This is a genomic window from Ructibacterium gallinarum, from assembly GCF_014982785.1.
GTDB lineage: Bacteria > Bacillota > Clostridia > Monoglobales > Monoglobaceae > Ructibacterium > Ructibacterium gallinarum.
In genome coordinates this window covers 57,672-115,342 of the sequence record NZ_JADCKB010000004.1, presented here as the reverse complement: position 1 = coordinate 115,342, position 57,671 = coordinate 57,672, and the positions used below count along the sequence as shown (strand labels likewise).

Sequence of the window (57,671 nt, the reverse complement as noted above, 5' to 3'; positions counted from 1 at the left end):
CCTGTATATTTTATTGCGTTGTCCAAAAGAATCATTGTCAGTTGCTTAATTTGATCTGGATTTCCCATAATGTGCAAGTGCTCCTGAATTTCTTCAGTTAAAGTACATTGTTTTTCAAAAATGACAGCCTCCATGGTTAGCAGGATACTTTGCACTGCTTCGCTAAGTGAAAATGAAATTCTGGGAAGTTTATGTTCATCATTATCCAGCCTGGCCAGGTACAAAAGGTCATTGGTAAGGCGTGTCATTCTTTCGGCTTCCGTTTTGATATAGCCTAACCATTTATGCTCTTCTTGAATTGTTGAATCAGGGCGTGAAAGCAAAACGTCAATATTAGTATTAATGGTAGTCAGCGGTGTTTTTAATTCATGTGAGGCATCGGCAATAAATTGGTTTTGCTTTTCCCATGCTGCGGAGATGGGGCGAATAGCGCGGTTGGCAAAAAAACGGCTAATAAGAAAAATAACGATCAGAGCCAGAAGACCTACACCAGTAAAAGTGAAAATCAGGTTTTGCAGCATTTTTTTCTCCTGGGAAATATCAAGTACCCCGATGCGAAAACGTCCGGAGTTTAGACTTTGACGGCGGTAAGCCCAGTAAACGTCTTCCACTTTCAAATCGCCGTTGTCTTTTTTTGCCTCAAATACTGCGGCGGCAATATCTGCATAAACCTGCTGGTCAATATCAAAAATGGAGTCTATTTTTTCAATATTTCCTTCAGAATCTGTTTCAATGGTAAAATCTAATGCCAGTGGACCGGGCCTGTTTTCCGGAATGTTTTCGGTATCCTGCGGTGGCGCTCCGGAAGGTGTGTCAGGTGGAGCGTTATCCTCCATTGCATCGGTTCTGTCAGAGATTCGGTCAGCGTCCCGATGAAAATCCTTGTCCGGTTCCAATGTTCGCGAAAGCCGTATATCAATATTGCGCTGAATTTGATTCAATGTAAAGAGGTATACCATGGAAAATGCACCCAGCAGCAAAACGGAAATAATAATCATATTCAGCAGTAAAAAATTATTGCGAAGACGTTGAAACATGAATATACCCCCTTAGGCTTTTAATACATAGCCTACGCCGCGGACCGCATGGATTGTGACATTTGACTTAACAAAATTTAGTTTCTTCCGCAAAAAAGAAACATAAACTTCTACATGATTGGCTTCTGCATCAGAGTCAAAGCCCCAGAGCTTCTCAATAATCTGTTCTTTGGGGGAAATCATGTTTCCGCGCCGAATCAAATGTTCCAGAACTTGAAATTCCTTTTGTGTCAGATTGACCGATAGGTTGCCCCTGGATAAAGTCATAGTAGAGGGAATTAAGGTAATGTCACCGAATGTAAGATTATTATCCGCGGCAATTTCCCCTTTTCTGCGGGTGAGAGCGCGGATACGGGCAAGAAGTTCATCGGTACTAAAAGGCTTTGCAAGATAATCATCTGCACCGCTGTCTAGCCCTTGTACTTTGTCTTGTATCTCGCTTTTGGCACTGAGCAGAAGAACTGGAGTATCAAGATGGGAGCGGCGCAGTGTTTGAAGTACTTGAATACCGTCCATAACTGGCAGCATAATGTCTAAGATAATAAGATCATAAATACCTGTTTGGGCATAATCCAGACCGCTTTGACCGTCATAAACGGTATCTACCGTGTAATGGTTTTTTTTCAGAATATAGGCGACGGCTTCTGAAAGGTGTTGTTCGTCTTCTACTAATAAGATACGCATAGTATATTCCTCCTGTTATTTAAACAGAGCATATCATATTTTTCTTAAATATTTCTTAATTTCTATTGTAGCATAGAAAAAAAGAAAGTCAACCAGAGAAAGGCGTCTCTCGGGAATTATTTTCGTTGATATGTGCACGGCAGGCGGCGATAGATGCCAAGGTGTCTGCAAGCTGTGTCAATAGAGCGGCGCAAAGCACTAGGTCATCGTCGCGCAGGTGTTGGGCAATGGATACAGCCAGAGCATGGATTGCAGTTGATGCAGCATTTGGATTATTCATAAGTATCACCGTTTACAATATATGATACAGCGCAGAAAAAGGTGAGAGAAGGAAGCGGACGCTGGGTGTTTATAAAAGTTTCATTATCTTTGAAAACGATAATAGTACACCTGTTTTTTTCAGAATATCTACATAAGGGCTTTCAGCCTGTATGCAGTGCCAAAGTCTCAGAAACGAAAACACAGTTGCATTTTATTTTCTTCCTTAAAAGAACACATTATTTTAGGAAAATCTTATATCTTTTCTCAAAGCTATACGCCGGAGAAGAATGGATGTTGGCTGGCTGCTGTTCCACAGCAGTTCTCCCATTAATGCTGCCGGCAAGGGAATATAGGCTTCCAGCAGGCCGTCTTCCAGTAAGGCGGTAATCATGGTATGCCCCTTAGTGTTTTGAAAAATTCTTTGTATGGTTTCTTTGGCAAGGCAGAGGTTTTCAAGCCAGAACGCAGTGGTAAAACGCCATATTTGTTCTTTTTCGATTGCACGTTGTCGGATGAAGGCTTCCGCGCTGTGACCCATGATATATGGGCCGCTTTGGTGGCGGAAATGATCCCAATCCAGACAGGTTAATCCTTTTAAAACAGCACCAAACTTTTCGCTTTTTCCTCGAAGGATGGTAATTTGGTCAGTAAAGGCCAGCGTTTTTTCATAGTCTGCGGTTTGGCTGGGGAGATAGGCATAGGGAAAGGCTCCGCAGTCTTCCCAGACAATGCAGATTTCGGGATCTATTTGTTTTATAATTTCCAGCTTGTCAAAGACACTGGTGGCATGTAAACCAAAATAGAGAGGCATGTTTTCGCAATACGCAGATAAGCGTCGGCTGACTGCATTAACAAAGGGTACAACGGTCTCAGCAATAGATACGCCGTTGCGTGTTTCCTGGCTGGTTTCAGTAAAGGATTGGAAATAAATGCCGTCAAGATTAAGACTCTGGTAATTTTTTTTAAATTCCTGGCAGATATGCTCTTGGAGTTGCATTAAAAATTTCGGGTTTGAAATATCCATATGATCCGAAACGGCAGTTTCCCAACCCCAGGCGTATCCTGCAATCATGCGGATGCCACAGCTATGGGCATAATCAATAATTTCTCGTATATTTACTGGCACAAAATCATTCCAGATGATCATGGTATTCATTTTCAGACGCATCATGTGTTCCAGATATTTTTTGTAATCATAGATCATATGCCCCCAGCTCCAGAGCCCTCGGAATTTGATTTCTGGAACGGAAATTGATGCATAATCGGGAAGCGGTTTTTCTGTAAAGATAGGGTCAAAATAGGTGGTGTGTAGGTGGTTGTTTTCTGCTTCTGGAAGATAATAGGCCTGAAAGTCCAAGGCACCATAAAGTGTTCCGTGATCGTCAAACCCCATAATGATTATGGCCTGGTTTTTGGGACAAAATGGATTCGGTAAAACCCGAATGGAATAACCTTCCGGCCCCGGGGCGGGTTGGAGAAATTCTCTGCGGAGAAGAGTGGCAATATAGGGATTGGATGCAGCTGTCCCCACGAAAATAGGCTGAATGTCTGCCAGATGTTGTTCGGTAACTGTATCGGCCGGGCTTGCGGTGAGGGAATACGGTAGATAGGGGGCAACAGCTTCTGCAATGATTTCTGCAGCCTTTTTTTCCAAACCTTCATATTTTCCATATATAATTTGAAATTCAGGTGTATTCTGGTTCATCGTTTTCATCCTTTCAAAGTTTTTCTTATACTCAAAGCGTAAAAGAAAAAAGCATAAAAAGCAATAAAAAAAAGAACTATTTACTATAACAATTTTGACTTTTTATTGACTTTTGTCTGCATCTTGGATATGATACAGAAGGAAGAATAAAAGGGGGCAAGAAGATATGTTTAATGACAGTTATATCGCACAGCCCCGCGGGATTGCGGCAGTGGGGTTTTATGCAGAAAAAGAACCAAAACAGCTGGAAAAAGATGGTGGTATTTTTACCCATGCACATTATCATGGTGATGTTGAAATGCTCTATATTAAGCATGGGAAGGGTGAATTTTGGATTAGCGGACAAAGATACAGCTTTGATTCCGGAGCGGTTTTTCTGATCAATCCCTATGAATTGCATTATGGTATGGTGCAAAGCGGACAGCGGCTTTGTTATTACTGTATTGACTTTGATATGGGAGCGTTGCTGCGGAGAGAAAAGGATTTTCTGCTGGAGGAGTATACGGCAGGACGGCGACGGTTTTGTTCTTACTGTCAAGAGGTGCCTTCTGTTGCTGGGCATATAGTAGCTTTTTGCACGGCTTTTGAAAAAAATGAGCCGGCATGGGTTTTAAAAGCTGTTGGGGAGCTGTATCTGCTCCTGGCGGAGATAGAGCAAATGGGTCTTGCGCTTGCATTAGGAGAACACGTAGACGGCGGATTTGCAGCTGAGGTTTATCAGTTTATTCGGCAGAACTATCAGTTCGATATTACTTCCAAAGAGGCAGCGGAGTACTTTCAATATAATAGCAGCTATTTCTGCCGTTTATTTAAGAAAAATTTTGGAGTGAAATTTCAGGTATATTTGAATACCTTTCGAATTCGAAGGGCAGGCATACTGATAGAGAACGGAAAGAGACATGTTTCGGAAATTGCCGCAGAAAGCGGATTTAATCATGCGAGCTATTTTGCACAGGTTTTTAAAAAGCTCATGGGAATGACACCGACGGAGTATATGGAATTATGTGAGGAACGCAGAAAAAATCCTGGCTTCGATGATTAGTAAAACCCGGCTGCTTTTTCAAAAGCACCGAGTTTTTTAAAACAGACATAGCAGAAACCAAAGAAGAAGATTGCAAATCAGAAAAAGGAGATTGACAGCGGTAAAAAACAAAAGGTATTTCCCAGCTGGAACCTTTTGGCGCATTAGAAATTTAAAAGAAATCAGGCTGGCCATGGAGGCTATTAAGGTCCCCAGCCCGCCTAGATTAACACCGATCAGCAGTTGAGGTGCATTTTGGGTAAAACCAGAGAGCAAAATGGCAGCGGGAACGTTGGAAAGAAATTGGCTGGAAAGGATGCCAATTGGAACCTCCCGACCGGTTACCATTTGCCCGAGCAGGGAGCTGACGGCGGGAATTCTGCCCAGATTTCCGATAAAAATAAATAAAAATGCAAAGGTAAAGAGTAGACTGTAATCTATAGAGCGCAGGATGTGCCGGTCTGCCGCTAAAAGGAACGGGATCAGCAGAACAAGAACGATCCAGCAGGGTAGAATGCGAAAGACAGTCAGCAGGGATAGAAGCAGAAAAATAATGTAGCTGATACAGAGCATTTTCGCTTTTTTCCCGGTAAAGGAGAGTTTGAACGGTTCGGTTTGTGTTTCTGCTGGTTCTTGTCCTAGAAATAGGACCGAAAGTAGAATCATCAGAAAAGACAGGGCAGCATAGGGAAAAATACTTCGAAAAAATACAGCGGGTTCCATGGAAAATGCGGAAAACAGGTATAGATTCTGGGGATTGCCGATAGGTGTCAGCATGCTCCCCAGATTAGCTGCAACGGTTTCCATGGTAATTAAAGGAATTAGCCGCCGCGAATTTCCAGAAAGTTGTAGTGTAGTGATGGTAAAGGGAACAAAGGTCAAAAGTGCTACATCGTTGGTGATTACCATAGAGCTAAAGAAACACAAGCTGCACATATACAAACTCAGATCCCGCATGGTTTTTGCATGAGCAAGAAGTAATTCTGCAAGCCGGCGGAAAATTCCCAGCTGTTTTATGCCTTCAATGACTGCCATAAGGCAGAAAAGAATACAAAGGGTACGGTAGTCAATATAGGCGGCGTATTCGGTATCTGGCGAAACAAAAAACATGGAAACAACCGCTAGAAGCAGAGCAATTACCAAAACCGGATCTTGCCGAAGCAAAGATTTGATTTTCATAAAAATTCCTCATTTGTATTAAGATTCAGCGGTATCATACCACAAAACAGAAAAGCCGTCAAGATTGCTAAACGTTGCTTTTGCAGGCGAAATGTGCTATGATGAAAATAGCTTAAAATAGAGGTGAGTGTGATGATGAAACATCCATTTCCGCCGTTGTACCGCGGCGATTCTAAAATATTGATCTTGGGCAGTTTTCCATCGGTCAAATCCCGCCAGCAGAACTTTTTTTACGGCCATCCGCAAAACCGGTTTTGGCGGGTTCTGGCGGGTGTGCTTGACGCAGAAGTTCCCAATACCATTGAGGATAAGAAAGATTTTTTGTATCAACATGGTATAGCATTATGGGATGTGCTTGCTGCCTGCGAAATAGAGGGCAGTGCGGACAGTAGCATCAAAAACGTGGTGCCTAATGATTTGAGCCCGATTTTAACCGGAGCCCAAATTCGTGCTGTATTTGTCAACGGCCGCACGGCGGAAAAGTATTACCGCAAGTATATCCAGCCGCTTACCGGACGGCAAGCCATTTGTTTGCCATCTACCAGCCCGGCTAATGCGGCTTGGACGGAAGATAGACTGAAGGAAACCTGGCGTATCATTGCGGATTTTCTGTAAATCGTCGTTTTGCGGTGGTAAAAAAGCAGACTGCTGTCAGAGGAAAGATGGAACAGAATAGCAGGCCGGCTTTCATGGAAAACTGTAAAGCGGAAAGCTTCCAGCTTTCAGCGAAGGTAGAAACAGCGGGATTTTGCAGAAGAAAATCCACAATCGCTCCTAAAAGCTGGGGACCTGCGGCTGCACCCAAATCACCACCAGCCGCCATTAAAGCAAATACAGCAACCCCAGAGGCCGGGAAACGGCCGGAAGCAGTTAAAAGACTGCCGGGCCACAGCATGGCAGTAAATAGACCTGTAAGCGCACAAGCGGCAAGAGCGAGCAGTGGGTGGTTGGTCAAGGCGGCGGATAGATAACATAGCAGTGCTCCTGTGGCACTAAACATAAGCGTTTTGCTGAGATTTTTTCCGTATTTTGCATAAGCACTGCGCCCAATGCCAAGCATGACAGCAAACAGGGCAACGCCTAAAAGGTCGCCCCAAACCTTTGGCAGAAGGAATGCCTGCTCCAAATAACTGGAAGCCCATTGAGACATGATGCATTCGCTGGCACCTCCGGAAAATATGCAAAAAAAACAAAGTAAAAAATCCCTGCTGAACAGAAGCCGAAAAACCTGGGAAGTTTTTTGTGGTGTTTGCATATCCGGAATGGGAGCGCGGGAAAAAAGAACGGCCGCGATTACCGGAAGCAGTGTCCAGAATCCAGTCAGCCATGGCCAGGAAGCTTTCCCAAATTTCTGGAGAAAACAGGTGCTAATGATGACAACGCCCACTACACCCCAGGCATAAACTGCGTGAAGACGACTCATTTCACGTTCTGGATTATCCGAAGGAATAGCTGCGATAATAGGGCTGATTAATACCTCTGCAAGCCCGCCGGAGGCAGAAAAGAATATAGTTCCGATCACCAAACCGCCATAGGCAGTGTTGGGAAACACTGTGGGGAGCACGGCGTAAAGAAGCAGCCCCGCGGCGGTGAGCACAGGAATCAGCTTTATTGTTTTTGTTAAATTGTATTTATGGCCATAAAAAGACAACAATAAATCAATGAGCAATTGTGTACAGAAATTGATCAGTACCAATGCGCCCAACTGAAAATAGGAAATCTGATATAATTGATAAAATGCTGTAAATAATAAAGGTGGCAGCATTGCAACAACGGACATGGAAAGGTTAACCGTCCAGCAGGCAAGCCGAGTGCGGTGAAAAGAAGGCTGGTTCATGAAAGCACCCTTTCTGTATAAGTTTATTGATAATCATTTTGATTTCGCTTTTCTTTCGTTTCATAAAAATAATTATACAACAAAAGACAGCAAATGTCTATTGCTATCTTCGTCAAACTATTACAAATCTTTACAAAAACTTTATGTTTTATTAAGAAATCTGTGTTATTCTGTTTCATATTATAAAAGGAGATAAAGAGATGCGGTACATAGAAACAGAGCAGGAATCTTTGAATTCACAATGGTATGAGCCGACTTTTCGGAACAGAAAACAGAGGCACCGGTGGCGCAGACGGCGGAAACGCAAACTGTTTTTAGGAGCGGTGTTGCTGTTTCTTGCTGTTTTTTTATTTACCCGTTATTTGGCTGCGCCGATAGGATATAAGGGCCTTCAAATTCCTTATAACCGCACTCGCTGTCTCCGTACGCCATATACCATATCTTATTTGGTGATTCATGATACAGCAAACCGTGGTGTTGGGGCTGATGCCCAAAGCCATTACATTTATTTTAGTGGTGGTGACCGGGGCTCCAGTGCGGATTTTTTTGTAGATGACATACAGGCGCTTCAAATTAATGATTATTATCATTATTACACATGGCACTGCGGCGATGGTGGTGCAAAAGCAAAAATTAATAATCGGAACAGTGTGGGAATTGAAATCTGTGTGAATCGAGACGGGAATTATGCTGCGGCAGTGGAAAATGCCAGACAGCTGACAAAAAAGTTAATGAAAGAACTGCATATTGATATAGATCATGTGGTGCGGCATCGGGATGCTAGTGGAAAGGATTGTCCCGGAACGATGTCGGAGGTAGATTGGCAGGCGTTTTTGGCGTCGTTAAATGATGATTGAAAATTGTAGTGTAAAATGGTATAATATAAATAGAAAGGCGGTGATACCCATGGTAACAGAGGAAAAGCTGATAAGCGCGGCAAGACAGGCATCGGAGCATAGCTATGCCCCTTACTCTGGCTTTCGGGTGGGAGCAGCATTGCTGACAGCGACCGGTAGGATTTATATTGGCGCGAATATCGAAAACGCATCTTACGGTGCATCAGTTTGTGCGGAGCGGACTGCTTTTTTTCAGGCGATACTAGCGGGGGAAACGGTCTTTGAGGCTATTGCAATAGCGGGCGGTGATGATTTTTGTCCACCATGTGGAATTTGCCGTCAAGTGATGAGCGAATTTTGTGCGCCGGATTTTCGTGTTCTGCTTTGCCGTGGTCAAGACATACGGAGCTTTTCTTTAAAAGAACTGCTGCCCATGGCATTTAAACTGGAACAGAAAGGAATGTGAAGCAGCCATGCGGATGGTGGATTTGATTGAAAAGAAGAAGAGAGGCGGCGCTTTAAGCCAGGAGGAACTGGAGTATTTTGTACAGGGATATATTAAAGATCAGATTCCCGATTATCAGGCGGCAGCTTTTTCTATGGCAATATGGTTTCAAGGAATGACGTCAGAGGAAACAGCACAGTTTACCCAGGCTATGGCTGATAGCGGAGATCAAATAGACCTTTCCTCTTTCGGAGAAACAACGGTAGATAAACATTCTTCTGGCGGTGTGGGAGACAAAACTACCTTAATTGCGGCGCCTATTGCTGCCGCAGCTGGGTGTGTTGTTGCGAAAATGAGCGGCCGGGGTCTAGGTTTTACTGGAGGGACAGTTGATAAGTTGGAATCTATTCCAGGATTTTCTTCAGCCTTGCGTACGGATGCATTTTATGGGCAGGCAAAAACCATTGGTTTGGTGCTAGCGGGACAAACAGGGGAGATGGTACCTTGTGATAAGAAGCTTTATGCGCTAAGAGATGTGACTGGTACGGTGGACAGTTTGCCGCTCATTGCGGCTTCAATTATGAGTAAAAAGCTGGCGGCTGGAGCAAAAAACTTGGTGCTGGATGTCAAATGCGGAAGCGGCGCGTTTATGGAGACGCCACAAGAAGCGGAAGAACTGGCAAAGCAGATGGTGTCAATTGCGACGGCTTGCCGGCGGCGTGTCACCGCGTTGATTACGGATATGAGTACGCCGCTTGGAACCATGGTAGGTAACCGCCTGGAAGTCATAGAAGCTATGGAGGTGCTTTGCGGCAGAGGAGAAGAAAGATTAACCAGCCTTTCCCTTGCGCTGGCGTCGGAAATGATACATCTGGGGCTTGGACTACCGCAGGATGAGGCAAGGAACACGGCGGAAAAAATGCTGACCTCAGGCGCGGCTATGGAAAAGCTTTTGCAAGCGGTTGCAGCGCAAGGCGGCGAGACAAAATATTTGGAAAATACATCCTTATTTTCCCCGGCGGCATGCCAGACGGAAATCTTGGCAAAAGAGGATGGATATATGGTCGGCCCCGATGCACTGATGGTGGGCAGAGCATCGGTCTTGCTCGGCGCTGGACGGAATATGAAGATGGATAAGATAGACCCGGCGGCGGGAATTTATTTGACAGCTCGGCGAGGGGATTATGTACGCCGTGGAGATGTGGTAATGCGATTGTATGCGGAGGATCAGGAGCGGATTGCTGCAGCAAAGACTTTACTTAGCCGTAGTGTACAGATAGATGAGAAAATGCCAAGTGTGCCGCCGTTGATTTTCAAAAGGATTTGCGGCAATCCTGTCCGATAAAGGGACATTCGATCATTTCTTATGAGTGAAGCGAGCAAAGGAGGATGGACATGAATTTATATTTTGTTGGTGCAGCGCACGAGGTAACGGGTTCCTGTACCTTTCTAGAAGCCTGCGGAAAGAGAATTTTGATTGACTGCGGTATGGAACAAGGGGAAAATGTTTATGAAAATGTGGAGATTCCAGTTGCGCCGGGCGAAATTGATGCTTTACTGTTGACCCACGCACATATAGATCATTCCGGTCGGATTCCATATATGACAGCAAACGGATTTGCCGCACCAGTTTATACCACCGAGGCTACTCATGAATTATGCAGTATTATGCTGCTTGACTCAGCCCATATTCAGGAATCTGAGGCACAGTGGCGCAATCGGAAAAATTTGCGTAGTGCCAAGGAATTTGTGGAGCCGCTTTATACCATAGAGGATGCACAGAAGGCGTTGGAGCTGTTTCAGCCTTGCCGGTATGGAGAGGTATATGATATTTTTGAGGGTATTTCTATTCGATTTATCGATGCAGGGCACTTGTTGGGAAGCGCCAGTATAGAGATTTGTATTACAGAGGATGGAGCGGATAGAACCTTGCTGTTTTCGGGGGATTTGGGAAATGTGAACCGCCCTCTTATTCGGGATCCTCAGATGCCGCCGGCGGTGGACTATGTTGTGATTGAATCTACTTACGGTACCCGTATTCATGGGCCTCGGCCAGATTACGCGGCACAGCTGACTGAGGTGATACAGAGTACCTTTGACCGGGGTGGCAATGTGGTCATTCCATCCTTTGCGGTGGGAAGAACCCAAGAACTTTTGTATCTGCTCCGGGTCATTAAGGAAGAAAACCGAATTCGGGGACATGCACATTTCCCGGTTTGGGTGGACAGTCCTCTTGCGGTAGAAGCAACCGCCATATACAGTAACCAGAGACTGATGGAATATTTTGATGATGAAACGCTGGAGCTGATCGAAAAGGGGGTTGATCCTATTCGTTTTCCAGATTTAAAACTGGCAGTTACTACGGATGAATCTTGTGCCATTAATATGGATAAAACACCCAAAATAATTTTGTCAGCCAGTGGAATGTGTGAAGCAGGGCGGATTCGGCATCATTTGAAACATAATTTATGGAGACCGGAATGCACAGTGTTATTTGTGGGATATCAGGCAGAAGGGACCCTTGGTAGAAAGATTGTGGATGGGGCTAAGGATATTCGTTTGTTTGGTGAGGAAATTCATATTAGCGCCCGGATTGAAACCATGGAGGGAATCAGTGGGCATGCTGATCGGGATATGTTGCTTCATTGGCTGGAAGCTATGCCCCAGAAGCCAAAGTGCGTGTTTGTCAATCATGGACATGATGCGGTTTGTGATCAGTTTGCTGAAGTGATAGAAGAAAATTTGCATACACCGGCCATTGCGCCCTATTCCGGTGATGGTTATGAACTGGGTGAGGAAGTTTATCAAAACCGGTTTGGAACCCGCAGACTATGTGACAAAAAGAAATACAAGACAGAGCGGGCGAATACTGTATATGAGCGGTTGAAGACAGCGGGCAGAAATCTGCAGGCTGTGATTGAGCAGAACCGGGGCGGGGCCAACAAGGATCTTGCTCGGTTTGCAGACCAGATTAATGCTCTTTGTGAAAAATATAAAATACGTTGATGGGTTGATATTATGATGATGAGAACAAGTATGATTAACAATAGGATTCAGGAGGATCCAGCGGCATTTGTGATCGAAAGCGAAGCCGAATTTAATGCGAAAATCGACTGCGCAGCAGAGGAAATCACGGGTAATGGCGGTGAAGAACGTCCACTTATTCTGATCTCTGGCCCGTCAGGCAGTGGCAAAACCACAACGGCTATAAAGCTGTTTACTGCCATAAAAAAACGGGGAATTCCGGTTTGCTATCTCTCTATGGATAAGTTTTTTAAAACTTTTACTGAGGAACAGCGGCTTTTAAAGCAGCAGAACAAAATTGACTTGGAATCCCCCGAACGGGTGGACGCTGCACTTTTGAACCGTGAATTAAAGACTTTGATTGAAGGCGGAGAAATCGAGGTACCGACCTATGATTTCCTGACAAATACCCGAAAAGGTTCTGGAAAAAGACTTTCCCGCAATGGAGGTTTTGTCATTGTGGAAGGAATCCACGCTTTAAATCCGGAGGTGCTGGGAAACACAGATGCCTATTCTCACCGGCTTTATGTCAGCGTTCGGACCCGGGTAACAGCTTCGGATGGGGAACGGCTGCATCCATGCAAACTTAGGCTAATGCGGCGGATGCTGCGGGACAATTTGTTCCGGCATCGGTCTGCAGAAAATACGATTGTAATGTTCCCCAGCGTACAGCGTGGAGAGAACCGGTATATTCTGCCATTTAAAAACCGGGCCGAGATCCATATTGATACCTTTATCCCCTACGAACCGGCATTTTATCGACAGTGTTTTTACGAACAGCTTTCTCAGCTTGCACCCAAGTATGCCGATGTACGGGATATTGTGAAAGCAATGAAAGAACTTATGCCTATTTCGGATCATTTCATCCCAGAAGATGCACTTCTAAGAGAATTTATCGGCGGAAGCAGTTTGTCGTATTAGCAGGTGATAGATATGTGGATTAGGGAATATCGGACGGAGGATTGTCCGGAGTTGGGATCGCTTTTTTATGAAACAGTGCATCGGGTGTGCGACAGGGACTATTCTTCGCAGCAATTGGATGCTTGGGCAGATGGAACGGTGGATTTAGAGAAGTGGAACCGGGAATTTCTTGAAAGATGTACATTGATTGCAGAAATAAATGGAGAAATCGCTGGTTTTGCGGATATGGATGAAACCGGTTATTTGGATCGACTGTATGTGAGTTGGCGGCATCAGAGAAAAGGTGTTGCTCGTGCATTGACGCAGGAGTTGGAATGGAGAACCGCCGCAGCAAGATTTATCACTTATGCGTCTGTCACTGCCCGGCCGTTTTTTGAGAAAATGGGTTACAGGGTGATTAAGGAAAATACAGTAATCAGAAAAGGTGTGGCACTTAAGAATTACCGGATGGAAAAAGAACCGTTTTCGGTATGGAAATTACCGTTGGGAATTACCGCGGAAAATTCGCCAGTGCTGCGGACTCCCCGTCTCCTCCTGCGTAGGTTTACTGCTGGAGATACCGAGGCATTTTGGAATATTATGAAAGATTCAGAGATGAATCAGTTTTTGCCCTGGTTTCCGGCAGAAACGCTGGAGGCGGCACAAAAACAAATTCAGAACCAGTATTTTGATTATGATGCTATGCCCTCGGCATATCGGTATGCGGTGTGTTTGCGGGGAAATAATATGCCTATCGGTTATGTGGGACTAAGCGGTGATGCCCGGCACGATCTGGGTTATGGGCTGAAAAAGGAATACTGGAATCAGGGAATTATGACGGAGGCGGCAGGTGCGGTGCTGGAGCGGGCTCGACATGCGGGCTATCCTTTTGTTACTGCTACCCATGATGAGAAAAATCTCCGCAGTGGTGCAGTACTGCGAAAGCTTTCCATGCGGTATTACTATTCTTATGGGGAGCAGTGGAAGACAAAAAATATTCCTGTGATTTTTTGCCTTTACCGGTTGGATTTTTAATGGATAGCTCTGGAAGTATGTATGTACTTCCGGAGCTTTTTGTCATAAAAAACATGGAAAAAAGCGGAGAGAATCAATTGATTTTAAACGACAGCTATGATATAATGAAAAAAATACTTTGGAAAAGGAGCCTGAAAGTGATGAACATAATGATTATCGGCGGCGTGGCAGCTGGAACCAAAGCCGCAGCTAAACTGAAACGGCAGGATAGAAATCTGAATGTGACCGTTTATACCAAAAGTAGTGATATTTCCTATGCAGGCTGTGGCCTTCCTTATTATGTGGGTGGCGAAATCGCGTCAAGAGAAGAATTGATTGTGAATTCTCCTGAAAAATTTACTGCTCTGACAGGAGCTGTGGTGCGGACAGGAATGGAAGCGGTCAAGGTGGAGCCTAATACAAAAACGGTGACTTTTCATAATTTGAAAAATGGTGCAGAAGAAACCGAAAAGTATGATCAGTTAATTCTTGCTGTGGGGGCAGATGCTGTTGTGCCTAAAATAACGGGAGCTGGGCTTGAGGGTGTATTTACCATGCGGACTCCTTCAGATGCTGTGGGGTTGCGGGAATATATCAAAGAGAATAGCTGCCGTAGTGCAGTGGTAGCAGGTGCAGGATTTATCGGATTGGAGATTGCGGAAAACCTGATGGCGCAGGGACTGCAGGTCACAGTGGTAGATATGGCCGATCAGGTGATGCCCAATTTGTTTGATGTGGAAATGGCTGATTATATCCGACGTCAACTGCAGGAAAGAGGTCTACGGATCGTGACTGGTGCGGCACTGGAAGAAATTGTAGGGGAGCAAAGGGCATCAGGGATTCGTACCAGTGTGAGCAGTATTAATTGTGATGTAGTAATATTGGCTCTTGGAGTTCGTCCTGCAACTGAATTTTTGGAAGACACAGGAATTGCTATGGATAGAGGTACCATTCTGGTAGACAAATATCAAAAGACCAATGTGGAGGATATCTATGCGGTGGGTGATTGCGCACAGGTATATAACCGAATCACAGGCAAGGGACAGTGGTCAGCCATGGGATCCACTGCAAATATCACCGGCCGTTGTTTGGCAAAGAATTTGACCGGAGAAAAGGCGGAATACGGCGGATGTATGGGAACTGGTGTGGTGCGAATGGCAAAGGACCTGAATGCCGGAAGAACTGGGTTGACGGAAGAACAGGCCAAGACGGCGGGCTTTGATGCCGTATCGGTCACCTGTGTTTCAGATGATAAAGCCCATTATTATCCGGACGCATCCTCCTTTGTGACCAAGCTGGTGGCCGATCGTCAAAGTCGGAAGATTTTGGGCATCCAGGTAGTTGGTGCTGGAGAAGTGGATAAAATGGTAGATATTGCAGTGACCGGCATTGCCTTAAATGCAAAAGTTGATGATTTTGATACGCTGGATTTTGCGTATGCGCCGCCATTTTCTACGGCAATCCATCCTTTTGTTCAAGCATGCTATATTTTGGAAAACAAGATGTCAGGTGCATTTGAAACCTTTACTCCGGCAGAATATGCTGCAGGAGCCGCAAAAGGATATCAGGTAATTGATGTTTTGCCTCAGCCGGGAATTCCCGGTGCTAAATGGGTGGATTTAGGAAAGGTGAATGGACCGGTAGAGGGACTGAACCTTGAAGATAAGCTGATGCTGGTTTGTGCGAGAGGAAAACGGGGATACTTCCTCCAGAACCGGCTGAAGGCTTTTGGCTATACCAATACCCGAGTGTTGGAAGGTGGAATTACCGTTAACCGTGTAAAAGTGCCCTCGGCGGGTGGAAAGTTGACGCCTGAGGAAATCAAAAGGGTGAAAGGCCTTGGCTGTTTGCAGGACAAACGGTATCCAGATGTATTTAATGTTCGTGTCATTACCCGCAACGGAAAAATAACGGCACAGGAGCAAAGGGATATTGCTGAGGCGGCAGAAAGGTTTGGAAGCGGGGCAGTTACCATGACTACCCGGCTGACATTAGAAATTCAAGGGGTGCATTATGATGATATTCCGGAGCTTTTGTCATATTTAAAAGAGCGGGGCTTGGATACTGGCGGAACAGGGTCTTTGGTTCGCCCTGTAGTGTCCTGTAAGGGTACTACCTGTCAGTATGGGCTTCTCGACTCGTTTGATTTGAGCGAAAAACTGCACGAACGGTTTTATCTGGGGTATCATGGGGTTACTTTGCCTCATAAGTTTAAAATTGCTGTTGGAGGCTGTCCTAATAACTGTGTTAAGCCGGATCTCAATGATTTGGGAATCGTGGGACAGCGGATTCCTATGGTTAATTACAGTAAATGCCGCGGCTGTGCCAAATGCCAGGTAGAGCAGAATTGTCCGATCCATGCGGCCAAAATGCAGGACGGTAAGATCTTTATTGATCCGCAGATATGTAATCACTGCGGCCGCTGTAAGGAGCGTTGTCCTTTTGGCGCCTTGGAGGAATTTAAAGATGGATATAAAGTATATATTGGTGGACGCTGGGGTAAGAAAATAGCAAATGGCAGACCACTGAGTAAAATTTTTACCACAGAAGAAGAGGTGTTTGATGTGGTAGAGAAAGCAATTCTGTTATTCCGTGACGAGGGTCTTTCGGGAGAGCGGTTTGCAGATACGATTGCCCGTTTGGGATTTAACTATGTAGAGGACAAGCTTTTACATTCTGAGGTAAACAAAGAGGCAGTACTGAAAAAGACGGTGAAGGGCGGCGCTTCTTGTTAAGCAATTTCTACCGCAATGGTGCGAGATGGAGAAGGTATGATGAAGAACAAGTTTATATATGCTTTACTGATGATGGTGATGATTCTGCCCGGATGCAGTGGCGGACAGCAGGAACCGGAACTCGCCTCGCAGACTGCAGTGACCTTTACGGATGATTTGGGCAGGAGTGTTACTGTAGATACGCCGGAGCGTACAGCGGCATTGTTGGGAAGCTTTGCTCAGGTTTGGATGTTGGCAGGAGGAACGGTCGCGGCTTCTGCGGATGATGCATGGAATGATTTTCATCTGTCTATGCCGGAGGATGCGGTCAACCTGGGAAACACCAAGAATCTCAGTTTAGAAAAACTTCTTGCATTAAATCCAGATTTTATTATTGCCAGTACCAATACCCGGCAGCATATTGAGTGGCGGGATACTTTGGAGAGTACTGGAATTCCTACTGCTTACTTTGATGTAGCGGATTTTGACGGATATTTGCGTTTGCTTTCGGTTTGTACGGATATTACCGGAAGACCGGACTTGTATCAGAAATATGGAACTGATGTGCAGACAGAAATTGATCGGGCGGTGCAGAGAAGCCAGGAGAGAGTGCAAAAAAGCGGTTTGCCGAATGTGTTGTCGTTGCGGGCCTCTGCGGCCAGTATCCGGGCCAAAAACAGCGAAGGCAACGTGCTAGGAGAAATGTTGAAACATTTGGGATGCAATAATATTGCGGACAGTGATGATTCTCTGCTTGAAAATTTGAGCATGGAGCATATTTTACAGGCGGATCCCGACTATATTTTCTTTGTGCAGCAGGGTGACAATACTGAGGGGACTCAGGCAAATATTGAACAGTTTTTTGCGGAAAATCCGGCATGGAAGGAGCTTTCCGCGGTAAAAAATGGTAAGGTTTTTTATTTGGATAAAGAGCTGTTTGGTGTAAAGCCGAATCATCGCTGGGGAGAAGCTTATCAAATGGTAGAGGATATTTTAGAAAATGAGTAGAAAAAAATGGTATGTGTTTGCAGGAACAGCGTTTTTTTGTCTTTTATCTGCGGTCCTGAGTTTGATGCTGGGAGCGGCGCGGCTTTCTTTGACCGAATTGTGTCAGGCTTTGAGCAATGGTATGAATAGTGTGCCTGGTCGGATCTTTTGGTATGTAAGACTGCCTAGAACCATGGCCTGTCTGCTTTCCGGCGCGGCGTTGGCGGCGGCCGGTGCCGTCATTCAGGGGGTGTTATCCAATCAACTGGCATCTCCTAGTATTATTGGTGTTAACGCAGGTGCAGGACTGGCTGTTACTATTTGCTGTGCCGCTGGCGCCATTTCAGGCTGGATCATTGCGGTTTCTGCTTTTGGTGGCGCATTGCTGGCCGTTTGTTTGGTAGTTTTTGCGGCACAGAAAACGGGGGCGTCACGCACAACAGTAATTTTGGGAGGTGTGGCAGTCAATAGTTTTTTAACTGCGATAGCAGAGGGAATCACCAATTTGATTCCCGATGCTGGTCTGCTCAGTGCTGATTTTCGGGTAGGCGGTTTTTCTGCGGTGGCGTATACGCGGTTGATTCCAGCTGGAATTTTGATTTTGATGGCGCTGGCAGTTGTTTTGACATTGTGTAACGAGCTGGATGTTTTAATGTTAGGAGAAGAAACCGCCCGTGGGCTTGGCATGCAGGTTGGGCGTACTCGGACAGTGTTTTTGGTTTTGGCGGCCATGTTGGCAGGTGCAAGTGTTAGCTTTGCGGGGCTTTTGGGCTTTGTGGGATTGTTGGTCCCGCATGCCGCCCGCCGGCTGGTGGGGGGCGAAAGCCGGTTCCTTTTGCCTTTGTGTATGATTGGCGGCGCGGGATTTGTTACCTTATGTGATCTTGCGGCACGGCTGGTTTTTGTACCGTACGAATTGCCGGTGGGAATTTTAATGTCGGTGCTGGGTGGCCCATTTTTTATATTTTTGCTTTTCAAAAGGCGGAAAGAGAGGACTTTTTCATGATTGAAGCAAGAAACCTTTCTGCCGGGTATTTTGAAAATCAAGTATTAAACTGCCTGAATTTTACGGCGGAATCGGGAAAAATTACAGTACTAACTGGCCCTAATGGATGTGGGAAATCCACTTTGCTTAGAGTGATGGCTGGAATTCATCCTCATACGGAAGGAAAAATTTTGATAGACGGACAGAATGTAGATGCTTTTACTGCACGGGAAAGGGCGTGTAAAATTGCATATCTGGCACAGAGTAAACCGGTGCCGGATATTATGGCACTGCGCATGGTGCTTCACGGAAGGTTTCCGTATTTGGCATATCCCAGAAAGTATCGGAGAGAGGATGTGCTTATTGCCAGACATGCAATGGAACAGATGGGAATTGCAGATTTGGAAGGACGTTCTATGCAGACGTTGTCTGGTGGTACGCGGCAGAAGGTATACATTGCAATGGCGCTTGCACAGGATACGCCGGTGATTTTTATGGATGAGCCTACTACCTATCTGGACGCGGCGTATCAGCTTCAGACGATGGAACAGGCATCGGCGTTGGCGGCAGCCGGTAAAGCGGTGGTGATGGTTCTACATGATTTGGCTATGGCGCTTCGGACGGCGGATTGCATTGCAGTGATGCAAGATGGACGGATTGTGCAAGCAGGTGATCCGCAGGCCGTGTTTGAAAGCGGATGCCTGGATCGTGTATTTGGCATTCGGGTTAAGCGCTTTTGGGTAGATACGAATTGGCAGTATTATTATGAATCTAGAGAAAATAATCATCTATGATATTGTCAAATGTTTGTTTCTCATAAAAGCTTTATATAACAACACAGGCCTCTTTTGCTTAGCAAAAGAGGCCTGTGTTGTTATAGACATAGATTATAAGATTTATTCATATCTGTTTTTGATGAGCGCGTTTTGCTGCCGTTAATGTATTTCTCATCAGCATGGCAATAGTCATGGGACCGACGCCGCCGGGAACCGGAGTAATTGCGCCGGCAATCGGTTCTACACCTGCAAAGTCCACATCGCCGCATAGTTTTCCATTTTCATCCCTGTCCATACCTACATCAATGACTACCGCGCCGGGTTTCACCATATCAGCAGTTACAAATTTGGGAATTCCTACTGCAGCCACCAGAATATCAGCGCGGCGGGTCACTTCTTTCAGGTTCTGTGTTTTGGAATGGCAAATTGTGACCGTTCCATTTTGATGCAGAAGCAGCATAGACATGGGCTTTCCTACAATATTACTGCGGCCGATGACAACACATTCTTTACCGGTGACAGTAACACCGCTTTCTTTAATGAGTTCCATAATTCCTGCTGGGGTGCACGGTACAAAATCAAAATCTCCTATCATGATTTTCCCAACATTGACAGGATGGAAAGCATCTACATCTTTTTCGGGAAGTATATGGTTAATAATTATTTTGTCATCAAGATGGGGTGGCAAAGGAAGTTGTACTAAAATGCCGTGAATTTTAGGATCGTGATTTAGATGGTCGATCAACTGTAACAGTTCAGCTTCCGTGGTATCTGCAGGAAGCGCATGTTTTTCAGAATAAAAATTAAGTTCTGCACATGCCTTTTCTTTGTTTGCCACATAAACCTTTGAGGCAGGGTCATCACCCACGATGACGACGGCCAGGCCCGGTTGAGTTCCGGCGGCCGTCAGCTGTGCTGCCTCGGTTTTCAGTTCTTCTTTGACTCTTGCGGACACCAGTTTTCCGCTCAGCAGTTTTGCCATAATGAAATTCTCCTTTTTTCTTTTTGTTTGGTATTAGGCATTGAGGGCCGGAACCAATCAGGTCGGGCCGTTTTGCCTTTATCAGCGCCTGGTAAACCAAGGTGTAGTTTCCCGGGCGTTTATATTGCAGCAATGCGCGCTGCATTTGTTTTTCTTCATAGGTTTTTGGTACATAGACCTTCTTCATAGTTCTGGGGTCCAGTCCAGTATAATACATACATGTTGAAAGGCTTCCAGGTGTTGGATAAAAATCCTGCACCTGTTCCGGATTTAAGTGATGATCTCGCAGATATTCAGCCAGCAGAATGGCATCTTTAAGACGGCTTCCTGGGTGAGATGACATTAAATATGGTACCAAGTATTGTTCTTTTCTTAATTTTTGGTTTGTTTTAATATATGCGTCTTCAAAGCGCTGATACACTTTTTGCCCTGGTTTGCCCATATATTTCAGCACGTGATCCGAGATATGTTCCGGCGCAACTTTCAGTTGCCCGCTGATATGGTATTTACATAATTCTGTCAGAAATGCAGTATTTAAATCATAAATCAGATAATCGTAACGAATACCGGAACGAATAAATACCTTTTTTACACCTTTTACTTTTCTAAGCTTGCGTAGAAGTGACAAATAATCACTGTGATCTATTTTTAGATTTTTACAGGGATCAGGAAATAGACATTGCCGGTTTTTGCATACGCCATATTTTAGTTGTTTTTCACAGGCAGGGGCACGAAAATTTGCGGTAGGACCACCTACATCATGAATGTATCCCTTAAAATCAGGCTGTTTGGTCAGAAGCTCTGCTTCTGCCAAAAGGGATTCATGACTTCTGGAGGTTACAGTGCGACCCTGATGAAAAGTAAGTGCACAAAAGTTGCAGCCACCGTAACATCCGCGGCAGGAGGTCAGAGAAAATTTTACTTCTTCCAATGCCGGGATGCCGCCTTGTGTCTCATACATGGGGTGCCACCTGCGGACATAGGGCAGCGCATAGACATCATCCAATTCTGCGGTCGAAAGAGGAAGGGCAGGCGGATTTTGCACGGTAAAAAAATCCCGGTCCAGCTGTGCCAGAGGTTTGCCGCGCACAGCGTCTTGCTCTTGATACTGCAGCATGGTAGCTTTCGCGTAGCTTGCTTTATCTGTACAGATTTCCGTATAACCGGGCAATAGAATACAATCAGGTGGCAGCAGTTCGCAGCCGCGTTCTAAGTACATGGTGCCAGCTATGGATTTAATATTTCTAATGTCAGTACCTGCCTGAAGCAGTTCAGCAGTTTCTGCAATGGGGCGTTCCCCCATACCAAAAATCAACAGATCCGCACCGCTGTCAATTAAAATACTGTGCCGTACACGATCAGACCAGTAATCATAATGCGCGAACCGGCGCAGACTTGCTTCAATGCCGCCGATGATAATGGGAATATGTTTGCCATAGGCTTCCCGGATGCGGTTGCAGTAAACAATGGTGGCGCGGTCAGGGCGACAGCCGGGTTTTCCACCGGGAGAATACAGATCCGTATTTCTGCGTTTTTTTGCGGCAGTATAATGATTCACCATGGAATCAATGTTTCCCGCAGAAACCAAAAAACCAAGCCGGGGCCGGCCCAGCCGCTGAAAATCTTTGCAGCTGTGCCAATCTGGTTGGGCAATAATCCCGACGGTATAGCCTTTTTGTTCCAGAACACGGGAAATAATCGCCGGCCCAAAGCTGGGATGGTCCACATAAGCGTCACCGATGACGTAAACAAAGTCCAATATTTCAATGCCACGGTCTTTTTTATCCTGCTGTGAAACAGGAAGAAAGGTATTTGGTGTATTATTTTGTATATTCATATATTTATCATACATGATTTTGATGTAAAAAGCAAGCCCTTTTCAAAAGCTGCCTTGTGGTAGGTAGTGTCGTTTTTAAAAATGTTATATTTGCTTTACAAAGAATTTACAATTTCTTATTTCCAGTAATTTAGCATTGCAATCTTTTTGGAATTCAGTATAATGAATGTATAGATGTGAGATTTCCCGCATATGAGTGTATAAGTCGAGACTTTAGGGTGCAGCAAATATCATCCGGTCGGGTGAAAAAGGGGGAGACCGTGTGAAAATAGAAAAAATTAGTGACAACAAGATTAAAGTATTAATTGATGATCAGGAAGCCAAGGAATGGAATATTTCTTTTAAGAATATTTCAGAAAATACGCCGGAGGTGCAGGAGATGTTCTGGACGGCGATTCGGTTGGCGGAAAAAAATGTGGATTTTTCCGTGGAAGGAGCTAAATTGTTTGTTGAGGCCGTTCCGGGAGCGGAAAAAGAGGGATTTGGAATGTTGATTACCCGGGTTTGCAATGATGCGGAATTACAAACTGCAATTGGAAACTGTGGGTATAAGGGCAGACTGAAGAAAACAGAATTAAAATATCCGCAGCGTAAAAACGGAAGAAAATATATTTTTCGATTTGAAAGCTTTGAAGCGGTTTGCGCCGCGGCGGATGTGCTGGCTGACTTTTATTGTGGAAGCAGCGTACTATATAAATTAAGCGAGACGTTTTACTTATACCTTTTGCCGGAAACGCCGGAGGTCATTTGGTCTGTGGGAAGAATAATGCCGGAATTTGGCTCTAGGGTCAAAAATGGCCAGTATATGCTTGGCCGACTGAATGAATACGGTGAATTATTTATTGCTGAGGATGCAGTTACTGTACTTAAGAAATATTTTTGTGTTCGTTAAATAGAGAAAATAGATTAACGCACCGGCTTGGCTGGTGCGTTTTGTGCATAATGATGATTTTACGGATTTCACTTGCAAAAGCCGAGGGAGTATGCTATACTCTTTTTAGTTATTTAAAATTTTACTCTGGAGAGTACCTGAAAAAGGGCGCCGAAGGTGTACGGCAGCAGAAATGCTGTTAATCTCTCAGGCAAAAGGACAGAGACAATCCTGGTTTCTCCGAAGTCATTTTGATGGCTTCTTTTTATTTGCGTTTTTTTCAGGTCTGTTTGGAGTAAACCGGGAAGGGAAGATACAAAAGATGGAAGCCATTAATGGTGTTGTGTTGAAAATTAATGATATTGTTTGGGGTTTGCCTCTGATTTTGTTTATTTTGGCAGTCGGTATTTATTTAACGGTACGGCTCGGTGTGCTTCAGATCCGGCACTTACCACGCGCCCTCAAATTTATGGTGAAAAATGAAGAAGGCGGAGACGGTGAAGTCACCAGCTTTGGCGCGCTTTGTACGGCGTTGTCTGCAACCATAGGGACGGGGAATATTGTTGGGGTAGCAACCGCAGTCTGTGCGGGAGGCCCTGGAGCACTTTTTTGGATGTGGATTGCTGCGTTTTTTGGTATGGCGACCAAATATGCAGAAGGCGTGCTGGCAATTAAATACCGAAATGTAGATGAAAAAGGTCATGTTTTGGGCGGACCGTTTTATTATATTGAAAAAGGGATGGGAACAAAATGGAAGTGGATGGCAAAGCTATTTGCTTTTTTTGGCGTTTGTGTAGGCCTGTTCAGCATTGGAACTTTTACGCAGATTAACGGTATCACATCGGCGGTTAAAAACTTTTTTGATCCCAATGATATGTATATGGTTACGATTTTTGGTAAAGCGTATTCCTGGTATGTTGTGGTAGCCGGATTGCTTCTGACAGTTTGCGTTGCACTGGTTATTATTGGTGGTTTAAAACGTATTGCTAGTGTTACGCAGGTAATTGTGCCGTTTATGGCTATTACCTATGTGGTGTTTTGCCTTCTTTTGCTGGCAATGAATTACCGGCAAATCCCAAGTGCGGTGATACAGGTGGTAAAAGGTGCATTTGATCCAGCAGCAGTAACCGGCGGTATTGTCGGAAGTATGATGGTTGCGATGCAAAAGGGAATTGCCCGAGGAATATTTTCCAATGAATCAGGACTTGGTTCGGCGCCCATTGCAGCAGCAGCAGCGAAAACCAAAGAACCGGTGCGACAAGGACTGGTATCTATGACCGGAACCTTTATTGACACAATTATTATTTGCACTATGACCGGATTATCCATTGTGTTGACTGGTGCGTGGAAGATTCAGGGCTTAGAAGGCGTAGCAGTTACAACAGCTGCATTTCAGCAGGGACTGCCGTTTTCACCGCAGATTGCCTCTTTGATTCTGATGCTTTGTTTGGTGTTTTTTGCTTTTACCACGATTTTGGGATGGGATTATTATTCTGAACGGTGTTTGGAATATTTGACCGAAGGAAGCCGGCGTGCAGTTTCGGTCTATCGCTGGATTTATTTGCTGGCGATTTTGATTGGACCGTATATGACAGTTTCGTTGGTTTGGAATATTGCAGATGTCTTTAATGGGCTTATGGCCTTTCCAAACCTGATTGCCTTAACGGCGCTGAGCGGTGTGGTGATTAAGGAAACGAGAAATTATTTCCAGCATAAAAACGGCATTAATTTGGAAATGGAAAGAAAAAATTAAAAAAATACTTGCATTTTAAAAAAAATATGATATAATAAATATTAAGTTTTGCAAAACAGTGCCTGACGGGGCGCAGCAATCAGAGAAAATATCCGGCATGAATTATGCGGAGTTTAAAAAGGAAGCAGGAAAAATGGATCGTTTGATGAATTTACTGGCAGCAGCTGAATATTATTTCTTTTACTTTAGCTTTAGCTTTTATGGCTACGGCTATTTTTGCTGCAGAAAATTTCAGAGATCCTTTGAGCCTGTGCTTGCGTAGGGCAAGCAAACATTTTATCACAGTATAAAAACGGGCGGGTTCAGAGGAATCCGCCCATTTTTTGTGCCATGAATTTCATTGAAAACAGGAGGTAATAAAAATGGTAGTAATTATGAAACCAGGAACAACAGAAAGTGATATCGAGAAGATGATATCTTATGTCAAAGATATGGGACTTGATGTTATGGTGAATAAGGGGGTTGACTGTACCGTGCTGGGACTTTTGGGCGATACAAGCCGGATTGACCCGGATACACTGATGCTTAATATCCATGTTGATAGAGTGATGCGGATTGCGGAACCATTCAAAAAAGCCAGCAGAAAGTTTCATCCTGATAGCACGGTAGTGCGTGTGGGTGATGCGGAAATTGGAAAAGAAAAGACTTTTACTGTAATTGCCGGACCTTGTTCCGTGGAGAGTGAAGAACAAATTATTGAGGTGGCAGAGAGCGTAAAAGAAAGCGGCGCAAAACTTTTGCGTGGCGGGGCGTTTAAACCGCGTACATCGCCGTACTCTTTCCAAGGCTTGGAGCTTGAGGGCATTGCCCTGTTAAAAGAGGCAAAAGAAAAAACCGGCCTTCCCATTGTTACAGAAATTATGTCTCCTGCTATGGTAGAAACCTTTGAAGAAAGTGTGGATATCATTCAGGTAGGCGCCAGAAATATGCAGAATTTCGATTTGCTAAAGGAACTGGGGAAATCTAGCAAACCGATTCTTCTGAAACGTGGCTTGTCTTCTACGATTGAAGAATGGTTGATGTCGGCAGAGTATATCTTGGCAGGCGGCAATTCTAATGTTATTCTTTGCGAGCGTGGAATTCGGACTTTTGAAACGTACACCAGAAATACTCTGGACTTAAGCGCTATTCCAGCAGTGAAACGGTTGAGCCATCTTCCGGTTATTGTAGATCCTTCCCATTCTGCAGGTATGAGCTGGATGGTAGAGCCTCTTTCTCTTGCCGCTATGGCGGTGGGGGCTGATGGACTGATTGTGGAAGTGCATAATTGTCCTGAAAAGGCATTGTGCGACGGCGCACAGTCGCTCAATCCCGGTCAGTTCAAAAATTTGATGCAGAAGCTGAAAGGAATTGGATCTAATTTAGGTCTGGAGGTGTAGCACGGTTGGCGAAATTTAAAATAGCCGTCATCGGTCTTGGCCTTATTGGTGGGTCGATGGCATATGCTCTGCGTGGATTTCGGAAGGCTGAAATTGTAGGCTGCGACCGAAATGCAAGGGTGCGGGAAGCGGCCTTGAAAGAAAAGGCGGTTTCGGTAGTATATGAAGATGCAGCAGAGGCAGTAAAAAACGCGGATTTGGTTATTTTCTGTACCTATCCAGAATCAGTTCCGGCGCTTGTGGAACATTGTAAAAACAGCTGGAAACCGGGAGCGGTGATTACGGAAGTTTGCGGCGTTAAAACAGGCCTAGCCAAAAGTATTTGTGCTATTCTTCCGGAAAATATAGATTATGTAGGGGGACATCCTATGGCAGGAAAGGAAGTAGACGGCTTTGAGAATGCATCACCGGAGCTGTTTTGGATGACTGGTTTTATTATTACCCCTGTAGCACGCTCCCGTGCGGAAAGTATCCATTTGATTTATGAAATGGCGCATTATATTGGCGCAACCAGAATAACTGTGGCTTCCCCGCAGGAGCATGATGCTGTGATTGCTTACACCAGTGATTTGATGCATGCTGCGGCAGCTGGCCTCTGTCTTGATTATCATCCTGGTATGAACCGGGCGTATACCGCAGGCGCTTTTCGGGACTGTACCAGGATTGCAGATATTAACCCCGAGCTTTGGACGGAATTGTTTTTGGCAAATGCTGAGCATACAGCGGCTGAAATTGACCGATTGGTTCACAGTTTGTGTCGGATTCGGCAAGCAGTGGCAGAAAGAGATGAAGAAAAGTTGAAAGCGATTTTTACAACGGTGCGAAACAATAAAAAGAAGATGCAGATGTGTGAGCCAAAAGCGGATATGCTTGAGGAATATTTGAAAAAGAGGGATAAATATGAAAAGTCTTAAGGTGAATATTCCCGGACGGGAATATGACATTATTATGGATGAAGGCTTGCTTGACCGAGCCGGACAGCAGGTTCAGCGTGTTTTTAGAGGTGAAAAAATATTTGTGGTGACGGATACCAATGTGGAACCACTTTACGGGAAACAGCTGATAAGAAGCTTACAGGCACAGGGGTTTGAGGTGGACGTTTGTACTGTTCCGGCGGGAGAAAGCAGTAAATGTGAAGAGCAGCTTTTTGAATTGTATAACAGGATGCTGAATTTTAAAATGACCCGAAGTGATCTGGTAATTGCTTTGGGAGGTGGCGTGATAGGTGATTTGACAGGTTTTGCGGCCGCTACTCTTTTCCGGGGCATCCCGTTCATTCAGATGCCAACGACTTTGCTTTCCCAGGTGGATTCTAGTGTGGGCGGCAAGGTGGCCATTGATCTTCCGCAAGGGAAAAATTTGGTAGGTGCTTTTTATCAGCCCAAAATGGTGTTAATGGATCCGTTGACATTAAATACGCTGTCGGACAGGGTATGGTCTGACGGTATGGCAGAGGTAATTAAATATGGCGCCATTCGGGATGCAGCTTTATTTGAAGAATTAGAAAAAATAAAAAACCGACAAGAATGGATTGCAAAATTTGAAAAAATCGTTTATACTTGTTGTGATATCAAACGCAAAGTGGTAGAAGAAGATGAGCTGGATACCGGTGGGAGAATGATATTGAATTTTGGACATACCTTTGGCCATGCCATAGAAAAACAGTATCATTTTGAGACATATACCCATGGTGAGGCAGTTGCGGTAGGAATGGTGATGGCTTGCGGATATGGCGAAAAAATAGGAATTACGCCCCGCGGGACGAAGGAAAGAATGGAAAGAATTCTTCGTACCTATCATCTTCCGACTGAGGTGCCAGTCGATAGGACAGTTTTGCAGGAAGCGGTTTCTGTGGACAAAAAAGGAGAAGGAAATCAGCTGCATTTGATTTTATTGCGGGATATTGGTCAAGCTTGTATCCAAAAAATCAATAAAGCAGATCTGGTATTATAAAGGTTTGCTTGAACGGAGGACAAAATGGACATAATCAGCATAGAACCGAAAATGCTGCGGGGAACAGTGATTGTGCCGCCATCGAAAAGCGCCGCACATCGTGCTATTATTGCCGCTGCTCTGTCGGGGGAGCAGTGTGTGCTTTCTAATATTGCTATGTCACAGGATATTGAGGCTACCCTGGCGTGTATGAAAGCCCTCGGAGGAGGTTTTACATACAATAAGAAAAAAATGCAGCTTTGTACTGTTACGGAGAAAAAACGGAAGATGTCGGAAAAGCTGGTGCTTCCCTGCGGCGAAAGCGGATCGACACTTCGGTTTTTGATGCCGGTATCTTTGCTGTTTGGCCGGCCGGTAAGATTGACTGGATGCGGCCGGCTGTTGAAACGGCCGCAGAAGCCTTTTATGGATTTATTTGCGCAAAAAGGAATTCAATGTAGCTGGACCGAGAAGCATATTGAATTAGAAGGAAAGCTGGAACCCGGCATTTATCGGTTGCCTGGAAATGTGAGTTCCCAGTTTGTTACTGGATTGCTGTTTGCTTTACCTTTGCTGGAGGGGGACAGCGAGATTCAGCTGACAACAGAATTGGAATCAAAAGCATATGTGGATTTGACTTTGTCGGTACTGAAGGATTTTGGAATTGCAGTAAAAAATGAAGGATATCGGCGTTTTTTGGTGCATGGAAAACAAAGCTATGGAGCAAGGAATTATACAGTAGAAGGCGATTATTCCCAAGCGGCATTTTTCCTTTCGGCGGGGGCTTTGGGCTGTGATATTCGCTGTTATGGACTAAAAAAAGATAGTCTGCAGGGAGATAAGGCAATTATAGAAATTTTGAAGCAAGCAGGGGCTAAGATAGAATTTTTTGATGACGGAAGTATTCAGGCGCGGCGGACCAACTGTATGCATTCCGTGGTGATTGATGCCCGTGAGATACCAGATTTGGTTCCAGTTTTAGCGGTGGTATGTGCGTTTTGCCCAGGTGAAAGCAGAATCGTGCGTGCTGGCAGACTTCGGATGAAGGAAAGCGATCGGCTGGCAGCCATTGCAAGTGAATTAAAGCATCTGGGGCTGGAAATTACCGAAGGAACAGACGAATTGATCATTACAGGCAGAGAAGTATTGTATGGAACGACGGTGTCGGCATGGAGCGATCACCGTATTGCCATGGCGCTGGCTGTGGCTGCCTGTCGTTGCGAAGGAGAAGTTCAGATTACTGGCGCGAAGGAATCGGTGAAAAAATCGTATCCTGACTTCTTTGAAGTATATCAGCACCTGCTTCAAAATGGGCCAGAGACGTTGTTAAAATTTTCTCAGGTCATTACGGAGGAAACGGTATGAATGTTTGGGGTGAAAAATTAAAAATTAGTATTTTTGGTGAATCCCATGGTGAAGGTATTGGAATTGTCATAGATGGGATTCCTGCAGGCATAGAACTGGATATGGAGGAGATTGCCAGACAGATGCGCCGGCGTGCACCGGGAAGAAATGCAGTTTCCACATCCCGGTTTGAACCAGATGAGGTGAAAATTTTATCTGGTTTTTTTCATGGAAGAACAACCGGCACACCGCTTGCGGGAGTGATTCTAAACACCAATACACGTTCTAAAGATTATACTCCTGAATTACTGCGCCCGGGGCATGCTGATTTTACTGGCTTTGCCAAGTATGGTGCTTCCCACGATTATCGCGGCGGTGGACATTTTTCGGGCAGAGTGACGGCGCCTTTGGTTTTTGCCGGAGCGGTTGCCATGCAAATTTTGGCAAAACAAGATATAACGGTTGGATCGCATATTTTACAGATTGGTAAAATCAGAGACCAAGCCTTTGATCCTGTGAAACTGGATGCAGATACACTTAGGCGTCTCGGAAGATTGGAATTCCCGGTTTTGGAGGCAGAAACTCGCGAAAAGATGCAGAAGTGTATTATAGAAAAAAAACAGGAAAAAGACTCTGTCGGCGGAATTTTAGAATGTGGTGTTGTGGGCTTGAAAACCGGAATTGGTTCTCCGTTTTTTGGCTCCGTTGAAAGTCGGATTGCTTCTATTGTGTATTCTGTTCCTGCGGTAAAGGGAATTGAATTTGGAGCGGGCTTTCGATTCGCAGAAATGACCGGCAGTGAAGCAAATGATGCTTTTTATATTCAAAACGGAAAAATTCAAACACGAACGAATCACAACGCTGGTATTAATGGTGGAATTACAAACGGTATGCCGATAGTGTTCCGGACAGTGATAAAACCCACGCCGTCTATTGCTCAGGTACAGCAGACGGTTAATTTGAAAACCATGGAAAATGCTGAAATAGAGATTCATGGAAGACACGACCCTTGCATTGTGCCAAGGGCAGCTGTTGTGGTAGAAGCGGCGGCAGCCATTGCATTGCTTGATATGATAGAAACAGAATGAAGGAAGGATTTAAATGAACGAGCTGGAACAGCTGAGAGAAAAAATTGATGAAATTGACGGACAGCTTTTGCCCCTGTTTTTGGAGCGGATGCAGTTGTGCAGCAAAGTGGCTGATTATAAGCGTGAAAGGGGCCTTCCGGTGTTAGATGCTGGACGGGAAAAAGAAGTGCTTCAGAATAAAATGCAGAAAGTGGACGATCCTAGTATGCTCCCTGAGGTGTACGAATTTTTCAGCGCACTCATGGGAATCAGTCGAGTGCGGCAAACGCGGGAACTAAGCACGCAGAAAGAGCGGCTTCGGATTCATGAAATTTTGGAAAGTTCCCGTGTGAAGGTGCAGAACCCAAGAGTGTGTTATTTTGGACGCGAGGGAAGTTACAGTCACAGGGCGGCCATGCAGTATTTTGCGGATGGAAAGCTGTTTCGTGCCGCGGCGTTTGAAGACGCTTTTGTATGTTTACAGAAAGATCAAGCAGATTATGCTGTATTGCCTATTGAAAATTCATCCACCGGCACCATTGCTGAAGTGGTGGATTTGCTGGAGAGATACAGCTACTATATTACCGGGGAAATAGATATCCCCATTCATCATTGCTTGTTAGGGGTAAAAGGTGCCCGACTTTCGGATATTAAAACGGTGTATTCCCATGAACAGGGGATTTTGCAGTGCAGAGCTTTCTTAAAAACTTTGGGAAATGTGCGGTGTGAAGCATGTCATAGTACCGCCGGCGGCGCAAAAATGGTTGCGGAAGGCGGAGATAAGACAGCAGCGGCCATTGCAGGAAAACAGAGCGCAGAGCTGTATGGGCTTTCTGTCCTGGCAGAAAATATTAACAGCAGTGAAGTAAATACTACCCGGTTTGTAGTGATTTCTAAATATCCGGAAATTGACCGAAACTGTAATAAGGTGAGTATAGCGTTTACATTGCCACATGAAAGCGGGCAGCTTCATCGTCTTTTGGCTTGTTTCGCGCGGGGAAATCTAAACCTTTTAAAGCTGGAGTCCCGGCCGATTCCCAGCAAACGCTTTGCTTATATGTTTTTTGCAGATTATGAGGGAAATTTAATGGATGATCCGGTACGGGAAGTGACCGATTCGGTCATTGAGGGGACGCAAAAATTTAAGCTTCTCGGAAATTACCGTGCCGGCGAAATGAAGGAGTAGGGATGGATGACAAAAAAAGACATTATTTTGATTGGAATGCCGGGATGCGGAAAAACCTCTATAGGACGCCGAATCGCACCGGAGTTGAAACGGATGTTTCTGGACTTGGATGCTGAGATAGAAAGGATTTCTGACAAATCGATTGCCCAGATTTTTGCGCGAGAAGGAGAAGCGGCATTTCGCAGGATAGAAACTGAGGTGTTTCGTAAGTCGTTAGGTCAGGGGTGTGTGATAGCCACTGGGGGAGGGATTGTCACCCAACCTGAAAATCAGAAAATTGCGGCGGCAGGGCTTATCGTGTTTGCAGACCGCCCATTGGAACAAATTTTAGGCGATGTGGACATTTCTGCACGGCCGTTGCTGGCAGCTGGCAAAGAACGTTTATATCGGCTTTGGAAGGAGCGGTATCCGGTGTACTGCGCGTGGGCGGATATCCATATACAAAATAACGGAACGATGGAGGAAGCGGCGAAAAAAATAATAGACGAGGTGAATCGGTATGAAGATGATGGTGATTAATGGTCCGAATTTGAATATGCTGGGGATTCGGGAGCCTGAGATATATGGAAAGACCAGCTATGGAGATTTAGAACGGTATATAGAGGATTATGCTGCAAAACGGAATTGGGAAGCGATTGTCCTGCAAAGCAACAGTGAAGGGGAAATTATTGATTATATTCATCATGCATTGGGCAGCTGTGAAGCGATCGTAATCAATCCGGGGGCATATACCCATTACAGTTATGCCATTTATGATGCCTTGCTGACAGTTGGGTTGCCCTCCATTGAAGTGCATATCAGCAATATCCATACTCGGGATGCATTTCGGCATAAATCGGTCACGGCGCCTGCTTGTATTGGTCAGATATGTGGCTTGGGATTTCGAGGGTATACCTTGGCAATGGATTATTTAATGGAAGAGGTTGAAAAAAATGATAAGGCTTGCAGTAATCGGTGACCCGATTGAACACAGTTTATCACCCGTAGTGCACAGTGCGGCTTTGGAACAATTAGGGATCCCATTCACCTATGAGAAAATCAAAGTGAAAAAAAATGGATTGGAAGCATTTTTTCGTTATGCGGCGGAAAAAAAGATTGATGGATTTAATTTAACTATGCCGCATAAAGTGGATATTTTGCCATATTTATATGAAATAGACGGGGAAGCGGAACGGTTTCAATCGGTCAATACTGTTAAAGTGCGGGATGGAAAATTATATGGATATAACACGGATGCGGAAGGCTATAAGACGGCGCTGAATATGACAGGACGTCGATTGAAAGACAGCAGGGTGGTTATTTTGGGAGCCGGAGGCGTGGTACGTACATTGGCACTGAAAGCGGCCTTTGAGGAAGCGGCATCTATACAAATCCTGAATCGCACGGTCTTAAAAGCGGAAACGATTGCTTCAATGGTTTGGCAGCGGACCGGTATGGAGGTTGCGGTTGGAGAGCTTAATGATGAAACATTAAAAACCGTGTGTAAAAATTGTGATATTTTGATTCAAGCTACACCGCTTGGAATGCAGGGGATTGATCAGAATTTTAAACAGTTTGCCTTTTTGGATGCTCTTCCTAAAGACGCTTTGGTATCGGATTTGATTTATCAGCCGGATCGAACATTACTTTTGCGTATGGCGGAAGAAAGAGGATTGGCGACATTGAATGGTTTGGGAATGTTAATTTTTCAGGCATTGCTGGCAGATCGTATTTATACTGGTGCGGAGTTTCATATGCCTGGACTTTATTATAATGTTTTGGAGGCAGTACACCGGGAGATTCAGACATAAAATACTTGACAGATCAGCAAAAGTATGGTATCTTACTTAAAGTATGTTTGCGGGTTACGGCTCTGAAAACGAAGGAAAAAGAGACTTATCTGTGTACACGCAGATGACGTCTTTTTTTATTTGAAAATACAAAAGCTTAGGTCATTTCTATTGATTGTTACAGTATATAAAAATCTTGTGCAGAAAGGCAAGGATAAAAAGATGGGTTTATGGGAATTATTTTTAATTGCGGTTGGGCTGTCTATGGACGCGTTTGCGGTTTCGGTTTGTAAAGGTTTGTCTGTGAAGAAAATCAAGCCGCGCCACGGAATTGCAGTCGGAGTATATTTCGGTGGATTTCAGGCTCTCATGCCGCTCATTGGATACTTTTTGGGTGTACAGTTTCGGGTATTAATTGAAAATATTGACCATTGGATTGCTTTTTTGCTGCTAGCCGGGATTGGAATCAACATGATACGGGAAGCACGTGGCAGCGAAGAACATGTAGATGCTTCTTTTGGATTTAAGGCTATGCTTCCGCTGGCAGTTGCAACCAGCATTGATGCTTTGGCAGTGGGAATTAGTTTTGCGTTTTTGCAGGCAGATATTTTGCCAGCAGTGAGTTTTATTGGCGGCGTTACCTTTATACTTTCAGTGGCAGGACTTTTTGTTGGAAATATTTTTGGATGCAAGTATAAATCAAGGGCAGAAGTGTTTGGAGGTATTGTCCTGATTTTGATCGGAATTAAGATTTTATTAGAGCATTTACATATTTTTCAGTAAAGGGAATGGCTTTCCGGTTGCAATCAAGGAATAGATATGCTATAATATAGCCTGCACTGAAAGATAATATAATGCAGGAAGATACGAGGAGGTGCATCGTATGTTATGCTGTAAGTGTCATAAAAATTTAGCTGTAGTATACATCAGTAAATTGGACATAAACGGGAAAACCGTAAATGAGGGTTATTGTCTTACCTGTGCCAAAGAGCTTAATTTGGGGCCGGTTAATGAGATCATGCAGAATATGGGGATTAATCCTGAGGAAATGGATGGGTTAAACAGAGAGATGTCTGCCATGCTTGAAGAAATGGGCGATGATTTTGATATGGCCGAGGGAATGAAGATGATGCGGCAAGAGTTGTCTGACGGTACAGAAGAGGACAACGATGAGGACGATGAGGACGAGAATAAAAACAATGAAGAAAATATGAGCCGCAGTATGCAGAAAAATCCTTTTGAGTTGATGAATCGGTTGTTTTCTTCCCAGGATGGCGAAAAGAGAGAGGGGCAAGCTGAGACCGCGCCCAAAAACAAAGAAAAGAAAAATAAGAAGAAGAGAAATTTGGATACCTATGCGATCAATCTGACTGCCAAAGCGCAAAACGGGCAGATCGACCGGGTAATAGGCAGAGATAAAGAAATGGAGCGTACGGCACAGATTCTCAATCGGAGAACGAAAAATAATCCTTGTTTGATTGGAGAGCCTGGTGTAGGAAAAACAGCCATTGCGGAAGGTTTGGCTTTGAAGATTGTGCAAGGAGATGTGCCGGCGAAGCTGCTAAACTATGAAATTTATCTTCTGGATATGACCGCAGTAGTGGCGGGAACCCAGTTTAGGGGGCAGTTTGAGTCCAGATTGCGGAATATCATTGAAGAAGTGAAAAAACTGGGAAATATTATTTTGGTGATTGACGAGATTCATACCATTGCTTCCGCTGGAGATGCCGAAGGAGGCATGAACGCGGGTAATATTTTAAAGCCGGCTTTGTCCCGTGGTGAAATTCAAGTTATTGGGGCCACGACGATCGAGGAATACCGGAAGCATATTGAAAAAGATGCGGCGTTGGAACGCCGGTTTCAGACAGTGTTGGTGGAAGAACCGACAATAGAAGAAACCATAGAGATCTTGAAAGGGATTAAAGATTATTATGAAGAGTATCATAAAGTCCTAATTTCTGATGATTTGATTCGAACAGCAACGGTACTTGCAGAACGGTATATCAGTGACAGATTTTTGCCAGATAAAGCCATTGATGTTATAGATGAGGCGGCTTCCCGGGTGAATTTGGAGAATAATAGTCTAGTCGAAGAAGAAAAGCTGAAAATGGAGCTGAAACAGCTGAGGAAAGAGGAAGAGGACGCATCAGGGGCGGATTCCATTGAGGATTACGAGAAAGCAGCCGATAGAAAGAGCCGGGAATGCCAAATTGAGGCACGGCTTTCAGAGCTTGCCAAAGAGGAAATACGAGATTTGACCGCAGATGATATTGCGGCTGTGATTGAGCTTTGGACCAAGATCCCGGTAAAACATATTAGTGAGTTTGAAACGAGTAGGCTGATTAATTTGGAAGAAAGGCTTCATCAGCGGTTAATAGGTCAGGATGATGCAGTGCATGCTGTGGCTTGCGCTATTCGGCGCAAACGCGCTGGAATCAGTTTAAAACGTCGGCCCGTTTCCTTTATCTTTGTCGGGCCTACCGGTGTAGGTAAAACAGAACTGGTAAAGAGGATTGCTCAGGAAGTTTTTGATGGAGAAGATTCTTTGATACGGCTGGATATGTCGGAGTATATGGAAAAGCATTCTGTGGCAAAACTGATTGGTTCCCCGCCGGGTTATGTGGGATATGATGATGCGGGTCAGTTGACAGAAAAAATACGTCGGCATCCATATTCGGTGATTTTGCTGGACGAAATTGAAAAGGCGCACGAAGATGTATTTAATATTTTACTTCAGATTTTAGATGACGGTAGAATTACGGACAGCCATGGTAAAACAGTTTCTTTTGAAAATACCATTATTATTATGACGTCTAATGCTGGCAGTGACCAGAAGTCAAATATTGTAGGTTTTAACGAAGATGAGGAAGCAGGGCAGATGAAGGTGGAACGTGCATTAAAAGCTTTGTTCCGGCCGGAATTTTTAAATCGAGTGGATGAAACGGTTATCTTTAAGGAATTGAAAAAAGAGGAGCTTTTGCAGATTATTGATTTGATGCTGGATGATTTGCGAGAGGGCTTAAAGGAAAAAGAAATTGAACTGAGTGTAAGTGAGGCGGCCAAACACTATGTTTTAGAGCATGGCTATCAAAAAATTTATGGCGCACGGCCCATGCGTAGGTTTATCGAGAAGCATATTGAGGATATTTTAGCCCAAAAGCTGATCGAAGGAGAACTTCATGCGGGGACAAAAGCTTGTGTGGATGTGCAGAATGATCAATTGACCGTTATGGTTAACTAAAAAACTCCCGGATGTTCAGCGTAAAACAGCCATCAGTGTTTACAAACACTGATGGCTGTTTCGTATTATCCATTTTCCAAAGCTTGTTCCAACCAAAACATACCAATATCAAAAGCTTTGTATAAGCCGCTTCGTTCAGCCTGGCGAATCAGTTGGGAATGCTTTCCCTCATTGGTTTTTAATTCGATAATGACGCGTTTGGAAATCTGTAAATCTCCCAGCGGTTCCTGATCTTCTAAGCGAAAGGTGACCACATATTTGTCCTCAGGCTTTCCGTAATAGATAATATTTCCACAGCGAACTAATGGTTTGCCATGGTAGGTGAGAAGTTGATCTTGCTGCTGGGAGGCATCCTTTTTGGGTTTATTGGATTTCTTTGCAGGAGTGTCGTTCGTAGAAGCCATGTATTTCATCGCCTTTCTGCCCACAGATTGATTTAAGGCTTTATTTGTGGGCCAATAAAGCTAACACCGTGTTTATACACGGTCAATATTCTGATCACGGCCAGGACCTACGCCAATGGAGGTAATGGGACAGCCGCAAAGTTCTTCTATTCTCAGAATATATTTTTGAGCTGCGGCGGGAAGACAATTAAATTCTTTGATATGACTAATATCTTCTGTCCAGCCATCCATTTCTTCATAAACCGGCTCGCATTGTGCCAGTTCCTCTAAGGTAGGTGGAAAATCAGTGGTAATTTCACCGTTTTTGCGATAGGCTATACAGATCTTTATTTTATCCAGCCCGCCCAAAGGATCAATTTTATTTAATACCAGCGATGTAAGGGAGCTGGTGCGCACTGCGTATTTAACGATGACAGCATCAAACCAGCCAGTTCGTCTTGGCCGTCCGGTGGTTGTGCCAAATTCATGGCCTTTCTGGCGAATGGTCTCTCCAATTTCATCCTCCAGTTCCGTAGGGAAGGGCCCATTGCCAACCCGGGTGGTATATCCCTTAGCAATTCCGATACATTCATCAATCACAGTAGGTCCAATGCCGCTTCCCACACATACTCCGCCCGAAATTGGGTGGGAAGAAGTAACATAAGGATAAGTACCAAGATCAATGTCAAGCAAAATTCCCTGTGCCCCTTCGAACAATACTTCCTTTCCAGCTTTGATGCTGTCGTACAAAATAGGTGTGGTATCGGTGACATAGGGAGCCAGACTCTTTGCATATTCTGCATATTCATTGATAATAGCATCTGCATCAAGCGGTTTCCCACCGTAAACCAATTCAATCATTTTATTTTTAATTTCAAGGTTTTGACGGACGCATTGTGCAAATTTATTCGTGTTGATCAAATCGCACATACGAATGCCGCTGCGTTCGGCTTTGTCCATATAGCAAGGACCAATGCCTTTTTTGGTAGTTCCAATATCGCTCTTGCCTCTTGCGGTTTCTGAAAGACCGTCCAGTTCAATATGATAGGGCATAATAACATGGGCGCGGGCATCAATTTTTAAATTTTTGGTGCTAATTCCTTTCGATTCCATTCCGTCAATTTCTTCCAGAAGAACGCGGGGATCAACCACAACTCCGCAGCCAATGATATTCAGGGTATTGGGGTTTAAAATTCCAGATGGCATTAAATGAAGCTTATAGGTGATTCCATTGGCTTCAATGGTATGTCCGGCGTTATTCCCTCCGGAAGTGCGGACTACAACATCTGCACGGCCGGCCAGTATATCTATGGTTTTCCCTTTTCCTTCGTCGCCCCATTGTGCGCCGATTACAACCTTGGTTGGCATAATAATCCCTCATTTCTCAAGTCAATACCATATGCATTTTTTAATCACATACCATAATATCATATCAGATAAATACTAGAAATGCAAGCGGTATTTTAAAATATTTCTTATGTAAAAGCAAAGTATATTTTATATACTGTTCTTTAAAAGGCTTTGCATCAGCATATACCCTAAAGGCTGATAGATTCCGGTTTCTTTGGCACAGGCTTCCGTATAGCGGCGGATGGCATGAGATTCGGGTGCTTCGCTTCGAAAGAGGACATAAGGAACCGGGTCAGCCGTGTGTGTACGGATCGATAAAGGTGTGGGATGATCCGGCATAACTAGTATATGATAAGGCTCATGAGAGGCATTAAGCCAATCCAGGACGGGAGCAACAATTTTACTGTCAATATATTCAATTGCCTTTACTTTGTTTTCAATTTCATGTCGGTGCCCGGCTTCATCTGCTGCTTCTAAGTGTATATAAACAAAATCTGCGCCATCCTTCAGTGCTTTTATAGCAGCTTGGGCTTTGCCCTCAAAATTGGTAGTAACAGTTCCAGTAGCACCGGGAACGTCAATTACATCTAGCTTTGCACAGCGGCCAATACCTTTTACCAGGTCTACAGCAGAAATAACTGCGCCGCGAATGCCAAATCGTTTTTGATAACTATCAAGATTAGGCATAGTGCCATTGCCCCAGATCCAAAGAGAGTTGGCTGGATGCAGTCCTTTGCTGATACGCGCCAGATTTACTGGATGCTCTTTTAAAATTTCATAGCTTTGTTTCATCAGTGTAAGCAGGGTTTCATCTTTGGGAAGGTATGGCCCGATGACCCGTTCAGAAATATCATGGGGTGGTGTCAGGGAAAAATTATTTTCCTTATGGTGCCATACCATCAGGTGACGATAGCTGATACCACCGAAAAATTCATAAGCATCGGTCTTAAGCCGGCTGTTTAAAGTATTGATTAGCTGATGTGCTTCTTCGGTACTGATTTCATCAGAGCTGTAGTCGATCATAGTTTTATCCTCATACGCCGGACTATCTGAAAGAGTTACCAAATTGGCACGAAAGGTAGTATCAGTCAGCGTGAGGGGAACATTCATAGAAACGGCTTCTAATGGCGACCGGCCAGTGTAGTATTTCTGTGGGTCATAACCAAAGACGGCCAAGTTAGCCACATCACTGCCTGGGGGCAGATTTTGAGGAACGGTTGTTACCATTCCCATTTCCCCCTGTGAAGCCAAACGATCAATATGTGGCTTGCAGGCGGCTTCCAGTGGGGTTTTCCCGCCGAGTTCCGCCACTGGGGTGTCGGCAGCGCCGTCCATTAAAACAACAATATATTTCATCGGTATATACCTCCCTGTTTTTAGGAACATATTCATACTATTATAGTATACACGAAACGGCAGCCGGGTGTCAAGGGAATGGCAACGGTGTTTGACCAGAAATCGCCTTTTCTCTTGGAGAAAAAAGAGGAAAAAGAAGTAGCTTTTTTTGTCACTATGCCGAAAGTGAATACAAAAAAGGCCGAAACCATTTGCTTTGGTTTCGGCCTTTTGAGAAGATGGTGTCTTTAGCGGTTGTGCTTTTGTTTTTGGGCTTTTATGACCTTTAGCCGGGAAAATTCTTCGCGGTCCTTTTCCTCCAGTGCGTTTTGAATGTTGCGGGTTTCAGCTTCATATCGCGGAATCATAATGTTTTTTAAAGCATTAGCGCGCTTTTGGGTCTTTTTTACGCTATCCGCAATGCGGTAGACCGAAATCTCAATTTGTGCAAGCTGGCGGGTAAGACGTTTGACATTCCCAAATTTTACAACAGCTTCATCCAGAGACGAGGTGGTGTTTTGCATGCCATATGATGGTTTTTCTACCTTTTCGTCCATGATGACAATGGGAATTTCAACACCCATTACACTTCGGAATTTGATGGAAACCGAATCTTCTACATCTATGGCATAACCCAATTTTTCCACTGTATCAATGCCAATATCAATATTGGCCTGCTGAAGTGCAGAATAAGCCTCGCTAAAGGTGGTTTCAATGGTAGATTGTATTTTTTTTGCTTCATCAATCAAATTCATCATTTCCCGGATAAGGATATTGCGCTTTTTATCTAAAAGGTCATATCCGGTGCGGCAGAGCGCCAATGTATTTTTGGCTATAATCAGGTTTCCTTTGGTAGGTACCATGGCCATAATGCATCACTCCTGTGTATCTGTGGTTTCGGAATCAAACATACGTGAAAGGATCTCTGGGGAAAGCCGATCCAGTTCTGTTTTCGGAAGAATGCGCAAAAGATCCCAGCCGATTTGTATGGTTTGTTTAATAGTCCGATTTTCGTTTCTGCCCTGGCCAATCAGCTTTTGTTCAAATTCCGTTCCAAATTTCATATACAGTTTGTCGGTATCAGAAAGTTCATCTTCTCCAATAACGGAGGCCAGTGCGCGGATTTCTTGTACTTTGGCATAAGAAGAAAACAGCTGGTTGCTGATTTCGGGATGTTCTGCCACGGTGTATTTTTCACCAATACCATCTTTCATAAGCCGTGAAAGAGAAGGAAGAACAGAAACCGGCGGATAAATGTTTTTCTGTGAAAGCGCTCGGTCCAAAACAATTTGCCCTTCTGTAATGTACCCGGTCAGGTCAGGTATCGGGTGTGTAATATCGTCATTTGGCATGGTAAGAATAGGAATTTGGGTAATAGATCCTTTGCTTCCTTTGATCATGCCTGCACGCTCATAAAGAGAGGCAAGATCGCTGTATAAATATCCCGGATAACCTTTACGAGAAGGTATTTCCTGCTTGGAAGAAGAAATCTCACGTAGGGCTTCGCAGTAAGAGGTAATGTCCGTAAGAATGACCAGAACATGCATATCATGTTCAAAGGCCAGATATTCAGCAGCAGTTAATGCGCAGCGTGGGGTCAGGATACGTTCTACCACTGGATCAGAAGAAGTATTCAAAAACATGACACTGCGACTAAGTGCCCCAGAGTGCTCAAAGGCAGTGGTAAAATAATTGGCAACATCGTGTTTGACGCCCATGGCGCCAAATACAATGGCAAAGTTTTTTCCTGCATCTTCTGCAATACAGGCTTGCGAGGCGATTTGTACAGCCAGGTTATCATGCGGCATACCATTCCCGGAAAAAATCGGAAGTTTTTGTCCTTTGATCAGTGTTGCCAGACCGTCAATAGCTGAAATACCGGTTTGAATAAAGGAACGCGGATATTCCCGGGATACTGGGTTCATGGGTTTTCCGTTAATATCCATATATTTTTCGGCATAGACAGGACCAAGGTCGTCGATTGGACGACCGATACCGTCAAAGGTACGGCCGAGAATTTCCTTGGAAAGGGGCATTTGCAGTGGGGCGCCGGTCAGGCGGGTACGGGTGTTGGTCAAGGAAATGCCCTGTGTCCCGTCAAAAACCTGCGCTACGGCAAAATCGCGGGTTAGTTCGATAATACGGCCGGTTCGTTTTTCCCCGCTTTGCAGAGTGATTTCCAGAATTTCATCATAAGCTGCGCCTTTGATGCCTTCGATAACAATAAGAGAACCGCTGAGGTCTTTCAAACCCATATATTCGATTTGCAATGATATCACTCCTTTGTGTATTCCTTAAAATTGCAGAGCATCGATTGCTTCAAAGACAGCATCGAATTTTTCCGGATGGTCGTTTTCAATGTCATATTTCATTTTAATGACACGGTCAAAAATACCGGTTTTTTGAATTTGGCTTAGGGGAATTGCCTGCTTTACCACAAAGTCTTTACATTTTTCATATAAGTATAAAATAACCTTTAGCATTTTATACTGTTTGGCAATGGGTACATAAGTATCTGTAGTGTGATACGCATTTTGCTGCAGGAATCCCACACGAATCACTCTGGCAATTTCCAGTGTTAGCCGCTGATCTTCTGGAAGAACGTCTGCACCAATTAATTTTACAATATCCATTAGTGAACTTTCTTCCTGAAGAATGCGGATAATATCTGCCCGGGCAGATAGGAAATCCGGATCTACGTTTTCAGTGTACCACGGACCTAAGTCGTCAATATATTCGCTATAGCTGGATAGCCAGTTAATGGCAGGATAATGCCGGGCGTAGGCTAAATCCTTATCAAGTCCCCAGAAACATCGGGTAAACCGCTTGGTGTTTTGCGTTACAGGTTCAGAAAAATCACCGCCTTGGGGTGAAACTGCGCCGATTAGGGTGACGCTGCCGTCTAATCCATTTAAGGTATGGACATAGCCGGCGCGTTCGTAAAAGCCGGATAGTCGTGACGGCAGATAAGCCGGAAAACCTTCTTCTGCAGGCATTTCTTCCAGACGTCCGGAAATTTCACGTAAGGCCTCCGCCCAGCGGGAGGTGGAGTCTGCCATGATTGCTACGTGATACCCCATATCCCGGTAATATTCAGCAAGAGTGACTCCTGTATAGATAGAGGCTTCTCTGGCTGCAACAGGCATATTGGAAGTGTTTGCGATAAGAAGTGTCCGGTTCATTAGTGGCTGTCCGGATTTAGGGTCAATCAGTCCTGTAAAGTCTTCCAGAACCTGGGTCATCTCGTTGCCACGTTCTCCACAGCCGATATAGATAATAATATCTGCATCCGACCACTTTGCAAGCTGATGCTGGGTCATGGTTTTTCCTGTGCCGAATCCACCGGGGATGGCTGCGGTTCCGCCCTTGGCCAAAGGAAAGAGGATGTCTAAGATCCGCTGGCCGGTAATTAGGGGCATACTGATGGGATCTCGGCGGCCATAAGGCCGGGGCGTTCGAATCGGCCAATGCTGTATCAGCCCAATTTTTTTCACTTTGCCGTCCGGTGTTTTTATTTCTGCCAAAGTATCCCGGCAGGTATAGGAACCAGAAGCGCCTATACTGAGAATTTCGCCTTCAATATTGGGAGGAACCATAATTTTATGCTGTATTAAGCTGGTTTCCTGTGTTTCTGCCAAAATAGTACACGGTGTTACCATCATACCTTCATGCGCTAAAACTTTGATATCCCATTTTTTGTCCATATCGATTGCTTCGGGGCGAAGTCCTCTTGCGATAAAGGCTCCGGACAATGCTTCCACGCTTTTAAGAGGACGCTCAATCCCGTCAAAAATATTTCCAATGAGTCCAGGACCTAAAGTGACCTCCATTGGTGTTCCGGTGGAGACCACCGGTTCATTTACAGTAAGTCCAGAAGTTTCTTCATAGACCTGAATGACTGCGGCATCATCGTGCACGGCAATGACCTCGCCAATCAGACGTTCGTTGCCGACATATACCATTTCCATCATGGTAAGCCATGGTGCGTCTTTTACAGTAACCACAGGACCATTGATTCCATAAATTGATGCAGTTTGATTCATAGTATTCAGTCCCTTCTAAGCGCCGTCATTAGACAGCTTGTCAGTCAATAATCAGACCGCTGGTCTGATAAAAAATTTCCTTTTGTTTTTCAATACGGTTTTTCAGTGTGCAGTCTGCAAAATAGTGGAGTTGACTGTTTTCCAGAGTAAATCCTCCGATAAAATCCTGCGGAGACAGTTGAATCGTTAGATTCGGAAGCTTGATTAACTGTTTAGCGAGTTCTTGGTCTTGTTCCATAACTGTGCAAATATTTTCTCCGGTTTTTTCCTCAAAATATGAGGAGATCTGAGCAAATTCTTTTTGGAAAAAATCCTTATATTCAGGTGTTTTTGTAAAGCGGCGAACATTTTCGGTCACAGCGGAAAAAACAGCTTCAAAAGCTTTTTGACGGTTTTTTAAAAGCATTTTATGCAGTTCAACTTCACGCCGGGTCAGGGAAAGTTGCAGCTGTTGTTTGATATCTGCCAATCCAGCTTCTATTTTTTGGTCGAATTGCTGTTTGAGCATATGCTCTGCTTGTTTAATCTGTTCACTGCGTTTTGCTTCCAGTTTTTCAATGGTTTGCTTCTTCTGTTCGCTGGCTTCCTGAAGAAGTACGTTTGCAAAATGATTCAAAGCATCTTTTGCCATAAATAATTCACCTCGTTTTTATGTCAAAGGCGGACGCCAATGGCATCTCGAACATAATTCAGAATGTAGTCATCCGGACGTTTTGAGCCATGCCGGTCAGGCAGTTCTACAATCAGTGGAATTTTGTTATTGGTTTTTTGCTGTGCTACGTATTCTGGACAAAGATTGACTAATTTTTCTGTTATCAGCAAAATAGCAATATCTTTATCGGCAAGTGCTTGGTCAAAGGCCTGTTTAAATTCATCGGGTTCATGAACCACAATCCCTTCTACACCGGCCAGTCTCATTCCAATTTGTGTATCAATATTATCGCTGAGCAAATAGTATTTCATCTGGGCAGCCTCCTCTTATTGGAAGAGGATTAGGAAGGAGATCAGCAGGCCATACAATGCAATACCTTCTGCCAAAGCAACAAAGATCAAGGATTTACCCATAATTTTTGGATCTTCGGAAATCGCACCAAGAGCCGCAGAGGCAGAGGATGCGACTGCAATACCTGAACCAATACATGCAAGCCCGGTAGAAAGGGCAGCACCGAGATACTTCATACTGCTTGCAGAACTGGCAGCTGCATCTGTCCCAGCTGCAAATGCGTCGGTTGCGCCTGCAATCATGCAGATGCCAAAGGTCAGCATCAGTCCAAAAAAGGACAGCAGATTAACGCCAATAGCTGTTTTCATCTTTCCACCTTGAAGTTTTAATCCGAAATGCGCAACTAACGGAATGGAAATGGCAAGAGTAATCATAACAAAAAGAGCAATAGACTTTAACATAGCAATACCTCCAAAATATGTGATATAAGTTATATTAGTTTACAAAGCATATCCGTTTATGAACGGTTGTTTTATTGGTTGGTGGGCTTAAATTCCCGGCCGCCGCCGTCATAGAAGCGGCTAAACATTTCGTAAAAGCCGAGACGCAGCACCTGAATGCCTACGATCAGCCCTTCCAATCCGATAACCAGCAGATTTCCAAACAGCGCAATGGCAATGGAACCGCCGAAATTCAGCTGATAAATAAACATAACGACCACAGACATCATTCCGGCATGGTTAAGAGCAAAGGCACCTACCCGCAGGAAGGAAACTGTATTGGTTACAAAGCTGAGTACAATTTCAAAGGTTTCAAAAAATGATTCAAGGAAGAAACCACCCTTGTCCTTTGGAATCCAATTCTTTTGTTTTGCCACCAGTTTGCCCAAAGGCTCCTGTAGAAAAATCAAAATTAAAGAAACAACGATGAGTATGACAGCAAGAGACAAAGGATGATCGGAACCATTGAGAATGGATAATGCACAGAAGAGAACCAGTGCATAAAATACCATACCCGCAACGCCATTCTGTGAGAACCAAACCTTCTGCCAGTTTTTTTGCCTTACTCCATTGACTATATTAAAGATCATACACAGTAGAATAATCACTACACCCAAAATGACTGAGTAAAGCAAAGTGTTCATCATGGCCTCACTGCCTTCAAACGGGGTAAACCACAGGGGATGAATCAAGGCGTGTTCCCCTTCAAAGCCAAAAACAGAGCCGTAAAGCAAGCCAAATACCGTAGAGGAAAGGCCCAGAGGAATTAGAAGTTTGCCTAAGAAACCACCTTTTTTCAAAAGAGTCAATACTACGCCGATTGCAGCCAGGCATAATCCGTGCCCTACATCACCAAACATAATTCCAAACAGCAGAGTGTAAACAATCGCCAAGAAGGGCGTTGGATCCATCTCATTGTAATTGGGTACGCCATACATACGGACAAATTCTTCAAATGGTTTGAAGATCCGCCAGTTTTTTAGTTTGGTTGGTGGGGTAATGTGATGGACTGCTTCGGGCTCATCTACAATGAGTGAGCAGGAGGAATCTTGTTCGATTTTTGCAGATAATTCCGGAACTTCGTCTGCGTCAATCCATCCAGTCAAACAGAAAGAATTGCGGCTTACCGTAGCATGTCGGTGGATGCTGTAGAGGTCATACTGATACTTAATATTGGCATATGCACGCAACAGATCATTTTTCTGACTGTTGAGAGTTGCCTGCAGCCGTACTTGCAGCGCAGTAAGTTCTGCTTGTTTTTTCTCCATGCTTTGTTTCAAACTTTCAATTACCTGAGCCGGCGTACCACGTTCGTCTCCATCCAGTAGCAGGGCTTCAAAATATAGCGTAGAAAAAATACGGTCTACCTTTTCACTGTGTTGTTCCGAAACGAAATAGATACCCCATACAAATTCTTTATCAGATGTAAGAGCATAAAAATAGGCTGGAAGATTTTTTAAATACGTTCCTAATTTTTGATAGCTAGAACGTGGTAGTTTCCCAAAACGATACTTTAGATAACTGAGCTTTGCAAGTTCTTCCAAATGAACATTGGTATCAAGAACAGGGGTTAAGGTATCAATAATTTCTTTTTCATGCTGAATTTCAAATTTCAGTGATTCGCTTTTTTCTTTTAATGTGTGGAGCTGGGTATTAAAATGTTCCAGGAACTGCTCCATTTCTTCTCGAGAAAGGTTTTCGTTATGATGTTTTACATCTTTAAATTCTACATTCGCATACTGCAAAACTTCAATAAAATGTTTTAGAGTATCTTCATAAGGATTGGCGGTGGTGTCCATGGAAAACCCTTCCGCGCTTCTAAGGGCATTGAGCGGATTTTCAAATTCAATAGAACTGTCTATGATGTAGTCTGAGACAATCCGTTCAAATTCGGATCTTGGGCCAACCAGATTGATGAATTTCATTTTTGAGATCATGATTCCACCTCTTCTTTGCTGTATCCAATTAAATATTCACTGATTTGTTCAGGCTTGAGTCCATAACGGATTCCTTCGATAATGGATACAATATTGTTAATTTCAATGCGCCGCAAATGCACATAGGAAATAGCTGCCTGTATGGAATATGGATGTAATGCACCTATTCGGCGATACATCTGTGCCATATATTCGTTTTTCCGTTTTTCAAGAAACCGATCATTTTCATGAAACGCTAAGCCATATGGTGTTTTTTCGTGAATGATTTTAAATGCATCGTTAACGGAAGGACAGGTGACAATTTCTGTAATAATCTGCTCGGTCAAACGATAATAGATGGGTATGATGCAGGCGTATATCTCCTCTTGTGTCATCTGAAAACGTTCTTTACATCGCAGAAGGAAAATCAGGTTATTCAGGTCGGCTTCGGTGCCATATAGCTTGAGTGCAAGTTTTGCTTCCTCAGAAGAAAGATATTTTTTGGCATAGCGATGGATAAGCTGTGCCCAATAACTGTCCAGAGCAACCTCCAGATAAAACAGTTCCTGGCGCTTCGGGTCACCGGAAAATGAACGTAGAGCCTGATGATATGGAGTTGGTTTAATGAGATCCATAAGCGCAGAAAAAGTTGTAATCTGTGCCAAATCCTCGACTTTAACCTGTTTGTTCCCTAGAGGGAAATCGGTCGCAGTTTTGGTAATTTGCTCCGGGTGTCCAATATGCAGAAGCCGGAGAAAAACCTTGAGCTTTTCAATACCGTCCTGCATTTCAAGTGCCTTTAGGAAAAAGGTGCTGTCTGTATCCGTATAGTGCAAAAGGGCGAGAATATCTGTTAGAATCTGTGCGTGCAGCAGCTGTTCTAATCTTCCTCGGTGAAGCGTTGTGGTAACGGCGTCTTTCAGCGCATTTTGATACCGGGTGTTTTCCTTGAGATAAGCTGCGACTGCGGGGACAGTATGAAGACGCATTAAAGCGTCATAATCCTTTTGATGCAGCGCAGTACCAGACATGGCATGAATTTTTGCGGAAAGCGCTGAGTTTTTCATAACACGAAGAATCATGTTTCATCGCTCCTTTGGTTCAAGGCTGAATGACTGCCTGGGTCATATCATGAATCCAGGTTTCCTGTTGTTCTTTGCAGGTGTTAGAAAGAGCTTCTAATTTTTTTTCATAAACAGTTTCCAAATGCTCCATTTCTTCCTGACGTTCTGCATTCATCTGCATTTTTAGCTGTTCCAGCTTTTCCTTTACTTTGATATCGGTTTCCTGCTCTTTTTGCCGAATTTCCTCCTGTATTTTTTTGTCATAGTCCTTTTCCAGTTCAGCAGTTGAATCTGTAATTCCCCGAACTGTGTTTTCGATATCCACGATCGCTTGCATGATATCCATAAAGTTCACCCTTTCTCAATCATAGTATCGTAATTTGTAGTATCAAAGTCATATCAATAGCTGGACTTATGATACAGAGAACCGCCTGCCGGGAGAACCAGTCAGGCGGCGTCAGACAAAGTGAATATAAAGAGCACTACTTATACGGTATTCGTCTGTTTACTTTGATTAATTTCTGAGGCTGTGAATGGGAGCCGGAATTCGTCCTCCCCGGGCGATAAAGGCTTCGCTGGAGTAGGAATGTACCGGCATAATTGGAGCAGCTCCCAGAAGTCCACCAAATTCCACACTGTCGCCTACTTTTTTTCCTGCTGCCGGGATAATGCGTACCGCGGTGGTTTTTTGGTTGATGACACCAATTGCCATTTCGTCTGCAATGATGGCGGATATAGTGGAAGCAGGAGTGTCGCCGGGAACAGCTATCATATCAAGGCCAACGGAACAAACACAGGTCATTGCTTCTAGTTTATCCAAATGCAGGGCTCCGCATTCTGCTGCGGCTATCATGCCTGCGTCTTCGCTTACAGGAATAAATGCACCACTCAGTCCTCCTACATAGCTTGAGGCCATGACTCCGCCTTTTTTCACCGCATCGTTCAGCAGAGCAAGTGCAGCTGTGGTTCCATGTGTCCCACATTTCTCCAGTCCCATTTCTTCTAAAATATATGCAACGCTATCACCAACTTCTGGAGTTGGCGCCAGCGAGAGATCAACAATACCAAAAGGAACACCCAGTGCTTTAGACGCTTCCTGTGCGACTAATTGTCCCATACGGGTAATTTTAAAAGCAGTTTTCTTAATGGTTTCGGCCAGTACACCAAAATCCTGACCTTGAATACGTTCCAGTGCGGATTTGACCACTCCAGGGCCGCTGACGCCTACATTGATGACACAGTCGCCTTCGCCAATCCCGTGAAAAGCACCAGCCATGAAAGGGTTGTCTTCTACCGGGTTAGCAAAAACAACAAATTTTGCACAGCCCATCGAATTGTTGTCAGCTGATAAACGGGCAGTTTCCTTAATAATTTCACCCATTTGCCGAACGGCATCCATATTGATGCCAGCCTTTGTAGTCGCTACACCCACAGAAGAGCACACCCGTTCGGTAGAGCAGAGCGCCTCGGGAATAGAACGAATCAAATTTTCGTCTCCTCTGGAATAACCTTTGTGTACCAAAGCGGAATAACCACCGATAAAGTTAACACCGGTTTCAGATGCTGCCTTATCCAAAATCCGCGCAAAAGGAAGACAATCATCGGTTTTGCTGGCACTTGCTATGACGGCAATGGGGGTAACTGAAATCCGTTTGTTGATAATAGGAATGCCATAGCGACTGCTAATTTCTTCGCCGGTTTTTACCAGATTTTTTGCATACCGGGTTATTTTGTCATATATTTTGCGGCAGGCCGCATCAATATCGCTGTCTGCACAATCCAGCAGAGAAATTCCCATGGTGATAGTACGGATATCGAGATGCTCGTCCCGAATCATTTTTATGGTTTCTGCAATTTCATTGGTGTTGATATTTATCATAATTTGAGATTCCTTTCCAACTAATACCGGGCAGGGTTAGATACGGTGCATGGAATTAAAAATATCCTCATGCTGAATACGGATTTCCACGGCCAAGCGTTTACCCAGGGCATTGAGTTCCTCAGCCAAAGCCGAAAGCTCCAGCTTACTATTTTCGATGTCTACCAGCATTACCATAGTAAATATATTTTGAACAATGGTTTGGGTAATATCTAGAATATTTACATTATTATCTGCAAGCAGCGTACTTGTTCCCGCAATAATACCGGGTTTGTCGATGCCCATAACAGTTACAACAGCGCGCATAATTTTTCTCCTTTGATGTTAATAAAACAAGCAATTTTATAAGAATGGAATAAGAAGCTACTGCCATTCTTTTCTTTTAACATATTATACTCGACTAAACTTGGAAAGTCAACAGCCGGAACAGTGAAAAACAACGAAAATAATAAAATAAATGGCCTTTCCATAGTGAAAAAGCCATATATGTAGTTTATCCGACATATGGACGAAGCACGGTTTCGATTGCATTTTCATCGGTTCCGGGAAAAGCAAGACCGGCAATCAATTCCCAGCTTTCATGATGAGAAATGCTGCAGCCGGGTTCTGTCTTTTTAAGTGCGCCGAGCGATTCCATTTCCAGGAAGATAGAATTGGTATAGGTTTCAAAATTCATGCCATCATCTGGATAAGCCGCGCCTTCAATAATATCAAATTTTTTCAGCATTACATCATCATGGTTGAAATAGGCGGCCCAGCCATGCTGACTGTCAATGCCGAATTTAAAGGCATTGTCATTTTGCGGATCCTGCCGAAGCAAGATGTATTTGTCCCCCCAGGTTACCCGTGGATCATTCATTTTTGCATAATCCCAGAGTGTTATTTTGCGATTGTGAAGCAATCCGGTGGGACGGTTGGGCATAGGAATGACTTCAATACCGCCGGGAGCCAGAACAGAAAGGCACCAAGGAGCGAACTCCTGCGGCCAAGCTCCGATATTGGTAACGGTATGATATAAATCCACTTTAAACCCATTTTCACTCATAACAACTTCGATTTGATGTTGTTGCTGTGTCCAACGCTGAGGCGGTGGAGTCAAAACCAGCCTGCAGCCTTCTGCGGTGTAAGAAACCGGTTGGGAATCAGGGTAATAGGAGCGGGGCAGCGCCTCTGGACTTGTCCACAGCCGATGGCCGCCATAAATTTTCCACACACCAAGATCTTCACCAAATTTTTCGGCAAAAAGTGAAGTATTCTGATCTTGATTTACCTTTCTTTCAATATCCTCCAGCATAACATTTTCTCCGCCGATTTTAGAAAATCGGATGATTCTGGGCCCAAAATCCAGTGTGGCCAAAAGTTCAATCTTACCATTGCTCATGGAAACACAGCGGCCAAAATTTTGATAAGTAACTTCCTGAAATTGAATCATAATTTACACCTCATTTAAAAATTAAAAAGAGAGGCGAAGCATTGCCGCCTCTCCAAAGATAGATTATTTGTCCGTTTCAATCAAGGCATAATTGCCGTCTTTTCTTTTATAAACCACATTGGTTGCCATGGTTTCTGGATCGTTAAATACAAAGAAATCATGCCCCAGCATGTTCATTTGCAAAATGGCTTCTTCTACCATCATAGGTTTTGCGCCCAGACGTTTTACTTTAATAATTTTAAATTCTTCTTCCTCGGGCTGGATGCTTGAGGAACCAAGATCAATATTGTAGTTTTCAAAGCCGCTGTCACGCAGACGTTTTGCCAATTTGGTTTTATTTTTCCGAATCTGCCGGTCAATATTTGCCAAACAATTATCCACGGCGGTAAGCATTTCGCGGTCACGTGATTCAGCCCGGATCAGAAATCCTTTATAGGGAAAAGTGATTTCCACCACCATTTGTTCGTGCTGTTCGGAAACGACAATGCGACATTCTGTATCATCGCTGAAAAACTTATTCAGTTTCTGCACTTTTCCGAGCAGTTTCTCCTTGCTGGAATCCGCTAGCTCTATTTTTTTGCATAAAATCTTGTAGATCATACTCTTACCTCCTGACGTTTGTTGAAGTTTGACCAAATGCGGTAAGAACCTAACATTTAATCTGTCTACATTATATAACAACTTACAAAAAATAGCAAGAGAAAATCATGAATTTTTTGCAAAGAATTCATGAACATTGACAGAACATTTCAAAGCTGAAAAATGCAGCTAATGTTTTTTACAGAACGGTTTTAAACGCATGGTTTGCAGGGCAGCAAAGGTTTATGGAAGGGGTTGTGGAAATGGTTTCTGGAGCACGGCGTATCAGCATAATATAAATTTTAAAAAAGTCTTGACAAGACTACAATTTTAGTCTATAATACTAATGACCACAGTGGTAGTCTTATGCTTTGGTGGATGGCATGCAGCCGTCGGAGTATAAGCGGTAGAAAAAACGGAGGTAGATAACATGGCGAGGCAGATGGTAACGGAAACGGAATATGAGCTGATGAAAGTGCTTTGGAAAGCAGAAAAGCCGCTTTCTCTGGGAGAAATTTTGACCGAAGTTCGAGAAAAAAATTGGGTGCGCAATACCGTTGGGACTATGCTTTCCCGGCTGTGCGACAAAGGTGTTGTGGCCTATGAGAGAAAGGGCAAGACAAATTTGTATTATGCAGTGCTTCCGGAGCAGGAATATAGTATGAATGAAACCAGGTCTTTTTTGTCAAGACTGTATCACGGTTCAGTGGGAACTCTGGTTGCTTCTCTGTATCAGAATAAGGAAATTTCACAGGACGACATTGCGATTTTGAAAAAAATTATTGATGGAGAGAAATAGCCTATGGCCGAGATGATAAAAACTATATTTTTATTAAGCTGTGTCGGCACAGGGTTTATACTTTTGCTGATTTTACTCAAGCCTTGGACCGTAAAAAACTTTCCAGCCAGATGGCAATATTTTGCATGGCTAGCAGTAACCATTTTTATGTTGTTCCCTATATGGAAGCTAGTCCCAGCGAAGGAAGCGCAAAAGCTTACACCGTATTTTCCATCAGTGCAAATAGCGCAAAATACCGTATTTCAAAATTCGGAGGAAACACCCGCCACCGGAATGGATGAGGCACTTATGGACATACAGGAAAACACCATGCAGCAAAAAAACATCAGAATATATGACCTTGTTTTTTGTGTTTGGCTATGTGGAGTGATTTTATTTTTGGCTTTCTCGTTTAGCAGTTATGCGGTTTTTCTTGTCCATAAGAAGAAAAATAGTGTAGAATTGGAAAAAAGCCAGCTGGTGGAAGAGATTCGGCAAGAACTGCATATCAGGAGGAACATAAAAATACGCATTTCCAGTGATACAGCATCACCAATGCTGGCAGGCGTATTTTCTCCGGTAATTTATGTGCCAGAAAAAGCGCTGGATGGAACAGCGCAGCGCATGGTGTTCCGGCATGAGCTTATCCACTATAAGCATAAAGATTTGATTTGGAAATGGTTTTCATTGATGGTAAACGCTGTGCATTGGTTTAATCCATTTGCCTATCTGTTGAGCGCCAATATCAGCGAAGCGTGCGAGGTGGCTTGCGATATGGCGGTTATCAGAGGCCTGACTGAGCAGGAGCAAAAAGAATATATGAACACTATTTTGGATTTGGTACAAAATAAGAAAAGGAGGGAAAACAATGCTTGAACATTATTATACAACACAGATGAGCGCAAGCCATAAACAACTGCAAACGCGGTTTGTGAAAATGCGCACAAAGACAGGCAGAAAAGCCAAGCTAATGCCTGCGATGCTTTCAGCTTTGCTAACGGCGATTCTTGCAACGGCAACCGTTGCACTGGCCGTAGTTGACGGAATGGAAACCTATGATGGCACCATTGTTATAAACGGTAAAGAGCATGCGATTGATATTGTCCATTTTGACAACATTCGCTATCTTAACAACGACAGTTATTATCTGCCGCTGCGAAAAACATTTGAACTGCTGGACTGTACAGTGAACTATAATGTCAGTAAGGAAACTGCTGGAAGTATTTTTCAAAATGCTAAGGATACATTTCCTTTTTACGCATGGGAAGATCTGAAAAATCGGGCAAAAGATGAAACAACGTTACAGCTTTACGGTGCCACAACAAGCACCAATTCCAATATGCCGATTATAGAGGTGGAAAGACCCGGCGGCGAAAAATGGTATTGTCAGATTGGAAGCCAGTGGTATACCAATGCATGGGCGCCTCCGGTTATTTTATATAATGGCACCGCCTATCTCCCCATACGTGCACTGGCATATTACTTGGTTCCGGAGGGAGAAGATGCGGATATGTCCATTCTTTGGGATGCATCTGCCCATGATACCTATTTTGCTGGAAGATTGATCTGGGATGCAGAAGCACTGACTGTGACCATCAACACGGAAGCGGGCCCGGGTTATCAAGCCTTTACGGATACTTTTGATAAACTGCGGGGGCGTTATGGGTATGGCATTGTGCAGCATACTGAAAGCCGAAGTTACAGGGTATGTATTATTGAAAATTATGAAGGAAATCAGACCGCCTGTGTATCGATTGACAAAACCAATGGTAAAATCGCAGTAATTGATACTTGGAGCGAAGAGGTGGGAAACCGGATCTTCATTGATCTTGACGGCAATTCTACTTTTATTACCAAAGCATTTGATCCAAATGCAGATGGAAATGAACTCACAGAACTGCAGAGATATGACTTGACAGACTATGTGTATTTGGATTTGTGATAATGGCGACGAGATATGCTGTTCTAAAATAAAACGGTTGTCATTAGGGTGTTAAATGCTTCAATTCGGGTGACTGTAAAGACGAACAAACGATGTCTTGCAAAACTTTTGCGAGGCATCATCTTTTTTGTATCTTGCCGGTTGTTCCGGCTGAAAAAATCTATGAAATTATAAGGAAACTTGTTTTGTATTTTTTTATAAAATCTACACCTCCAAAAGCACACTGCTTTTGGAGGTGTAGATTAAAATTTATATTTACATTTTAAAATTTCTTTTTAAAATCGTTGTTACCCAGCTGTTTTTCTGCTGATATATAGTGGGGAAAAGGTTTTTGTAAGCTATTTTGCCATGGTCAAAGTAACGGTTTGTGTTGCCTCGTCCCAGCCCACCTCATAGCCAATGGCCTGAGCGAGGAAACGGATGGGAACGTACATTCTTCCATAGGTTTGACCGTCCAGTTCTACTTCCTCAATAAATGCGGCGGTATCCATGGGAATATTTTCGGTCTTTTCGTATTGATCTGGCAGGACAAACAAAGTTTGATTGCCTTCTTGAATCAGATAGGTGCAGGAAATAGAACTGATGACCGCCATTTTGGTGTCGTCAATAAAATCCACTTGGCATCCCAGATTTTCCATAATAAAACGGATGGGGACAAAGGTACGGTCGTCTAATTCCTTGATACTGCCCATGTCAGCGGGGATCTGAGCAGTTTGTCCGTTAATAATAATATTTTCCGCAGCTGCAAAGGCAGAGGTTCCGGAAAGGAGCAAGCTCCCGGCAGCTAAAACAGAAATAAGATATTTTAATTTCATGATGATGTCCTCCTGTGTGTTAAATTTAAGAATTACTCTGTCGGCGGTGCGGTAGTCAAAGTAACGGTTTGCGTCGCTTCGTCCCAGTCAACAGTATAGCCAAGCGCTTGTGCAAAAAAACGAATAGGAATATACATTCTGTCTTCGCTGTCATCCACAAATACTTGAGTATCCATGCGAATACGTTGTGCCATGCCTGTATTGGGCAGGATGTAAAGCATTTCGGAATCGCGCTGAGCCAAATAGGAAACGCTATTGGCATCGGTGATAGTTGCGGATTCCTGCAAGGCTCCATAGTTGACTGCGCAGCCCAAATATTCGCTGATAAAACGAATAGGGACAAAGGTACGATCATCTTTTTCACGGATGGACCCCATATCTTCAGGAATATCCACCACGGCACCGTCAATGATGATTTGCTGTGCTGTGGCAAATCCGCCTATGGCCTGACTGATAAGCATACAAAAAAGAAATATAGATACGACTGCTTTTTTCATTTTTATTTCCTCCAAATAATAATATATCTTTAGTATAACATAATACAAAAAGTAAAGCAAGAATTTATTTATGGAGGATGGGAATAAATAATAGTAAGAAAAGGGAAAATAAACGGGTTATTTATCCTGCTAAAAATCAGGAATTGTCAAGAGAGAATTTATATATCATGTGCTATGATACGGGTTTGACACAAAGGTAGCGGTTTGTTATAATAAAAGAAAAGCAGAAAAGCGCAGCAAAGATAAAGGAGTGAGACTATGCCTGCATTCAGAACTAATTTTATTAACCGGGAATTGAGCTGGATGGATTTTAATTTGCGTGTTTTGGAGGAGGCCTGTGAAAAGGAAAATCCGATTATGGAACGGTTACGCTTTTTGGCAATTACGGCATCCAACCTGGATGAATTTTTTATGGTTAGAGTGGCTGGAATTAAACAGCAGGTGGAGTCAGGATACAAACAAAAAGATGCGTCAGGCTATACCCCGCAGGCTCTGCTTGATGAATTACTTGCTAAAATACGTGATTTTACGGAAAAACAATATCAGTGCCTTTTTGATCAGATCTTGCCCGAGTTGAAGGAAAAGGGGTTTTCTTTGATTCGTTATGAGGAATTGGGATCCCGACAGAAAAAATTTATTAACGGCTACTTTGATAGTGTCATTTTTCCTGTACTGACACCCATTGCGGTTGACGATGACCGTCCTTTCCCTCGACTGCTTGGAAAAAGCCTTAATATTGCAGTTCGGTTGAAGAAAAAAGGAAAAAATGACAGTGATTATGCAGTGGTTCCTGTGCCGTCTAATTTAAAGCGCCTTTTGGAAATTCCGGGAAAGAATGCCAGAACTTTTATCCTTCTAGAAGATGTGATCATTAATCGGATGGATGCATTATTTGAAGCGCATCGCATCAAGGCGTGCCTTCCTTTTCGAATTACCAGAAATGCCGACGTGGAAATGGACGATGAAGCGCCAGATCTTTTAAATGAGGTTCAAAAATTTATTAAAAAACGAAAATCGGGCAAACCAGTGCGATTGGAAATTCCCGTAAAGTATGATGTAGAAATCAGAGACTTTCTGGTTAAGCGTCTCAAAATAAAAAAGAGTGATATTTTTAAAATTCCAGGACCTGTGGACTTGACGATGTTTGGTAAATTTGCCAATTTAGGGGCGGGGACAGAATTGTGCTTTGCGCCCATTATACCAGTGGATCCACCGGCGGATTTTTGGGGATATGATGATGTGTTTACCGCTATCCGGGAGCGTGACAGAATGGTTTGCCATCCTTATGAAAGTTTTAATAGTGTGATTGCGTTTGTGGATGCTGCAGCACAGGATGAACAGGTGCTGGCCATCAAGCAGACGCTATACCGGGTCAGCGGAAATTCTCCGGTTATTGCGGCACTCATCCGTGCGGCGCAGCGTGGAAAGCAGGTCACGGTTTTAGTGGAG

At 44.0% G+C, this 57,671-nt stretch carries 55 protein-coding genes and 1 riboswitch (2 of these 56 cut by a window edge); of the genes, 29 read left to right on the top strand and 26 right to left on the bottom strand.

Translation table 11 applies throughout. The features are described 5' to 3' along the window. The 4 genes from INF28_RS03235 to INF28_RS03220 all read right to left on the bottom strand — a co-directional run. Positions 1-1,037: the 5' portion of a sensor histidine kinase gene (locus INF28_RS03235; RefSeq protein WP_226392029.1), read on the bottom strand. Its footprint begins 277 nt before the window's first position; only the first 1,037 of its 1,314 coding nucleotides appear in the window; its start codon is at positions 1,035-1,037; its stop codon lies off the left edge, out of view. A gap of 12 nt (positions 1,038-1,049) precedes the next feature. Beyond that, positions 1,050-1,721, bottom strand: coding sequence for a response regulator transcription factor (locus tag INF28_RS03230; RefSeq protein WP_226392028.1), 672 nt, complete (start codon positions 1,719-1,721; stop codon positions 1,050-1,052). An 88-nt stretch (positions 1,722-1,809) separates the two neighbouring features. After that, entirely contained in the window at positions 1,810-2,001 is a 192-nt protein-coding gene (locus tag INF28_RS03225) for a DUF6774 domain-containing protein (protein WP_318961711.1), read from the bottom strand. A 222-nt stretch (positions 2,002-2,223) separates the two neighbouring features. Further along, the gene (locus INF28_RS03220; RefSeq protein ID WP_226392026.1) at positions 2,224-3,687 is read right to left on the bottom strand and encodes a hypothetical protein; all 1,464 of its coding nucleotides are present in this window, start codon (positions 3,685-3,687) and stop codon (positions 2,224-2,226) included. A 166-nt stretch (positions 3,688-3,853) separates the two neighbouring features. Between INF28_RS03220 and INF28_RS03215 the strand changes: the two genes are divergently transcribed. Next, positions 3,854-4,729, top strand: a complete 876-nt coding sequence (locus INF28_RS03215; protein ID WP_226392025.1) for a helix-turn-helix transcriptional regulator — start codon at positions 3,854-3,856, stop codon at positions 4,727-4,729. A 36-nt stretch (positions 4,730-4,765) separates the two neighbouring features. Here INF28_RS03215 and INF28_RS03210 read toward each other — a convergent pair whose 3' ends face one another. After that, positions 4,766-5,887 carry an SLC13 family permease gene (locus INF28_RS03210; protein ID WP_226392024.1) on the bottom strand — a complete coding sequence of 374 codons (1,122 nt, stop codon included), beginning with the start codon at positions 5,885-5,887 and terminating at the stop codon, positions 4,766-4,768. Between the two features lie 132 nt (positions 5,888-6,019). Here INF28_RS03210 and INF28_RS03205 point away from each other — a divergent pair, with 132 nt between their 5' ends. Beyond that, entirely contained in the window at positions 6,020-6,502 is a 483-nt protein-coding gene (locus INF28_RS03205; protein WP_226392023.1) for a DNA-deoxyinosine glycosylase, read from the top strand. Here INF28_RS03205 and INF28_RS03200 read toward each other — a convergent pair. Further along, complete coding sequence (locus INF28_RS03200; protein WP_226392022.1) at positions 6,483-7,724, bottom strand: MFS transporter; 1,242 nt, start codon at positions 7,722-7,724, stop codon at positions 6,483-6,485. The two genes, INF28_RS03205 and INF28_RS03200, sit on opposite strands and share 20 nt — an antisense overlap. A 200-nt stretch (positions 7,725-7,924) precedes the next feature. On the opposite strand from INF28_RS03200, the gene INF28_RS03195 reads away from it, so the two are divergent. From INF28_RS03195 to INF28_RS03145, 10 genes are read left to right on the top strand one after another with little or no spacing between them, the layout of a single operon-like run. Further along, the gene (locus tag INF28_RS03195) at positions 7,925-8,581 is read left to right on the top strand and encodes a peptidoglycan recognition protein family protein (RefSeq protein ID WP_226392021.1); all 657 of its coding nucleotides are present in this window, start codon (positions 7,925-7,927) and stop codon (positions 8,579-8,581) included. Then, the gene (gene cdd, locus INF28_RS03190) at positions 8,571-9,026 is read left to right on the top strand and encodes a cytidine deaminase (protein WP_318961708.1); all 456 of its coding nucleotides are present in this window, start codon (positions 8,571-8,573) and stop codon (positions 9,024-9,026) included. Before INF28_RS03195 ends, cdd begins: the two co-directional genes overlap by 11 nt. Positions 9,027-9,033: 7 nt before the next feature. Continuing rightward, on the top strand, positions 9,034-10,350 hold the full coding sequence (locus INF28_RS03185; protein ID WP_226392020.1) for a thymidine phosphorylase: 1,317 nt from the start codon (positions 9,034-9,036) through the stop codon (positions 10,348-10,350). A gap of 50 nt (positions 10,351-10,400) precedes the next feature. Further along, positions 10,401-12,011: an MBL fold metallo-hydrolase RNA specificity domain-containing protein gene (locus INF28_RS03180; RefSeq protein ID WP_226392019.1), complete on the top strand. Its 1,611-nt coding sequence runs from the start codon at positions 10,401-10,403 to the stop codon at positions 12,009-12,011. Positions 12,012-12,023: 12 nt separating this feature from the next. After that, on the top strand, positions 12,024-12,950 hold the full coding sequence (locus INF28_RS03175; RefSeq protein WP_226392018.1) for a uridine kinase family protein: 927 nt from the start codon (positions 12,024-12,026) through the stop codon (positions 12,948-12,950). A gap of 12 nt (positions 12,951-12,962) precedes the next feature. Further along, positions 12,963-13,964 carry a GNAT family N-acetyltransferase gene (locus INF28_RS12980; protein WP_318961706.1) on the top strand — a complete coding sequence of 334 codons (1,002 nt, stop codon included), beginning with the start codon at positions 12,963-12,965 and terminating at the stop codon, positions 13,962-13,964. 53 nt (positions 13,965-14,017) lie between these two features. After that, on the top strand, positions 14,018-16,678 hold the full coding sequence (locus INF28_RS03160) for an FAD-dependent oxidoreductase (protein WP_404815132.1): 2,661 nt from the start codon (positions 14,018-14,020) through the stop codon (positions 16,676-16,678). 36 nt (positions 16,679-16,714) lie between these two features. After that, positions 16,715-17,665 (top strand): ABC transporter substrate-binding protein, encoded by a 951-nt coding sequence (locus tag INF28_RS03155; protein ID WP_226392017.1) that lies wholly within the window; start codon positions 16,715-16,717, stop codon positions 17,663-17,665. Next, positions 17,658-18,650 (top strand): FecCD family ABC transporter permease, encoded by a 993-nt coding sequence (locus INF28_RS03150; RefSeq protein ID WP_226392016.1) that lies wholly within the window; start codon positions 17,658-17,660, stop codon positions 18,648-18,650. Before INF28_RS03155 ends, INF28_RS03150 begins: the two co-directional genes overlap by 8 nt. Beyond that, positions 18,647-19,423 carry an ABC transporter ATP-binding protein gene (locus INF28_RS03145; RefSeq protein ID WP_226392015.1) on the top strand — a complete coding sequence of 259 codons (777 nt, stop codon included), beginning with the start codon at positions 18,647-18,649 and terminating at the stop codon, positions 19,421-19,423. Before INF28_RS03150 ends, INF28_RS03145 begins: the two co-directional genes overlap by 4 nt. Positions 19,424-19,529: 106 nt before the next feature. On the opposite strand, the gene folD is transcribed toward INF28_RS03145, so the two are convergent. Beyond that, entirely contained in the window at positions 19,530-20,378 is an 849-nt protein-coding gene (folD, locus tag INF28_RS03140; protein ID WP_226392043.1) for a bifunctional methylenetetrahydrofolate dehydrogenase/methenyltetrahydrofolate cyclohydrolase FolD, read from the bottom strand. Beyond that, positions 20,266-22,239: a YgiQ family radical SAM protein gene (locus INF28_RS03135; protein WP_226392014.1), complete on the bottom strand. Its 1,974-nt coding sequence runs from the start codon at positions 22,237-22,239 to the stop codon at positions 20,266-20,268. Before INF28_RS03135 ends, folD begins: the two co-directional genes overlap by 113 nt. 247 nt (positions 22,240-22,486) lie before the next feature. Here INF28_RS03135 and INF28_RS03130 point away from each other — a divergent pair, with 247 nt between their 5' ends. From INF28_RS03130 to INF28_RS03070, 13 genes are all read left to right on the top strand, one after another. Continuing rightward, entirely contained in the window at positions 22,487-23,116 is a 630-nt protein-coding gene (locus tag INF28_RS03130) for an adaptor protein MecA (RefSeq protein WP_226392013.1), read from the top strand. Positions 23,117-23,232: 116 nt separating this feature from the next. Continuing rightward, positions 23,233-23,328, top strand: a riboswitch (glycine riboswitch). A gap of 89 nt (positions 23,329-23,417) precedes the next feature. Further along, a complete protein-coding gene (locus INF28_RS03125) occupies positions 23,418-24,848 on the top strand; it encodes an alanine/glycine:cation symporter family protein (protein WP_226392042.1) in 1,431 nt (476 codons plus the stop codon). A 362-nt stretch (positions 24,849-25,210) separates the two neighbouring features. Beyond that, positions 25,211-26,227, top strand: a complete 1,017-nt coding sequence (gene aroF, locus INF28_RS03120) for a 3-deoxy-7-phosphoheptulonate synthase (protein WP_226392012.1) — start codon at positions 25,211-25,213, stop codon at positions 26,225-26,227. Positions 26,228-26,232: 5 nt separating this feature from the next. Continuing rightward, positions 26,233-27,141: a prephenate dehydrogenase gene (locus INF28_RS03115; protein ID WP_226392011.1), complete on the top strand. Its 909-nt coding sequence runs from the start codon at positions 26,233-26,235 to the stop codon at positions 27,139-27,141. Continuing rightward, complete coding sequence (gene aroB, locus INF28_RS03110) at positions 27,128-28,180, top strand: 3-dehydroquinate synthase (RefSeq protein WP_226392010.1); 1,053 nt, start codon at positions 27,128-27,130, stop codon at positions 28,178-28,180. Before INF28_RS03115 ends, aroB begins: the two co-directional genes overlap by 14 nt. 24 nt (positions 28,181-28,204) lie before the next feature. After that, positions 28,205-29,524: a 3-phosphoshikimate 1-carboxyvinyltransferase gene (gene aroA, locus INF28_RS03105; protein ID WP_226392009.1), complete on the top strand. Its 1,320-nt coding sequence runs from the start codon at positions 28,205-28,207 to the stop codon at positions 29,522-29,524. Continuing rightward, positions 29,521-30,591, top strand: coding sequence for a chorismate synthase (gene aroC / locus INF28_RS03100; RefSeq protein ID WP_226392008.1), 1,071 nt, complete (start codon positions 29,521-29,523; stop codon positions 30,589-30,591). Before aroA ends, aroC begins: the two co-directional genes overlap by 4 nt. A gap of 13 nt (positions 30,592-30,604) precedes the next feature. Beyond that, on the top strand, positions 30,605-31,756 hold the full coding sequence (pheA, locus tag INF28_RS03095) for a prephenate dehydratase (RefSeq protein WP_226392007.1): 1,152 nt from the start codon (positions 30,605-30,607) through the stop codon (positions 31,754-31,756). Positions 31,757-31,762: 6 nt separating this feature from the next. Next, positions 31,763-32,275, top strand: a complete 513-nt coding sequence (locus tag INF28_RS03090; RefSeq protein WP_226392006.1) for a shikimate kinase — start codon at positions 31,763-31,765, stop codon at positions 32,273-32,275. After that, the gene (gene aroQ / locus INF28_RS03085; protein ID WP_226392005.1) at positions 32,256-32,714 is read left to right on the top strand and encodes a type II 3-dehydroquinate dehydratase; all 459 of its coding nucleotides are present in this window, start codon (positions 32,256-32,258) and stop codon (positions 32,712-32,714) included. Before INF28_RS03090 ends, aroQ begins: the two co-directional genes overlap by 20 nt. Then, positions 32,689-33,546: a shikimate dehydrogenase gene (aroE, locus tag INF28_RS03080; RefSeq protein ID WP_226392004.1), complete on the top strand. Its 858-nt coding sequence runs from the start codon at positions 32,689-32,691 to the stop codon at positions 33,544-33,546. The genes aroQ and aroE overlap by 26 nt, the downstream gene beginning before the upstream one ends. Positions 33,547-33,747: 201 nt before the next feature. Beyond that, complete coding sequence (locus INF28_RS03075; RefSeq protein WP_226392003.1) at positions 33,748-34,308, top strand: manganese efflux pump MntP; 561 nt, start codon at positions 33,748-33,750, stop codon at positions 34,306-34,308. 100 nt (positions 34,309-34,408) lie between these two features. Beyond that, positions 34,409-36,766 carry an ATP-dependent Clp protease ATP-binding subunit gene (locus INF28_RS03070; protein ID WP_226392002.1) on the top strand — a complete coding sequence of 786 codons (2,358 nt, stop codon included), beginning with the start codon at positions 34,409-34,411 and terminating at the stop codon, positions 36,764-36,766. 65 nt (positions 36,767-36,831) lie between these two features. On the opposite strand, the gene INF28_RS03065 is transcribed toward INF28_RS03070, so the two are convergent. The 16 genes from INF28_RS03065 to hpf form a co-directional block, all read right to left on the bottom strand. Next, positions 36,832-37,170, bottom strand: a complete 339-nt coding sequence (locus INF28_RS03065) for a hypothetical protein (RefSeq protein WP_226392001.1) — start codon at positions 37,168-37,170, stop codon at positions 36,832-36,834. Positions 37,171-37,242: 72 nt separating this feature from the next. Continuing rightward, entirely contained in the window at positions 37,243-38,517 is a 1,275-nt protein-coding gene (locus INF28_RS03060) for an adenylosuccinate synthase (RefSeq protein WP_226392000.1), read from the bottom strand. A 129-nt stretch (positions 38,518-38,646) separates the two neighbouring features. Then, a complete protein-coding gene (locus INF28_RS03055; protein WP_226391999.1) occupies positions 38,647-39,855 on the bottom strand; it encodes a cofactor-independent phosphoglycerate mutase in 1,209 nt (402 codons plus the stop codon). 227 nt (positions 39,856-40,082) lie between these two features. Next, positions 40,083-40,703, bottom strand: a complete 621-nt coding sequence (locus tag INF28_RS03050; RefSeq protein ID WP_226391998.1) for a V-type ATP synthase subunit D — start codon at positions 40,701-40,703, stop codon at positions 40,083-40,085. A 6-nt stretch (positions 40,704-40,709) separates the two neighbouring features. Further along, positions 40,710-42,104 (bottom strand): V-type ATP synthase subunit B, encoded by a 1,395-nt coding sequence (locus INF28_RS03045; protein WP_226391997.1) that lies wholly within the window; start codon positions 42,102-42,104, stop codon positions 40,710-40,712. A gap of 24 nt (positions 42,105-42,128) precedes the next feature. Further along, positions 42,129-43,877 (bottom strand): V-type ATP synthase subunit A, encoded by a 1,749-nt coding sequence (locus INF28_RS03040; RefSeq protein WP_226391996.1) that lies wholly within the window; start codon positions 43,875-43,877, stop codon positions 42,129-42,131. A gap of 40 nt (positions 43,878-43,917) precedes the next feature. Further along, positions 43,918-44,508: a V-type ATP synthase subunit E gene (locus INF28_RS03035; RefSeq protein ID WP_226391995.1), complete on the bottom strand. Its 591-nt coding sequence runs from the start codon at positions 44,506-44,508 to the stop codon at positions 43,918-43,920. A 23-nt stretch (positions 44,509-44,531) separates the two neighbouring features. Beyond that, positions 44,532-44,840, bottom strand: coding sequence for a V-type ATP synthase subunit F (locus INF28_RS03030; RefSeq protein ID WP_226391994.1), 309 nt, complete (start codon positions 44,838-44,840; stop codon positions 44,532-44,534). A 15-nt stretch (positions 44,841-44,855) separates the two neighbouring features. Beyond that, the gene (locus INF28_RS03025; RefSeq protein ID WP_264175669.1) at positions 44,856-45,281 is read right to left on the bottom strand and encodes an ATP synthase subunit C; all 426 of its coding nucleotides are present in this window, start codon (positions 45,279-45,281) and stop codon (positions 44,856-44,858) included. Between the two features lie 71 nt (positions 45,282-45,352). After that, on the bottom strand, positions 45,353-47,245 hold the full coding sequence (locus tag INF28_RS03020) for a V-type ATP synthase subunit I (protein WP_226391993.1): 1,893 nt from the start codon (positions 47,243-47,245) through the stop codon (positions 45,353-45,355). A gap of 8 nt (positions 47,246-47,253) precedes the next feature. After that, entirely contained in the window at positions 47,254-48,318 is a 1,065-nt protein-coding gene (locus tag INF28_RS03015) for a V-type ATPase subunit (protein WP_226391992.1), read from the bottom strand. A 19-nt stretch (positions 48,319-48,337) separates the two neighbouring features. Further along, positions 48,338-48,646: a hypothetical protein gene (locus INF28_RS03010; protein WP_226391991.1), complete on the bottom strand. Its 309-nt coding sequence runs from the start codon at positions 48,644-48,646 to the stop codon at positions 48,338-48,340. Positions 48,647-48,814: 168 nt separating this feature from the next. Beyond that, positions 48,815-50,179: a PFL family protein gene (locus INF28_RS03005; RefSeq protein ID WP_226391990.1), complete on the bottom strand. Its 1,365-nt coding sequence runs from the start codon at positions 50,177-50,179 to the stop codon at positions 48,815-48,817. Positions 50,180-50,215: 36 nt separating this feature from the next. Further along, positions 50,216-50,485, bottom strand: a complete 270-nt coding sequence (locus tag INF28_RS03000; protein WP_226391989.1) for an ACT domain-containing protein — start codon at positions 50,483-50,485, stop codon at positions 50,216-50,218. A 187-nt stretch (positions 50,486-50,672) separates the two neighbouring features. Beyond that, the gene (locus INF28_RS02995) at positions 50,673-51,611 is read right to left on the bottom strand and encodes a hypothetical protein (RefSeq protein ID WP_226391988.1); all 939 of its coding nucleotides are present in this window, start codon (positions 51,609-51,611) and stop codon (positions 50,673-50,675) included. Positions 51,612-51,674: 63 nt separating this feature from the next. Continuing rightward, positions 51,675-52,211 (bottom strand): ribosome hibernation-promoting factor, HPF/YfiA family, encoded by a 537-nt coding sequence (gene hpf, locus INF28_RS02990; protein ID WP_226391987.1) that lies wholly within the window; start codon positions 52,209-52,211, stop codon positions 51,675-51,677. A gap of 409 nt (positions 52,212-52,620) precedes the next feature. Here hpf and INF28_RS02985 point away from each other — a divergent pair, with 409 nt between their 5' ends. The 3 genes from INF28_RS02985 to INF28_RS02975 are packed head-to-tail and all read left to right on the top strand — an operon-like array spanning position 52,621 to position 54,910. Then, positions 52,621-52,989, top strand: a complete 369-nt coding sequence (locus INF28_RS02985; RefSeq protein ID WP_226391986.1) for a BlaI/MecI/CopY family transcriptional regulator — start codon at positions 52,621-52,623, stop codon at positions 52,987-52,989. A gap of 3 nt (positions 52,990-52,992) precedes the next feature. Then, complete coding sequence (locus INF28_RS02980) at positions 52,993-53,844, top strand: M56 family metallopeptidase (RefSeq protein ID WP_318961704.1); 852 nt, start codon at positions 52,993-52,995, stop codon at positions 53,842-53,844. Continuing rightward, on the top strand, positions 53,837-54,910 hold the full coding sequence (locus INF28_RS02975; RefSeq protein WP_226391985.1) for a hypothetical protein: 1,074 nt from the start codon (positions 53,837-53,839) through the stop codon (positions 54,908-54,910). The genes INF28_RS02980 and INF28_RS02975 overlap by 8 nt, the downstream gene beginning before the upstream one ends. Positions 54,911-55,248: 338 nt before the next feature. On the opposite strand, the gene INF28_RS02970 is transcribed toward INF28_RS02975, so the two are convergent. Continuing rightward, positions 55,249-55,725, bottom strand: a complete 477-nt coding sequence (locus tag INF28_RS02970) for a copper amine oxidase N-terminal domain-containing protein (protein WP_226391984.1) — start codon at positions 55,723-55,725, stop codon at positions 55,249-55,251. A 32-nt stretch (positions 55,726-55,757) separates the two neighbouring features. Next, a complete protein-coding gene (locus INF28_RS02965) occupies positions 55,758-56,186 on the bottom strand; it encodes a copper amine oxidase N-terminal domain-containing protein (RefSeq protein ID WP_226391983.1) in 429 nt (142 codons plus the stop codon). 294 nt (positions 56,187-56,480) lie between these two features. On the opposite strand from INF28_RS02965, the gene ppk1 reads away from it, so the two are divergent. Next, positions 56,481-57,671 carry the 5' portion of a polyphosphate kinase 1 gene (gene ppk1, locus INF28_RS02960; protein ID WP_226391982.1) on the top strand. It continues 945 nt past the right edge of the window, so 1,191 of the gene's 2,136 nt are visible here — the first part of the coding sequence; it begins with the start codon at positions 56,481-56,483; its stop codon lies off the right edge, out of view.

Bases quoted from the DNA above. Each gene is read 5' to 3' on its own strand.
- INF28_RS03230 (WP_226392028.1), bottom strand. From the start codon at position 1,721: ATGCGTATCTTATTAGTAGAAGACGAACAACACCTTTCAGAAGCCGTC.
- INF28_RS03225 (WP_318961711.1), bottom strand. From the start codon at position 2,001: ATGAATAATCCAAATGCTGCATCAACTGCAATCCATGCTCTGGCTGTA.
- INF28_RS03220 (WP_226392026.1), bottom strand. From the start codon at position 3,687: ATGAACCAGAATACACCTGAATTTCAAATTATATATGGAAAATATGAA.
- INF28_RS03215 (WP_226392025.1), top strand. From the start codon at position 3,854: ATGTTTAATGACAGTTATATCGCACAGCCCCGCGGGATTGCGGCAGTG.
- INF28_RS03210 (WP_226392024.1), bottom strand. From the start codon at position 5,887: ATGAAAATCAAATCTTTGCTTCGGCAAGATCCGGTTTTGGTAATTGCT.
- INF28_RS03205 (WP_226392023.1), top strand. From the start codon at position 6,020: ATGATGAAACATCCATTTCCGCCGTTGTACCGCGGCGATTCTAAAATA.
- INF28_RS03200 (WP_226392022.1), bottom strand. From the start codon at position 7,724: ATGAACCAGCCTTCTTTTCACCGCACTCGGCTTGCCTGCTGGACGGTT.
- INF28_RS03195 (WP_226392021.1), top strand. From the start codon at position 7,925: ATGCGGTACATAGAAACAGAGCAGGAATCTTTGAATTCACAATGGTAT.
- cdd (WP_318961708.1), top strand. From the start codon at position 8,571: ATGATGATTGAAAATTGTAGTGTAAAATGGTATAATATAAATAGAAAG.
- INF28_RS03185 (WP_226392020.1), top strand. From the start codon at position 9,034: ATGCGGATGGTGGATTTGATTGAAAAGAAGAAGAGAGGCGGCGCTTTA.
- INF28_RS03180 (WP_226392019.1), top strand. From the start codon at position 10,401: ATGAATTTATATTTTGTTGGTGCAGCGCACGAGGTAACGGGTTCCTGT.
- INF28_RS03175 (WP_226392018.1), top strand. From the start codon at position 12,024: ATGATGATGAGAACAAGTATGATTAACAATAGGATTCAGGAGGATCCA.
- INF28_RS12980 (WP_318961706.1), top strand. From the start codon at position 12,963: ATGTGGATTAGGGAATATCGGACGGAGGATTGTCCGGAGTTGGGATCG.
- INF28_RS03160 (WP_404815132.1), top strand. From the start codon at position 14,018: ATGGAAAAAAGCGGAGAGAATCAATTGATTTTAAACGACAGCTATGAT.
- INF28_RS03155 (WP_226392017.1), top strand. From the start codon at position 16,715: ATGATGAAGAACAAGTTTATATATGCTTTACTGATGATGGTGATGATT.
- INF28_RS03150 (WP_226392016.1), top strand. From the start codon at position 17,658: ATGAGTAGAAAAAAATGGTATGTGTTTGCAGGAACAGCGTTTTTTTGT.
- INF28_RS03145 (WP_226392015.1), top strand. From the start codon at position 18,647: ATGATTGAAGCAAGAAACCTTTCTGCCGGGTATTTTGAAAATCAAGTA.
- INF28_RS03135 (WP_226392014.1), bottom strand. From the start codon at position 22,239: ATGTATGATAAATATATGAATATACAAAATAATACACCAAATACCTTT.
- INF28_RS03125 (WP_226392042.1), top strand. From the start codon at position 23,418: ATGGAAGCCATTAATGGTGTTGTGTTGAAAATTAATGATATTGTTTGG.
- aroF (WP_226392012.1), top strand. From the start codon at position 25,211: ATGGTAGTAATTATGAAACCAGGAACAACAGAAAGTGATATCGAGAAG.
- aroB (WP_226392010.1), top strand. From the start codon at position 27,128: ATGAAAAGTCTTAAGGTGAATATTCCCGGACGGGAATATGACATTATT.
- aroA (WP_226392009.1), top strand. From the start codon at position 28,205: ATGGACATAATCAGCATAGAACCGAAAATGCTGCGGGGAACAGTGATT.
- aroC (WP_226392008.1), top strand. From the start codon at position 29,521: ATGAATGTTTGGGGTGAAAAATTAAAAATTAGTATTTTTGGTGAATCC.
- pheA (WP_226392007.1), top strand. From the start codon at position 30,605: ATGAACGAGCTGGAACAGCTGAGAGAAAAAATTGATGAAATTGACGGA.
- INF28_RS03090 (WP_226392006.1), top strand. From the start codon at position 31,763: ATGACAAAAAAAGACATTATTTTGATTGGAATGCCGGGATGCGGAAAA.
- aroQ (WP_226392005.1), top strand. From the start codon at position 32,256: ATGAAGATGATGGTGATTAATGGTCCGAATTTGAATATGCTGGGGATT.
- aroE (WP_226392004.1), top strand. From the start codon at position 32,689: ATGATAAGGCTTGCAGTAATCGGTGACCCGATTGAACACAGTTTATCA.
- INF28_RS03075 (WP_226392003.1), top strand. From the start codon at position 33,748: ATGGGTTTATGGGAATTATTTTTAATTGCGGTTGGGCTGTCTATGGAC.
- INF28_RS03070 (WP_226392002.1), top strand. From the start codon at position 34,409: ATGTTATGCTGTAAGTGTCATAAAAATTTAGCTGTAGTATACATCAGT.
- INF28_RS03065 (WP_226392001.1), bottom strand. From the start codon at position 37,170: ATGGCTTCTACGAACGACACTCCTGCAAAGAAATCCAATAAACCCAAA.
- INF28_RS03060 (WP_226392000.1), bottom strand. From the start codon at position 38,517: ATGCCAACCAAGGTTGTAATCGGCGCACAATGGGGCGACGAAGGAAAA.
- INF28_RS03055 (WP_226391999.1), bottom strand. From the start codon at position 39,855: ATGAAATATATTGTTGTTTTAATGGACGGCGCTGCCGACACCCCAGTG.
- INF28_RS03050 (WP_226391998.1), bottom strand. From the start codon at position 40,703: ATGGCCATGGTACCTACCAAAGGAAACCTGATTATAGCCAAAAATACA.
- INF28_RS03040 (WP_226391996.1), bottom strand. From the start codon at position 43,877: ATGAATCAAACTGCATCAATTTATGGAATCAATGGTCCTGTGGTTACT.
- INF28_RS03035 (WP_226391995.1), bottom strand. From the start codon at position 44,508: ATGGCAAAAGATGCTTTGAATCATTTTGCAAACGTACTTCTTCAGGAA.
- INF28_RS03030 (WP_226391994.1), bottom strand. From the start codon at position 44,840: ATGAAATACTATTTGCTCAGCGATAATATTGATACACAAATTGGAATG.
- INF28_RS03025 (WP_264175669.1), bottom strand. From the start codon at position 45,281: ATGTTAAAGTCTATTGCTCTTTTTGTTATGATTACTCTTGCCATTTCC.
- INF28_RS03020 (WP_226391993.1), bottom strand. From the start codon at position 47,245: ATGAAATTCATCAATCTGGTTGGCCCAAGATCCGAATTTGAACGGATT.
- INF28_RS03015 (WP_226391992.1), bottom strand. From the start codon at position 48,318: ATGATTCTTCGTGTTATGAAAAACTCAGCGCTTTCCGCAAAAATTCAT.
- INF28_RS03010 (WP_226391991.1), bottom strand. From the start codon at position 48,646: ATGGATATCATGCAAGCGATCGTGGATATCGAAAACACAGTTCGGGGA.
- INF28_RS03005 (WP_226391990.1), bottom strand. From the start codon at position 50,179: ATGATAAATATCAACACCAATGAAATTGCAGAAACCATAAAAATGATT.
- INF28_RS03000 (WP_226391989.1), bottom strand. From the start codon at position 50,485: ATGCGCGCTGTTGTAACTGTTATGGGCATCGACAAACCCGGTATTATT.
- INF28_RS02995 (WP_226391988.1), bottom strand. From the start codon at position 51,611: ATGATTCAATTTCAGGAAGTTACTTATCAAAATTTTGGCCGCTGTGTT.
- hpf (WP_226391987.1), bottom strand. From the start codon at position 52,211: ATGATCTACAAGATTTTATGCAAAAAAATAGAGCTAGCGGATTCCAGC.
- INF28_RS02985 (WP_226391986.1), top strand. From the start codon at position 52,621: ATGGCGAGGCAGATGGTAACGGAAACGGAATATGAGCTGATGAAAGTG.
- INF28_RS02980 (WP_318961704.1), top strand. From the start codon at position 52,993: ATGGCCGAGATGATAAAAACTATATTTTTATTAAGCTGTGTCGGCACA.
- INF28_RS02975 (WP_226391985.1), top strand. From the start codon at position 53,837: ATGCTTGAACATTATTATACAACACAGATGAGCGCAAGCCATAAACAA.
- INF28_RS02970 (WP_226391984.1), bottom strand. From the start codon at position 55,725: ATGAAATTAAAATATCTTATTTCTGTTTTAGCTGCCGGGAGCTTGCTC.
- INF28_RS02965 (WP_226391983.1), bottom strand. From the start codon at position 56,186: ATGCTTATCAGTCAGGCCATAGGCGGATTTGCCACAGCACAGCAAATC.